We start from the raw sequence: 57671 nt of genomic DNA, 5'->3' as shown, positions 1-57671 counted from the left end.
AAGTCGCCTCGCGGATGAAGCAGGTGCAGGACAATATCGACCGGTATCTCGACGCGCTTGATCGTGCCGACCGCGAAGAAAGCGACATTGCCGAGCCGAAGGCGAAGCGACTGAGGGAGAAGATCGCTCGGTTGCGTGCACAGATGCGGGACCTGGCAGCGCGTGAAGACGAAGTCCGGAATGCACCGGACCAGCAGGTGTCGCTGACCGATCCGGACGCGCGCGCCATGGCGAGCGCGGGCCGCGGCACAAGCATCGTCGGCTACAATCTCCAAGCGGCCGTCGATGCCGAGCACCACCTCATTGTCGCGCACGAGCTTTTGAACACTGGGTATGATCGCGGACAGCTCTCACCCATGGCGGCAAAGGCCAAGGATGCGATGGGCGTGGAGGCTCTGGATGCCATTGCCGACAAGGGCTACTTCAAGGGCGAGGATATCCGGACCTGCGAGGGCATGGGCGTCACCGCATTCGTGCCCAGACCGCTTACCTCGGGGGCAAAGGCACAAGGCCGCTTTGGCAAACCGGACTTCGTCTACCTGGAGCACGAAAACGTTTATCGATGCCCCGCCGGCGAAAATCTTATCTACCGTTACACCTCGGTCGAGGACGGGTTAACGATGCATAGCTACTGGAGCTCGAACTGCCAGACATGCGCGCTCCACGACCAATGCACGACCGGCAAGGAACGGCGGGTCAGACGATGGGAGCATGAGGCAGTCGTAGAGGCAATGGAGCGTCGCCTCGATCGTAGGCCAGAAGCGATGCGAATCCGCCGACAGACGGTCGAGCATCCGTTCGGCACGCTGAAATCCTGGATGGGCTCGACCCACTTCCAAATGAAGACGCTAAAACACGTCAGAACGGAAGCCAGTCTCCACATCCTGGCCTATAACTTCAAAAGGCTGGTCGCCATCCTCGGTGTCCCGGCGATGATCGCCGCAATCCAGACCTGAGCGTGAACGGCAACCTTCCGCGCCAGTCCGAAATCAGCGCCGTTCGTCTGCCGACGCGTTTTTACACGGCCTGTCCCAAGATCAGACGCGATTTGGGCGGTGCGTTCACTCTCGGATACCGCCGCGGTTACGCTTCGCGATCAATGTATCTTGGCGCTACGCCCTCAGTCTCGCGAAGGCGTCTCATTCAGCTTCTACTGCAGCGCTGCCACACTTTCGACCACGGCTTCGGAATAGGGTGCTGCGCCGAAGATCATTGTGCTCATTGCAGTATCGTCGCGCCGCTGTCCCCATTAGGCCCTCCCGCTGCAGCGCGCCAAATGTTTCGATGCAAGCGCATTCTGTTGCAGTTGGTTCAGACTGCGAGGCGCTTTCTGTGCTTTTCGATTGCGGCAATGACCTCACCCGAGAAGGGGAGATGCGTCTTTTCCTGCTCCCAAAGCCCGTCAAACCGCTCTACTGTTTCCTTCGCTGTCGAGATAACCAGATGCGACGGCAGCCGCGCTTTGTCGGCGATCGTCTCCAGTTCGCGGTAGGTGAAGGACTCCCATTCGCGTGACCGATGAAATTTGAGGGCAGCATCCTCCTCAGGGATATAGGCGACGGTCGAGAGAAGATCATATGCTGGCGCCAAGATAGGTCGGCGCTGATCGGGATAGGTCAGTGACCAGTTCTTCAGATGCATGTCACCATTGCCGATCAGCACGCAGTAGGTGAGCCGGCGGATGAATTCGACCGAGCTTGCCTCATCGGCTTCGATCGCGAGCACCGACAAAATTTGGCGGTAGCTCGCGTTCTCATATTTGTCGTCGGCATAGACGCCGTAGACTTGCGCGAAATCCTCGATGTGGACGGGTCCGGCCTCGGTCCGGTCGAAACGGCGTATAGCATATGCCGACGCCCCGTATCGGGTGATCCCGTCGGGCAATCCGTCGATTGTTTCGAGCGGCAGAAGATCGATTTCGGGGACATCGATCCCGAGCTTGGAGGCCAAGCTCATGGCGGCGAATTCGTTTTCCGGAATATCGGGATGACGGGCTGACGGCAGTTTGACGATCCAGTCGCCGCCCGTGCCGCTCACCGGAATGGTGAGGCCACCATTCTTGCCCCTGTTCTTCAGGGCTGAAAATTTGAGTTGAACGCCGGCGAGTGAGAAGCGCAGTGCGCGCTTGGCTTCAGCTGCAACGCCTTCTTCGCCTGCGTCTTCAGGCTGCACGTCACGCGCCTCGACGGGCACGGCCTTGACCGCGCCTGGCAAGTCTCTGCCAAGCTGCGCGAGAAGGAGATATTCGCGCACGGACTTAACGCCTGCACGCCGCGCAAGATAATCGCGCAGGGTTCCTTCGGGCAAAAGGTTCGAGAAGAACGGCTCGATCTGTGTTTGATAGGCGCGAGGCGCATTGATGATCGCGCCATATTGGTCACGATAGGCAAGCGAGAGCGTCAGGCGCTCTTCGTCGGCGAGGTAGGCCTCGTCGAACGTGAAGATGCTACGATCGCCATCGAGGCGCGCGAGCGTCCCGATGCGGCGATCATGCAGGAGTATGTCGAGAGCGGCTGCGTCAATCATGCGTCATCCTCCTCCAGCCGGTAAGCGGGAAGCTGGCGTGCGGCCTCGATCAACGGCGCATGATGCACCTGAATGTTGCGGAAATGCCGGAGAGCCGAAGTCGCCTCCTCAATGCGTTTGGCGAGAGCCGCCGCCCCGCCCTGCGCCTCGATGATCGTCTTCAGCCGTTTTGCTGGCTGCAAGGCCTCGTCGAGGGCTTTGAGTTGAGCTGCATCGAATTGCAGTCTGGGGATGCTCCGGATCGCATTCTGGAAGCCTTCAACCTGAGAGAGGTCTGGGAAGTTTGCTTTGATCCGTTCTGCGATTTGCGCCTGTTCGTTGAGCAGGCTCACTGCGCGGCTTGTTTCAACGGTCGCGCCATGCGCGCGCACCGCTCCCTCGACGGCAGGCAAAGCCTTGCGCGGCACCAGCGTGATCTCAAGGTCGAGCGCGCGCGCGATCTCGACAAGGCTTGAAAGTTTGAGATCAACCGTGCCTTTTTCGATTTTGGAGATATGGCTTTGGGGCAAGCCAACGCGCTGCCCCAGCTCCTTCTGGGTCAGTGCCTTTGCGATACGTGCTTCACGGACACTCGCCGCTATCCCTTCATTTCCCGCGCTCATTTATCTATCCTGGCATATATTTTGTTAATATTATATGCTTGAGCATATCAAATAGCGCGATGAACTCAATCGGAAATATGTCCAAGCATATTCATGGTAACAATTATATGTTTCAGCATATACATCTTGCAGTTTCGCGAGGATATTGCCCCGCCTGACCAATGATCCGGGAAGAAGTAAAAGCCGGCCGAGACGACTTGGCTCCCGACGCGGCGGCATTGGTAGCGCGGGGCTAAAGGCGCTTTAGGAGTGACCGTTTTCGGCATACGCGGACATACCCAGTTGCAATGCGGAACGGCGGCTAAGTCCCAACCCAAGGCGTTGCGACCCGGCGAAACCGACCCATTCTTGCCGTTCAGCCGCCGATTATCGATCCCCAGCAGCGGTCCGTCCGCTATTCCGGCAGGGGTCGACCAGAGCACGAACCCGCTCCGCGGGAGGGTCGCTTGGGGTGACGTAGCGTAGTATTGGTGAGGCTTTCGGTGGGGCGGCGTCGCCCGCCGACGGTGGAGTTCCTTCAACGGAGAGGAACTTACCATGGATGCTATCACGACCGCTGCCCCGACCCATTCGCTGCGTGAGCGGATGCTGCAGGACATGACGATGCGTGGCTTCGGGGCGCACACGCAGAATGACTATATCCGACATGTCCGGAACTTCGCCGCGTTTCTCGGCCGCCCCCCGGACACGGCCACGGTGGAAGACCTTCGGCGTTTTCAGGTTGACCAGCACGAGCGCGCCGTTGGTCCAGCTACGATCAATGGCGCGGTATCGGCACTGCGGTTCCTCTTCGGGATAACCCTCAGGCGGCCGGAGATGGCCCTAGCGCTGGTCGTCGTTCGCTTCACACCCAAACTGCGGGTGGTTTTGAGCGTCGAGGAGACAGCGCGGCTGCTCGAGGCTGCGCCAGGCATCAAGTACAAGGCGGCCCTCAGCGTGGCCTATGGCGCGGGCCTGCGGGTTTCGGAGGTTGCCCACCTCAAGGTCGATGACATCGACAGCACCCGGATGATGATCCGCGTCGAGCAGGGCAAGGGACGCAAGGACCGCAACGCCATGCTCTCACCGCACCTGCTGGACTTGCTCCGTCAATGGTGGCGCGAAGGCAAGCGGCGCGGAGTGATGCTACCTCATGGCTGGCTGTTCCCCGGCCGCAGCGGCACAGATCCGGTCTCGGCTCGCCAGTTGCACCGCGTCGTGCAGGAAGCGGCCGAGCGCGCCGAGATCCACAAGCGGGTAAGCCCGCATACATTGCGCCACTCGTTTGCCACTCACCTGCTCGAGCAAGGCGTCGATATCCGGGTCATCCAGGTGCTGCTGGGACACGTGAACATCAACACGACCGGCATCTATACCCAGGTCTCGAGCAAGACGATGCGGGCGGTGGCCAGCCCGCTCGACCAGATCGTGGCCGTGATGGAAGGCAGGGCACCTCCCGGTTGAGCCGGTGCGCACCTCACTCGAGGTCGCCGATATCTTCCGGAGCAGCGGGCCGGCCTATCGCGCGGCCCATGCCGGGCATCTCAGCCTCGGCCAGCTCAAGGTCATGACGGCCATCGAGAACTGCCGCACCGCCGCGCTGGGCGGTCACGTCGAGGCCTGCGACGACTGCGGGCACTGGCGGGTCGCCTACAACTCGTGTCGCAACCGGCACTGCCCCAAGTGCCAGGGCGCCGCCGCGCGCACCTGGCTGGCCGCGCGCGAGGCCGACCTGTTGCCGGTTGGCTACTTCCACGTCGTGTTCACCCTGCCTAACGAGGTCGCAGACATCGCCTTCCAGAACAAGGCGGTGGTCTATGACCTGCTGTTCCGCGCAGCCGCGGACACGATGCTGATCATCGCCGCCGATCCCAGGCACCTTGGCGCGCGGATCGGCATCACCGCCGTGCTGCACACCTGGGGATCGGCACTGACCCACCATCCGCACGTGCACATGATCGTGCCTGGCGGTGGCATCGCGCGCGACGGCACGCGCTGGATCTCGTCGCGCCCCGCATTCCTGCTGCCGGTGCGTGTGCTTGGCGCCTTGTTCCGCCGTCTGTTCCTCACTCGCCTGTTGGCATTGTTCGATGCCGGCAAGCTGGTCTTCTTCAGCACCTTGGCTGGCCTCGAGATACGCAAGGCCTTCCTGCGGCATCTCTCGCCGATCCGGAAGAAGCGCTGGGTGGTCTATGCCAAGCCGCCCTTCGCCGGGCCGCAGGCGGTACTGGCCTATCTCTCGCGCTACACGCACCGGGTTGCCATCTCGAACCGGCGGCTCCTCGGCTTCGACGAGACCGGCGTGACGTTCCGCTACAAGGACTATCGCCGCCCTGCTGCTGAACGCCAGCAGGTCATGACGCTGGCGACCGACGAGTTCGTCCGCCGCTTCCTGATCCACGTTCTGCCGCGCGGCTTCCACCGCATCCGGCATTACGGCCTGCTCGCCAGTTCGACCCACAACGACACCATGGCGCTGGCCCGCAGCCTGCTGGGCGTTGCTGTACCGGTCGAGGAGCCCGAACCCGACGAACCTCCCGACCATCGCCCACCATGCCCATGTTGCGGCGGGCACATGACCATCATCGAGGCCTTCGCCCGCTGGTGCCAGCCCCGCGCGCCACCATCATCGGCATCGCCAATCCGGGGGAATGCGCCATGATGCGGCATGGCTCAGACTGCACGACGGTCACGCCCATGGCGGCCTGGCCGATGACCCAGTGTATGCCCATTCCGCAATCGAGCCCAGCGCAGGGCACACCGACCAGCAAAACCGCCACCGTCGGCACTCTGACGCCGCACAAAGTCACGTTGATCCGGCCAGAACCAACACTTCCGGATCGGCATCGCTTACCCGTCCAAACCACCCCTAAGCCGCTTTACCCATAGACCAGCGCATGGGGCCCGCGGGTTCCTGCACTGGAGGCTTTCGTACGCAAGCGCCCGAAACCCTTCACAGAATGCGTCGTTAGTCGATTGGGCTCTGAACGGCAGGTTCCACCGAAACCAGCCATTCGCTCAACGCGAAGCCGTTTGGCAGCAACGCACTTTCACCTCGCGCGGTCCCCCGCCATTGAGGGCCGCGCCGGGGCTCGCGCATCAGCACTGACGGTCTCTGTACTGCCTTTCAGCGCGCCGCTGGCTGCCTTGCGCCGTCTTCGCTCTTTGTGCAGCGCTATCCGCATGGAGGCTATGGGGAGCCGAAATGAGGCAGAGAACCGCCTTACATTCACGATCGTTCAACCAGATTTGCTATTCATGCGCTTGCTCTGGATGGCACGGTTCCCCGGGGCTTTCGGTCTGAATGGTTGTGTGATGGATCTCGAACCGCGCCTCCAGCAATGCGCTCACGCTTTGCCGCACTGAATCCGCATCCGCGCCGCCGCCCAACGTTACATGGAGGGTGCAACTGACATCATCATTGGACGTCGACCAGATGTGAAGGTCATGAAGACCCGTCACTCCCGCGAGACTACCGATTTCTTTTCGCACCTGCGCGAGTTCGAGGCCGCGGGGAACGCCTTCCAGCAGCACATTCGTGGTGTCGCGCAGGAGAATCCACGTTCGCGGCAGCACCCATAGCCCGATTGCCACTGCGACTACCGGATCGACCCATGTCCATCCGGTAAACTTGATTGCCAGCGCACCGAGGATCACGCCTACCGAGCCGATCATGTCCGCCCAGACTTCGAGGTAGGCGCCCTTCACATTGAAGCTGTTGTCCTTGCCGGCCATGAGCAGCCGCATCGAAACGAGGTTCACCGCGAGACCGATGGCGGCCACGACCAACATGCCCCATGATTGGATTTCCTGAGGCTCGTTGAACCGCTTGATTGCTTCGACGAACACATAGATCGCGATGAAGAACAGGAGGACGGCGTTGAACGCGGCCGCGAGAATCTCGAACCGTCGATAGCCGAAGGTGCGTTTCTCGTCGGGCGCCTTCTTGCCCATCTTGATCGCGAGCATTGCAATCACGAGGGCAGCGACATCGGTCAGCATGTGCGCCGCATCGGAGAGTAGCGCCAAGCTGTTGAATACGAAGCCGCCGATCACCTCGGCGACGAGGTAGGTCGAGGTGAGCGCAAGCGCCCACCCCAACATTTTCGCGTTCGCGCCGGCCGTATGATCGTGACTGTGGCCAGCTCCATTATGGTCATGCGCCATGGCGGATCTCCTCGAATTGGCCTGCCGGACGATCCTCTCGATCGGCAGCGCGCTGCCCGAACCGGGCATAGAGTGTGGGAAGAACGAACAGAGTCAGCAGCGTTGCCGAGATCAGCCCGCCGATGACCACCGTCGCCAAGGGCTTCTGGACCTCGGCACCGGCGCCGCTGGCAAAAGCCATCGGGACGAACCCGAGGCTCGCGACCAGCGCCGTCATCGCTACCGGACGCAGCCGCTGAATCGCGCCGGTCCTTGCCGCCTCGGCCCGGCTCATACCCGATCGTATGAGGTCCTGGATCGAACTGACCATGACGAGACCGTTGAGGACTGCGATGCCGGACAGCGCGATGAACCCAACCGCTGCCGAGATCGAGAAATCCATCCCCCGCACGAACAACAGCAGAACACCGCCGACCAGCGCGAACGGAACGCCCGTGAACACGATCGCCGCATCGCGCACGTTGCCGAGAGCCCCGTAGAGCAGCAGCAGGATGAGCACGAAGCAAGCCGGGACGACCAGCCTCAGCCTTTCGCTGGCTGACGCCAGGTTCTCGAACTGCCCGCCCCATTCGAGATAGCTACCGGCGGGCAGGCGCACCTCCTTGGCGATCGCCGCCTGCGCGTCGGCAACGACGCTGCCGACGTCGCGGCCACGTACATTGGCCTGGACGACGACACGGCGCTTGCCGTTTTCGCGGCTGATCTGGTTGGGGCCGTCGACTACCGCGATGGTCGCCACGCTCGACAAAGGCACATAGGAGCCACCAGCTACGGGCACCTGTACCTGGGCAAGCGCGCCGAGATCAGCACGTTCGGCTTCGGACAAGCGGATGACGACCGGGAAGCGGCGGTCGCCCTCGAAGATCATGCCGGACGTCCGGCCGCCTATCGTGGCGGTAATGGTGTCCTGCACGTCCTGCGCGGTGACCCCGAGTCGCGCCATCGCGTCGCGATTGACGCGGGTGTCGAGCATAGGAAGACCGGTCGTCTGCTCGACCTTCACATCGGTCGCGCCTTTGGTCTTCCGTAACACCGAGGCGATTTGCTCGGCCGTGCGGTTCATCGCCGTAAAGTCGTCACCGAAGACTTTGACCGCGACGTCTCCGCGAACGCCCGCGATCAGCTCGTTGAACCGCATCTGGATCGGCTGCGTGATCTCATAGGCATTGCCCGGAACCCTGCCCAACTCAGCTTCAAGTCTTTCGACCAGTTCGGCCTTGCTGAGGCTCGGGTCTGGCCACTGGTCGCGCGGCTTGAGGATCACGAACATGTCGGTGGCGTTGGGCGGCATCGGATCGGAAGCGAGTTCCGCCGTGCCCGTCTTGGAGAAGACGAACTTCACCTCCTTCTGCCGCGACAATAGCCGCTCAAGCGGCACCTGCATGGCCTGGCTTTGCTGGACCGAGGTGGCCGGAATGCGAAGCGCCTGGATCAGCACGTCGCCTTCGTCGAGCTGTGGTAGGAACACCTGACCCAGCGAGACGAATGCCGCAGCGGCGATGGCAAGGCTGCTGATCGCGGAACCGATCGTGATCGACGGCTTTTTCATCGCCCGATCGAGACCGGGCTCGTAGCGCTGCTTCAGCCACGAGATGATCCGGCCGTCCTTCTCCTCCACTTTCTTCGACAGCCAGATCGCAATCATGGCCGGCACGAAGGTCAGCGACAGGATGAAGGCGAAGGCCAGCGCGATGATGACTGTCAGCGCCATCGGCACGAAGGTCTTGCCCTCCACGCCCGTCAGGGTGAGCAGTGGCACATAGACGAGAATGATGATCGCCTGCCCATAGACCGAGGGGCGGATCATCTCGCGCGCCGCGCTCGCGACATTCGAGAGCCGCTCCTGGAGACTGAGCAAACGGCCTTCATGATGCTGCTGTTCGGCGATCCGCCGCAGAGCATTCTCGACGATGATGACAGCACCATCGACGATCAGCCCGAAATCCAGCGCGCCCAGGCTCATGAGGTTTGCCGACACGCCGGCGCGAAGCATCCCGAACCCGGTCAGAACCATCGTGATTGGAATGACCAGCGCCGCGATCAACGCGGCCCGGAAATTGCCTAGCAGAAGGAAAAGCACGACGATGACAAGAAGCGCGCCTTCGCTGAGGTTCTTGGCCACCGTCTTGATCGTCGAATTCACCAGCGCCGTTCGGTCGAGCACCGGTTGAATGATGACATCTGGCGGCAGCGAGGCGTTGACCTCCCTGAGGCGGTCGGCAACTGCCGTAGCCACCGTGCGGCTGTTCTCGCCGATACGCATGACCGCTGTGCCGACGACCACTTCGGTCCCGTTCTCCGATGCAGAGCCCATTCGGATCGCCTGACCGGTCTGGACCGTCGCGACCTGATCCAGCGTAATCGGTATGCCTTCTCGTGTCGCAACGACTGTGCGCGCCAGCTCCGCCTCGTTGCGGATCAGGGCATCGGACCGGACAGCGAGACCCTCACCGCCACGGTTGACGAAGCCGCCGCCGACGCTCGTATTATTGCGTTCGAGCGCAGTGCCAAGATCGGTCAGTGTAAGGCCAATGGACGCCAGCTTCTGGACGTTGGGCACAACCAGATATTGTTTTGCGTAACCACCGATGGAGTCGATGCCGGCGACGCCGGACACGTTCTTGAGGAGCGGCGTGACGATCCAGTCCTGCGCGGTGCGCAGATAGGTCGCCTTGTCCGCTTCGCTTGTCAGCCGCTGACCTTCTGGCGTGATATAGCTTCCATCGGGTTGCTGGCCGGGTTCGCCAGGCCGGTGCTTGTCGTCGGCGCGATGCTCCAGACGAACGGTCCACATATAGACCTCGCCAAGCCCGGTCGAGATCGGCCCCATTTCGGGACTGACCCCGTCGGGCAGGTTCTCCTTCACGCCTTCGAGGCGTTCGCCGACCTGTTGGCGGGCGAAGTAGATATCGGTCGCGTCGGTGAAGACGGCCGTCACCTGCGCGAAGCCGTTTCGGCTCAGCGAGCGGGTGTATTCAAGGCCGGGGATGCCGGCGAGCGCGGTTTCGATCGGGAACGACACCTGCTTCTCGACCAGTTCGGGCGAGAGTGCGGGCGCACGGACGTTGATCTGGACCTGGTTGTTCGTGATGTCCGGTACTGCATCGATCGGCAGGCGGGACAGGGAGTAGGCGCCAATCACGGCGGCGACAGCGGTGAGAGCGAGGACGAGCCAGCGCTTCTCGACCGCCCATGTGACGATGCGAGCAATCATGGCTTAGTCCTCGTGCGCTGCTTCGCTCTTGCCGAGTTCGGCCTTGAGCGTGAAACTTCCGACAGTGGCGATCCGCTCACGGCCCGAAAGCCCCGAACGGATGAGCACCGTCTCGCCGGCGGTGTCGCCGAGTTGGACCGGTGCTGCCTTGAAGCCCGTCGCCGTGCGCACGAACACGACCGTTCGCCCTTCGACCGTCTGTACGGCTGTCGATGGCACGCGAACCGTGGAGGGGCCGCCGTCGCCGGCAAGCTGCACCGAGGCGGTCACGGCTTCGCCGACACGCCAGAGGTTGCCGCCATTGTCGAGTGACGCGATCGCCGGCACCAGCCTGGTCTGCGGATCGAGCGCGGGAGAAACGAAGCTGACCTTCGCGGCCGCCGAGCGACCGGATGCGCTGACCGTGACCTGTGCTCCCGGCCGGATACGCCCCGCATCCTCGGGCTTGAGGCTGAGTGATAGCGAGACCTTCGAGAGATTGGCGACCCGGAACAGCTCGGCATCCGCCGCAACAGTCTGGCCAAGTACGACCGGTCGCGCGATCACCTGACCGGAGATTGGGGCGACGATGCCGAGGCGGTTCAGACCGCCGCCGCCGCCGCCGGCCGCCGACACCTGGCTCTGCGCCTGGGCAAGTGCGATCCGTGCTTCGGTTGCCACGGTTTGCGCGGCGATCAGATCCTGCTCGGGCGAGACGCGCTGGTCGAACAGCCGCTGTTCGCGCGCCAGATTGGAATTGGCCAGAGCAAGCCGAGCGCGCGACGCCTCGACCTCACCCTTGAGCTGCGCAGCCTCGCGGCTCTCAATGACCGCGAGGGTCTGGCCGCGCGAAACGCCCTCGCCAAGATTGCGGTTGAGCGCGACCACGCGCCCGGCAATCGCCGCTGAGACGACCTGCGTAGCCTGCGGATCACCGTCGATCGTTGCCGGCAGTTCGATCGTTCCGGCGCCGCCAACCAACGGCGCAGCGACCTGCACGCCAGCGGTCGCTATCTGATCGGCCGTCAGCGTGATTACGCCTTCATCCGCGTGGCCGACTTCCTTGGGCTGTTCGGATGTAGCCTCATTCGTCGGAGTGCCCCCGCCACAAGCAGCAAGCACGAGCGCGAGCGACAGTGCGCCCGCCAACTGCATATTCTTCATCACTGGTTCCCCCCTTCAGGCGCGGGGGCGGTCAGTCGCTCCAGCCGCGCGCGGGCATTTTGATAGTTTGCGAGCGCATCGATCGCGGCGACACGTGTGTCGGCGAGGGTGCGTTCGGCATCGAGCAGGTCGAGTTGGCCAAACTTTCCTTCGCGATAGCCGATACGGGCGATGCGGGCGGCCTCCTGCGCCGCAGCGAGCGCCGGGCCGGCGGCGGCGCGTGCAGTCGTTTCGGCGTTGGCAGCCTCGGCTTGTGCTTCGGCAATGGCCTGCTCGACATCGAGCGCCGTCATTCGCCTACGCGCCTCCACCCGTGACCGCTCGGCGCTTGCCTGGGCGACTGCCGCATTGCCATTGTTGAACAGCGGGATCGGTATCGACACGGTGAACACTGCGGCGGTGTCGTTGGTCGCCTCCAGACGCCGCAGCGCCGGACCGATGTTGAGGTCGGGAACGCGATTGGAGCGCGCTAGGCGGATGCCGGCATCGGCAACCGCCAGATCCGCATCCGCTGCCGCCAGGGTCAGCGTGCCGGATGCTGCGGGTAGGACGGTTGGGCCATAGGTCGCGGCCGGGAGGCGATCGAGCAGCGCAACGTCAAGCGCGCCGTTTATGGAACGTCCCAGACGCCGCGCCAGATTGAGACGGGCGACTTCGGCAAGTCGCGCCGCACGCTCAAGGCTGGCCGCCGCGTTGATCCTGGCGACTTCGGCCCTTTGCTCTTCGAGCGGCGATGCTCGGCCAGCCTGCACCCGCACTCTTGCGGCTTGCAGAGCATCATCTGCGATTTTGAGTTGGTCACGCGCCATCGCGAGCCGTCGTTCCGCAGAGATCGCCTCGACATAGAGCGAGGTGACTTGAAGCCGGACATCGGCCGCAGCGACCGCTGCCTCCAGTTCGGCTCGCGAAAGCTGGGCGTTGGCGACAGCGACTCGGGCGCTGCGTTTGCCACCAAGTTCGATGGGCAAGGCGACACCCATCGTTGTTTCGGCGCTTCTGAGGCCGCTATAGGGGCCGGTGCCGGCGACGTTTTCGATCTGGGCCTGAGCCACCGGATTAGGACGCAGGCCGGCGACCGTCCGGTTCGCCTGTGCCGCCTCGATGCCGGCATTGGCTGCGTCCGCTGACGGTGCCGCGCCGCCAGCGACGGCAACGGCCTGTTCCAGCGTCAATATCGGTGCCGACGTATCGGCAGATATGCGCTCCTGTTGCGCCTGCGCCACAGAGGCACAGGACGCCGCGGCGAACATCGCCGCGAGCAATTTCTTCATGAGTATCTATTCCTGACTGATGAGCGTCAGGCCGGTATGTGCCGACCAGCGAAATCGTCAGGTTTGGGGTGGCCTCGGCAGAACATTGCCATGCGCGTTGGGCGCAGGGGCGTTCAACTGACCGATCCCTGGCATTACCATGAGCACAGCAGTCTTGGGGCCGCAGGCAGTGGCTGGCGTCCCGACATCATGCCCATGGCAGGCGTTGTGATGGTGCGGCAGGCCATTGTCGCCGTCTGCAGGAACTTCGTCGCCATCACCTGGCGCATGGATAGTCAATCCGATGCCGAGCACGCTCCCGCCCGCCGCTTCAGCGGCGTGCGTTATGCCAGCGAGGCCGGTCAGTACCAACATCAGGCACGCCAGCAAAGGGAGGAGCTTACGCATCATCTACCCCCTATCACTCCGCCGCCACTGTGTAACTGACGTTTTCCGAAGTCAGCTCTCTGCGCGCCTGCATGATGATTTGCGTACCCCCGGAAATGCCGATGCCCGCCATAATGCCGGCCACAATCAGGTCGGGCCATGCGGTGCCGGTGCCGAACACACCAACTGCGGCGAGGACGACCGCGATGTTGCCGATCGCGTCATTGCGCGAGCATATCCAGACCGATCGCATGTTCGCGTCGCCGCTGCGGTAGCGATACAGCATGACAGCTACACCCGCGTTGGCGATGAGTGCCACAATGCCGACGATCCCCATGACTTCGGCCTGCGGCGTTTTGCCGTTCCAGATTGCCCAAACGGTGATCGCGAACACGTAGAGCCCGAGCGCAGCAAGCGTAGCGCCCTTGAGCAGGGCAGCACGGGCACGCCAAGCGAACGCCATGCCGGCGACGCCGAGGCTGATCGCGTAGTTCGCGCTATCGCCAAGGAAATCGAGGGCATCCGCTTGCAACGCCTTAGAGCCGCCAGCCACGCCTACTACCATCTCGGCCACGAACATAGCGGCGTTGATGCCGAGCGCGATCCACAGAGCGCGCCGCCAAGACGGATCATTGTTCGGATCGGGCTTTGCCGATGCGCAGCTGTTGCAGACCATCTCCACCTCGTGATTCGCGATGTGGAGCGCTATATGCACCCTGTAGCAACTACAGACTCAAGGACTTTCTCGTGACCCAGGTGACAATCGGCGGTCTATCGACCGCCACAGGCGTGAAGGTCGAGACTATTCGCTACTACGAGCGTGCCGGCCTGATCTCGCCTCCCTTGCGCACGGGCGGGAATTATCGATCCTATGCGCCGGAGGACGTTGCCAGGCTTCGGTTCATCAAACGAACCCGAGATCTCGGGTTCAGCCTCGAGGAGGTCCGGGCGCTGCTGGACATTTCTGTTCAGCAGGATCGCGACTGTTGCGAAATCGACGCTCTTGCGACCGAGCACCTCGCAGAGGTGGATCGAAAGATCGCGGATCTGACCTCGTTGCGTCAGCAGCTGTCGTCAATGATCGCTTCGTGCCGTGGCGGCACCGTGGCTGACTGCCAAATACTGGAAGCATTCCAGCACGAGTAGCGGCGCTGAGGCTCATACTGCCGGGGCAACTGCTATTTAGCGTCAGTCCGGCCATGATTACATCCGTTGCTGTATCGCAACGTCTGCTCTTACCAAAAGCAGTCTTTCAGGCGGCAAGCCGCGAACGGCAGCTTCGTCCCAACCCAAGGCGTTGCGACCCGGCGAAACCGACCCTGTTCAGTCACTCAAGAACGATTTGGACACCACGGATTCCGGACAGTCTGCTTCGCCCTGTTTGTTCGTTTGGGAAATGGGCGATGTCAGCATGGACATCGCCCTTCATAATCAACCGAGTTCACTGCTCCTTGATCACGAGCGATCGCCCCGCATAAAGTGATGGCTTTACATTGGACAAGCTTTGGATCTTGCGCCCAATGGCGCTCATCCAGCTGACTTCAACCTTTACCGCGTCCATGGTTTTCAGGCCGAAATGCAGGGGCGCCGCATTTTCCGAATTATAGCCATCGCCGGTCGAGAGCTGCCGCGTGGCCAATATCTTGCCGGCCTTGTCATAGAGGCGCACTTCCGCACCCATGCGGGTGAAACGCCCCTTCGCATCGAGCAGAGTGACCGACAGGCTGCGCCTGGCCGCTACGCGGTCCAGATCATTGTGGAACAGGAAATGGCCGCCCTGGCTGGTATAGCCACGCATCACCGACAAATCGAGCGCACCGTCCCGGTCATAATCGACCCATTGCACGCCATGGTCGCCGACGTTGAGCTTCGACGTCTCGATCAGAACCTGGCGAAACCCCTTGGCCCCTTCATTATGAAAGAGGCTGTCCTTTGGCTGCTGCTGGTCGCGCGGGCCATGATAGGAGGTGACATAGAGGTCGAGATAGCCGTCATTGTCATAATCGCCCCACACCGCACCGACGGCGTGATTGTCGATGCCGACACCCATTTCCTTGGCGACGTTGGTGAAGGTACCGTCGCCATCATTATGGTAGAGCGCATTCACGCCATAGTTGGGCACGAACAGGTCGAGATTGCCGTCATTGTCATAGTCGCCAACGGCGCAGCCGACCCCGCCCTCCTCCTTGGAACGGCCCGGATTGTCGAGGCCCAGTTTGGGCGCGACATCGGTGAAGCTGCCGTCGCCGTTGTTGCGCCATAGCGCATCGGCCGCGCCTGACTGATTGGCCAGGAACAGGTCCAGAAAGCCGTCGCGATCATAGTCGAACCAGCAGGCGCCCACGGTCGGCCGGCTGTCCGACACGCCAGTGCCGGCCGAGACCTGCACGAACTTGCCCTTGTCGTTGCGATAGAGGCTGTTGGGGCCGATGCGATTGGCGGCATAGACGTCGAGGTCGCCGTCATTGTCATAGTCGACCCAGCTAGTCTGACGTGCGGAGCGGTTGGGGATGGTCAGCCCCAGTTCCGGCGCGACATTGGTAAACTTCTTGCCGCCTTCATTGCGGAACACCAGGCTCAGTTCGCCCGGCATGGTCGCCCCGCCCAGCAGGTCGATCCAGCCGTCGCCGTCATAATCGCCCCAAGCGACGCCGCGCATTTCCGGGCCGGAGCTTGGCAGGCCAAGTTGCGGCCCGACATTGACAAAGGTGCCGTTGTCGTTCCGATAGAGGCGGATGTCGCCGCCCTTGAGCGAGACAACGAGATCGAGTTCGCCATCATTGTTGAAGTCCGCCCAACTGTTGGACAAGGATCCGGCGATGGCGAAATCCCCCGGCTGTATGGAGGTGAAGGGCGGCTCGGCGGGCGGGGCCGCATCCTGCGCCGTTGCCGGCTGGCACAGCAGCATCAGCGGCAGGATATGGCAAAGCGTCCGGTTCAGCGATAGCATGGAGATTCCCCTCTTTCTGTCAGATTTGGCTGGTTTTGCGCGTGTCGGGCATGCGCAGATAGACGATCAGCGACACCGCGATCATGGCGGTGACGTACCAGTAGAAGCCGCCTTCCATCCCGGCGTGCTTCATCCAGAGCGCGGCATATTCAGCGGTGCCCCCGAACAAGGTATTGGCCAGCGCATAGGGAAGCGCGACGCCCAATGCGCGGATATTGGCCGGGAACAGTTCCGCCTTCACGATCGCGTTGATCGAGGTGTAGCCGGTGACGATCACCAGGCCGCCCAGGACCAGCAGGAAGGCGCCGAAGGAGGAGGTGACGCGCTCCAGCGCCGTGAAGATCGCGGTGGTGAACAGGACGCCGCTGACGCCGAAGCCGATCAGCAGCGGCTTGCGACCGATGCGATCGGACAGCCAGCCGGCCATGGGCTGCAAAAGCATATAGATGAACAGCGCCGACGCCATGATCGCGGTTGCGGTCTGGCGGCCGAAGCCAGCGCTGTTGACCAGGAATTTCTGCATGTAAGTGCTGTAGGCATAGAAGGCGAGCGTGCCGCCGGCAGTCAGCGCCATGACCAGCAGCACTTCGCGCGGATGGCGGCGGATGAGGTTGACGCCGCTGGAGCGGGGCTGTTCCCTGACCGCCGCGCTTTCCTCGAAGGCTTCGGTTTCCTTGAGGCCGCGGCGCAGGCGATAGACGCCCACGGCCATCACCCCGCCGATCACGAACGGCACGCGCCAGCCCCAGCTTTCCAGCTGATGTTCGGTGAGGAACAGCTGCAGCAACAACAGCACGCAGAGCGCCAGTAGCTGGCCTGCGATCAGTGTCACATATTGGAAGCTGGAGAAGAAGCCGCGCTGGTTGCTCTGCGCCATTTCCGACAGATAGGTGGCGCTGGCGCCATATTCGCCGCCGATCGACAGGCCCTGCAGCAGGCGCGCGAGCAGCAGCAGGACCGGCGCGGCGACGCCGATGCTGGCATAGCCGGGGATGGCGGCGATCATCAGCGATCCGCCGGCCATCATCATGACGGACAGGGTGAGGCCTGCCTTGCGCCCCTTGCGGTCGGCATAGATGCCCATCGCCCAGGCGCCGATCGGCCGCATCAGGAAGCCGACGGCGAAGATCGCCGCCGCATTCAGCAGCTGGGCGGTGCTGTCGTCCGAGGGGAAGAAGACCGGCGCGAAATAGAGGGTGAAGGCGGAATAGATATACCAGTCATACCATTCGATCAGATTGCCGATCGATCCGCCAAGGATGGATTTCAGGCGATCCTGACGAGAAAGGCTGGCCGGTGAGAGAGACGAAACATGTTCCATCCCCATTGATACGGACGGCCCGGTGCGTTCTGCTAACTACCTTCGGCAGAGACCAAAATTATCGAATTGTCGCTACCCGGAACGGCGCGGATGCCAAAGCCGCTTTCGAGCGCGTCGACGAAATCCTGCGACCGGTCGAGGCGGAAGGCGCCGCCGACCCGGAGGCTGGCGATCGCAGGATCGCCGATCACCAGGGGCGTGGGGCGATAGCGGTTGAACTCCTCGACCGCCTGGGCGAGCGTGTCGCCCTCAAACTCGACCATGCCCGCCTGCCAGGCGGTGCGCTGCCTGATCTTGGCCGGTTCCAGATGGGTGACGGCGATGCTGCCGCTGCGCACGGCAGCGCTGCGTCCGCTTTCGATCCGGCGGACGGCGGAGTCGCCGTTGCGGACGGCCACGATCCCCTCGATCACGGTCAGTTCGGTGACGTCGGCGCGCAGGCGGACGTTGAACATCGTGCCCACGGCGCGCACCAACGTCCCGTCGGCATTGACGATGAAGGGGCGTTTGGCGTCATGGGCAACGTCGAACTGCGCTTCCCCCTTCAGCAGGGTGATCGACCTGATGTCGTCGCGCAGCGCGACCTCGACCGAGCTGTTGGTGTTGAGATGGATGCGGGAGCCGTCGGCAAGCTGCACCGTGCGGGTTTCGCCCAAGGCCGTGCGATAATGATCGACCGTGCCAAGCAGGCGCAGCGCGACGGTGGACGCGACGCCGACCGTGGCCGCAGCGGTCGCCAGGCCGATGAACAGGCCACGCCGGCCGATCATGCGCGGCCGGATTTCGGCAACCGGTTCTACCGGGGCGGGATCGTCGGGCAGCGCGCTTGCGGGCACAACAGGCTCGACCTGCTGGCTGACGGGCAGTTCATTGAGCCGCTCGGTCAGCTCCCAGCCGGCCTCCGCCTTGGCAAAGGCGAAGCCATGGGCAGGGTTCAGCGCCACCCAGGCATAGGCGTCATTCCAGTCTTCGGGGGCATCGCTCGCCCGCGCCTTGAGATACAGACGAGCCGCTTCGGCCTCGATCGCCTGCATGTCTTCCGCGCCTGTGTAGCGACCAACCAAATCCAGAACCCTCAAACTGTCCGATGGCTTGCATTATCTTCACAGCCGCGCGCGTCAAATGCTTGTCCACTGTAAAGACGGATAGCTCCATCTCCTCTGCTATCTCCTTGACCGATTTCTCATGGACACGGCGCAGGATGAAGGCCCGTCGGCATTGCGCAGGCAGCGTGTCGAGAATGGCCTGGAGATGGCGCAGCTCATCGCGCGCGTGCAGCGCTTCCTCGGTCGAATTATCGGTCTGGAGCACGTCGAGTTCGGCCACCAGCTCAAGCGACACGATCTTCTCGCGCCGGGCCTCGTCGATCAGCAAGTTGCGCGCGATCTGGAACAGGAAGGCCTTGCCGCTGTGTGCGCGGTGAATGTCGCCGTTCGCATAGGCGCGGGTCATGCATTCGGCGACGATGTCATCCACATCCTGGCGGTGGGAAACCACCCGGCGCAGACGGGAGCGCAAAGCGCCCTCATGGGGCAGGATGGCCTGTTTGAACCAATCCAGCCTTGCCCTGATCGAGTCCACGTCCACAGCCACTCGTCCCCCTGTGCTTATCATTCTCCTCTCCCGCGCGCCCGATAAGGTGCTGCGTCGAGGCAGTGCCAGACCGATAGCGAAGGCCCCCTCGTGACAAAAATGAGATATTTTTAAGCGTCGTTAGCAGAAACGCGATCTGCCTCCGTATCCACCACTGAAGGGCAAATAATTTCGCAGCCCAATCATTTCACGGGGGATATGATGTCGCGTAATTTTCGGAACGTTTCTCTGTGCGCGGTCGCAACAGTTGTTGCCCTCAGCACTCAATCGGCGGCAGCCGCGGAGCCGGCGAAGTTCAAGATTCCGGCCCAGTCGATGCAGACGGCGCTGACGCTCTTCGCCAAACAGTCTGGCATCCAGCTTCTCTTCCCCTATGACCAGGTCGCCGGCCTGCATGCCCAGTCGGTTAACGGCAAGATGGCGCCCGATGTCGCGCTGCAGCGGCTGATCGCCGGATCGGGGCTGAAAATCACGCTGTCGAACAACAATGTCATCGCCCTGTCGCTGAGCGCGCAGGCGCACAAGAGTCGCGCGGTCGAAGTCGCGAGCCTAGGCGTCACCGCCCTTCCCTTCGCGATGCAGGCCAGCGCCGCGCCGCAGGCCCGCACCGCAGCGGCCGAGGAAGTCCCCGGCCCTGCAATCGTCGTGACCGGGTCACGCGGCCAGGCACGCACCGTGACCGACAGCCCGACGCCGATCGACGTCATTTCGGGTGCGGACCTGACCCGCACCGGCAAGGCGGGCGTGTTCCAGGCGCTCAACACGCTGGTGCCCTCCTTCAACCTGCCGGTGCGCGCTGGCGGCGCCACCTCCACCGTCATCGCGACCGGCGGCCTGCGTGGTCTCAACCCTGACCAGGCGCTGATCCTGGTCAACGGCAAGCGCCGCCACAAGACCTCGCTCATCAACGCGGTGTCGACGCTATACAACGGCTCGGTCCCGGCCGATCTGGACATGATCCCGACCGCCGCGGTCGATCATATCGAAGTGCTGCGCGACGGTGCCGCCGCCCAATATGGGTCGGACGCCATCGCCGGCGTGATCAACATCATCCTGAAGGATGACAGCAGCGGCGGCTCCGCCAATTTCACCGCAGGCCAGAATTTCGACCGGTCCGACGGTGAACTCTATCAGGCCGACCTCAATTTCGGTATGAAGCTGGGCGAGAACGGTTTCGCCAACCTCTCGCTCAACCTCAAGAAGCAGGAAATGTCGAACCGGGCGCTGCCGCTCGCCGACTGTTCGGTCACGGCCACCACCACCTGCCTCTATCCGCTGGTGAACGGACAGCTCGACCCGCGCGACGCAGCCGCGGTCGGCACCGAACGCATCGTCACCACCAGCTATGGCGTCATGCCCTCGCGCAGCATCAACACTGCGCTCAATGCCGGATATGATCTGGGCGGCGTCGAACTCTACGCCTTCGGCACCTACAGCCAGCGGCGGTCGGACCTTTGGTACAGCTATCGTTACCCCAAGGACATCAACAATGTGATGGGCATCTACCCCAACGGCTATCGCCCCCATATCATGATCGACGAGGAGGATTTCGAACTCACCGTCGGCGCGAAGGGCGAAGTCGCGGGCTGGGACTGGGACTTTTCCACCGGCTATGGCCGCAATCGCGCCCGCCAGTCGTCGGAAGGCACGCTCAATCCCTCGCTCGGCACGCTCAGCCCCACCGAATTCTACATCGGCACGCTCAAATCCTCGGAGTTCGTCACCTCGCTCGACGTGACCCGCGGCTATGATGTGGGTGGCGGCAACCTGCAGGTATCGGCGGGCGCCCAGCAGCGCCATGAACGCTACCAGACCTTTGCCGGGGATGAGGCGAGCTATGCCGTCGGCCCGGCGATCGTGTCGGGCATGACGCCGGGTGCGCAAAGCTCGGCCGGCTTCCAGCCGGAAGATGCGGCCTATATGTCCCGCGACAATTATTCACTGTATGCGGACGTGGCGTGGGATCCCAACAAGGACATCACGATCGGCGCCGCCGCACGGTTTGAACATTACGACGATGGCAGCGGCAACACGCTGATCTGGAAGGTCAATGGGCGCTATGCGGCGACCGACTGGATCGCCTTCCGTGCGGCCGCCAATACCGGCTTCCGCGCGCCCGCCGTCGCCCAGCAAATCTATACCCAGACGACCAACCAGTTCCGCACCGTCAACGGCGCTCCCAACCAGTTGCTGCAGATCAAGACGCTGGGCGTCGACGATCCGGCCGCGATCGCGCTGGGGGCCAAACCGCTCCAGCCCGAAACATCGTTCAACATCTCGGCCGGCGTGGTGCTGACCCCACTGCCCAATTTCAACCTGACGATCGACGCCTATCAGATCGACGTGGATGATCGCATCACCATCACCAGCACGCTGACCGGCACGGCGATCTCCAACATCCTGATCGCCAGCGGCGTACCCGAAGCGGAAGCGCGGACGTTGACGGCGCAATATTATACCAACGCGATCGACACCCGCACCCGCGGCATCGATGTCGTCGCATCCTACAAGCATGGCCTGTTCGACACGGTGAACATGCAGTGGAATCTGGGCTTCAACTACAACAAGACCAAGGTCACCCACATCATCGACAATCCGCCCGAACTGGCCGCGCTGGGCAGCGACTATGTTCTGTTCGATCGCGCGCGCCGCAGCAACATGACCAACAACCTGCCGCGCACCAAACTGTCGATCAGCAACCTCGCCACCATGGGCGACTTCACCCTGTCGTCGCGCCTGACGCGCTTCGGCGGCTTCAAATCCTATCAGAACGGCGTCACCAGCAATGGCGTCACCACCTACCCGAATGATCGCAGCTATGGTGCCAAGTGGATCACCGACCTGGAGGCAAGCTGGCAGGTCACGCCGCTGGTCAATATCGCGGTCGGCGCGAACAATATCTTCAACGTCTATCCCGACAAGAACCGGGCCAGCGACGTCAGCGCCACGCTGGGCCAGGGGCTCTATGCCGGCACCTCGCCGATCGGGTTCACCGGCGGCTTCTATTATGGTCGCGTCGGCCTGAGCTTCTGATCCATCACCGACCAAGGCGCCGCTCCGCATGGGGCGGCGCATTTTCTGCACTGACGGGAGAATGATGGCGATGCGCCACATGACGATCTGGCTCGCGGCCCTGGCCGCCTCCTCCGCGATGACCGCCTCGGTCGCGGCACCCTCCACCAGGTGGGGCGGCGGCGAAATATTGTGGGACAGTTTCGGCGTACCCCATATCTACGCAAAGACCGAGGAGGGCGGCTTCTACGGCTTTGGCTATGCCCAGGCCCAGAGCCACGGCAATCTGCTGCTGCGCATGTACGGCGAAAGCCGCGCCCGCGCCGCCGAATATTGGAGCGAGAAATATGAGAGCCAGGACAAATGGCTGGTCGCCAATGATGTGCCGGCCCGCTCCGCCAAGTGGTTCAGGCAGCAGACGCAGCAGATGCAAAAGAATCTCGAAGCCTTTGCGGCCGGGGTGAATGCCTATGCCGCCGCCCATCCGGACAGAATCGCGCCGGAAGTGAAGGTCGTGCTGCCGCTCCGGGGCGTCGACGTCATCGCCCATGCCCAGCGGCTGATGAATTTCGGCTATATCGCATCCGACCGGAAGGTGCTGACTGATCCGTCGATCAACGAGGCCGGCGGGTCGAACGCCTGGGCGGTCGCCCCGTCGCGCTCGGCCAGCGGCAAGGCGATGCTGCTCGCCAACCCGCACCTGCCCTGGGCGCCGAGCCAGCTCACCTATTATGAGGCGCAGATCACCGCGCCGGGCCTGGCCATCTACGGCGCGACACAGGTCGGCCTGCCGGTCCTGCGCTTCGGCTTCAACAATGATCTGGGTTTCACCAACACCGTCAACACGATGCTGGGCTTCACCAGCTACAAGCTGACGCTGGAGGGCGATGGCTATCGCTTCGACGGCAAGACGCTGCCGTTCGAGACGGTGACGAAGAGCTACAAGGTCAAGCAGGCCGACGGCACGCTGAAGACCGTAAGCTTCGAACAGAAGAACACGGTCCACGGCCCCGTCTTCACCCTGCCCGACGGCAAGACGACGGTCGCGCTCAAGGTCGCCGGCCTTGATCGGCCCGGCGTGCTGGAGCAATATCTGGAGATGGGCAAGGCGCGCAACTGGGGCGCGTTCGAAAAGGCGCTGCGCAAGATGCAGGTTGTGATGTTCAACATCATCTATGCCGACCGCGCCGGCCATATCCTCTACCTCGACAACGGCCTGCTGCCCAAGCATGCGAGCGGCGACCTCAAATATTGGTCGGCGCCGGTGCCGGGCGACACCTCGGCGACGCTGTGGAAGGATGTCCACAGCTATGACGACATGCCCAAGCTGCTCGATCCGGCCACCGGCTTCGTCCAGAACGCCAATGATCCGCCATGGCTGGCCACCTGGCCCCGCGCGCTCGATCCCAAGAGCTTCCCCGCCTATGTCGCGCCAGTCGGGCCGATGAGCCAGCGGGCGCAGATGTCGGTCAAGCTAATGAGCCAGACGCCCAAGATCAGCTTCGACGATTTCGTGTCGCGCAAGCTGACCACCACCTCGCTGATGGCGGAACGGATGCTGCCCGACCTGCTGGCGGCAACTGCCGGATCGAACGATGCCGACGTGCAGGCGGCCACGGCATTGCTCAAGGGCTGGGACCATCGGTTCGAACCCGACAGCCGCGCCGCGCTGCTGTTCGAAACCTGGGCCGGCCTCTTCGCGCCAAAGAATTTCGCCGACCAGTCGAACTATGCCGTGAAATGGACGCTGGACGACCCGCTGGAAACGCCGCGCGGGCTGAAAGACCCGACTGCGGCCGTCGCCATGCTGAAGGAAGCGGTGGCGAAGGCGAAGCAGCTATACGGCGCGATCGACCGCCCGTTCGGCGATGTCTCGCGGTTCCATATCGGCGATGTCAGCGTGCCGGCCAATGGCGGTTTCGGCAATACCGGCGTATTCCGCACCATCACCTGGGGACCAATGAAGAATGGCGAGCGCACGCCTGTCCATGGCGAGACATGGGTTTCCATGGTAGAATTCGGCACGCCGATGAAAGCCGTGGGCCTGATGAGCTATGGCAATAGCAGCCAGCCCGGTTCCCGGCACAATAGCGACCAACTGCAATTGCTGGCCGACAAGAAGTTCCGCACCCTGTGGATCAACCGAGCGGACGTGGAAGGGCATCTGGAAGAAAAGACCGCGTTCTGAGGGATGTCGCGATCGCTGGGGTGCAGGCACTCCATTCCAGCGATCGACAATTCCGGTAGAGTCAGGAAGTGGCGCGGTGTCGTGCGGCGCGCCTGTGGGGCTTGCCAGACGGTCCGTTTCCACTCCCTGCTCATCGAACCGGACGTGCAGATCTCCCGCATCCGGCTCTCGGACAAGACATCACGCCTTCACCCACGGCGGGCCGCGGCCACGTTAGCCAGACGCACGAGGCCGAAGCGCTCGTATAGCTCAGGGTCGTGATAGGCTCCCTCTCGCCGTCGTCTGGTCTTGTATTTGGCGCGCAGCCACCGACGCAACCGCACCACTGCGTAGCTGTCGACAGCCCGATATGCTCTGCTCGTAGTGCCAACCGAGAAGTAGTTGGCCCATCCGCGCAGCACCCGGTTCATCTTGGCCACCAGATATGTGGTATCCTGCCATGTACGCGCTCGGTCCGTAAGCTCGTGGATCGTTGCGACCACGCGCTGTATGCTTTTCTTTGATGGCCGGTAGCCCATGTAGGCTTTGCCGGTTTTCGCGGAGTACATCCGACCGAACGTGTATCCCAGAAAGTCGAACGTCTCTTCCGGCACCTTGCAAATGCGCGTCTTGTCCTCATTCACCGTCAGCTTCAGCTTCTCCATGAGTTGCCGCATATGATCGAGCGCGGCTTCCGCCTTGCCCTTCTCACACAGGATCACGAGGTCGTCAGCATAGGTGATGAGCCGCGAGCCGAGGCGTTTCCCAAGGCCAAGCTTCCGCCATCCCAGCACGAACCGGCGCATGTAGATATTCGCCAGCAGCGGTGAGATGGGTGAACCTTGCGGAATGCTGCGCCGCCGGTCCCGCGCCTGCGTCGTTCGCGTCTTCCGGCCCTTGTCGTCCGTTTCCTCGACAGCGCATTCCAGCCAGGACTTGATTAGATGCAGCACACGCGGATCGACGATCCGACGCGACACTGATTTCATCAGTTCAAGGTGGGGGATGCTGCCGAAATAGTCGGCAAGGTCGGCGTCCACGACATCCGGTCGGCCACGGAACAGCTGCTCTTCCACCTCAACCACGGCCTGCTGGGCGTTGCGCCCAGCACGATAGGCATAGATCTCCGGTGGGAGGTCGGCTTCAAAGATCGGCTCAAGCACCAGCATCGCTGCTGTCATGCAGACCCGGTCCCGCACGGTGGAAATGCCCAGCGGCCTGAGTTTGCCGTTGGCTTTTGGTATGTAGACACGTCTGATCGGTTCCGGCCGGTACGTCTCCTCCCTGAGCGCAAGCGCCAGTTCCGCCAGCCACCGCTCGGCGCCATATTCCTCGATGTCCGCAAAATCCTGTCCATCCACGCCCGGCGCGCCCTTGTTGGAGCGACACTGGGCATAGGCATGGGCCAGAATGTCATCGCGGCTGATCTTGTCGTACAGCGCGTAGAAACGATAGCCAGCTTCTGCCTTCGCTTTCGCGTGCAACGCCTTCTGCAGTTTCTGGACGCTTTTGCCGAGTTGATAGGTTTCCCAATCTCCTGCCCCTCACCACTTGTTGCGTTCATCTTGAACTGAGGCTCCTTCCCTCCACCGGCATTACCCGACTTCCTCGGTACTACGGGCCTCTCCGCCACCCCATCGCGCCCGTCCCATCCCTCGCGGGCGTCCGGTTGCCGATCCCTCGGCACGCCATGGGGCTTCCCGTGTTGCGTGCACTTTCCTTGCGTACATGCTGTCGCCACTACCCCGGTGCAGCAGACGGGCTCAAACGTCGCTCAAACTCGCCCGTCCATATCAACCTTCCCCGTAAGGGTTAACGGGTCGGCCTGCACATCGTCCTTTTCGAGGATTGCTCAGCGTTCACTCACGTTACGGCCTGTACGCTCGCACGGTCACCTACGTGACCGTCATCCGGGGGCTTCAGACATATCGTCACCTCCATGCCTGCCCCGGTTGCTTCCGGCTGGAGCGTCGCCGGGTGGGCCTTTCACCCACTCTTATGTTCGTTTTCAAGAGCCTTCGGCATGATGATGTCCTTTCCGCCCGAGATGACGAAATCCAATTTGTGAAGCTCATGTGCAGAGTAGGGAGCAGGGCTTTCGACGACGGTTGGCATACTCTTATGCGCGGGTTGGCTACCGCATATCCGTATGTTCGTCTGGGGCTGCCTCTGTCTAGAATCGGGCATAGACTTTTAGTCCGCCACATAGTGGGTACGAGGATTCCCCACCGGGGCCCTGCTCCCAACTTTGCACATCAAGCAGATGATGACGCTGGTTCTTGCTCCTTTCTCGTGACCGTTTACCGATGATGAGCCTTCATGCCTCAGCGGTGGGAGCCACCTCTTGCCCGATTGCCCAGAGGAAGGCGGCCATCTCCCGCGCGATTGCTGTGACCGCGACGGTCTTAAGCTTCCCGGCCTGGATCAGCTTTCGATAACGTGCGCAGAGCCTGATTTGCCCTTTCCATGCGATCTCGCGAACGGAGCGTGGTAGCCCTTCCAACCGTGCCTGGATCGTCTGGCTCACCCGGGCGGGAAAGCGGTAGGTCCATGCGCCTTCGATCAGCACGCGGCGAGCCCGCTTGTTGCCGGCCTTGGTGATGCCCCCGCGCTTCACCCGCTCGCCCGTTGAACTCTCGGATGGTACAAGCCCGAGATACGCCATCAACTGCGGCGCTGTTTCGAAGCGTCGTATATCGCCGATTTCCACGACAAAGGTGACGGCGTTGATGAACGCGATACCGCGCATCGCCTGGTAGGCTTCAACCACAGGTGCCATGGACCAGGACGCGGCTATCTCAGCGACCTGCTTGGTCAGCCTATCTTCTCGGACACCCGCATCCTCGATAGCCTGGATATATTCGACGAGCACGATGTGATGGGCGGGATGGGTGAAGCTCTGCGCTGCCAGCCAACGAAAATGCGCCCGTGTCCACGATGTGCGTCCCGGGAAAATCCGGCCATGGCGCAAGAGGAAGGACTGCAACTGCTGGCGAGCCTTCTTCAGCGCGTCATGGGCGCACTCACGAGCGCGGACAAGGTCGCGTACAGCCTCATGTGCTTCGTCCGGAACCCAGACGGCAGTCAACTCGCCGGCGCGATGAAGCCGTGCCAGGCTGACGGCATCGCGCCTATTGGTCTTCACCCGATCACCGGGGCGTTTGGGAATTAGAGAGGGCGCCACGACCTGGCACTCATGCCCCAGCGCGATGATCTGGAGATACAGATCGTACCCCGTCGGGCCAGCCTCATAGCAGAAGTGAAGCTTCGCCCCACGCTTCGCCAACTTGCCCACCATCGATGCGACCGACGTCGGCTCGGCGGAGATGTCGCCGAAAAAGCGGACTTCGCCGTTCCGTTCCTTTTCCGCGACTGCAACCGAGATCTTCGCTTTCGATGTATCGAGTCCGATGAAAAGTTCGCTATACTCGTCCATGGTTCGCCCTCGCTTAAGCTTGGGGATAGGCGCCGGTCCGTCCGGCGTAACCCCCGTTTCCTGCTTACTCCGAGGGCGGGCCAACTTCACCGCACGAACATACGGCCTAGAAAGTGCCGCCTTTGCACGGCGCACACCCTTCTGAGACGCTCAGAGATCAAATCTTGATCCCCAGGTGCGGAAGGTCCGCTATCCCGGCAGGTGTCGACCAACTCAAGCCATTCCGGTGCCGGCGCTAGAATGGAGGCTTGCGCCGCAACAGTCACTCGCAGGTTTGACAGTTGTCGGGTGATGACGCGCCCATCCACGCCTTTCGGAGGCAGTTTCGCCGCACCTAAGAGCGGACATTTAGATTTCAGAGCAGTTTGGGCGTTTCCGAACAACGGATTGGGTATGGCAGATAAAAGAAAGCTAACGCTCCAGCTTGTGCAGCGGACGGCTACCCGCTGGGAGGGTGTGGACGTCATGGGCTATTTTCCGCTCAGCTATGCCTATCGTCAGAAGAATATCGCAGTCGCCGGATCCGGTACGATCGATGGGCAGGCGAGGGATCGCTTCTGGTGGTTGTGGAAGGGCCCGGGCTGGCACGGGTCGGTAGCCCATGGCTGGCGTGAAGGTTTGGCCCGCCGCGCCATTCCCGCCGCGCTTCTTCCGGCAGCCCGACCGCAAGCCGGGCTAGAGCGTTTTCCTATTAGGTGAAACGCAGTTCGGCGCAAGCCAATCACCTGCTGACTCGGAAAACGCGGCAAAACAAAAGTCTAGAGCAGCCGAGCCGATGCAATCGGATCGGAATATTCTCTAGTCGCGCGCCTGCCGCGCAAACAGGCCAACAACGATGAAGCAGACCAGTGGGATCGCAATCGCGGCCTGCAATCCGCTTGCTTCGCTAAAGAGGCCCATGACCGGCGGAAGGATCGCCCCGCCGATGATGGACATGATCATCAGCGAGGAACCGAGCGCCGTGCCTTCGCCAAGATCGCGGACGCCGGTTGCAAAGATGGTCGGGAACATCACCGACATGAAGAAGCTGCTCAAGGCCAGCGCGATGACCGCGCCGACGCCCGAAAGCGCCATGGCCAGCGCCATCAGCGCGATATTGGCGATCGCAAACAGGCCGAGCAGCCGGGGCGGCGACACCCGGTGCATCAATGCCGCGCCGATAAACCGGCCGGTCATGAACAGCAGCAGGCTGCCCGACAGATAATAGGCCGCCATCCTTTCCGGCGTGGACGGCATCGCAAATTTCACGAAATCGACGAAATAGCTCCAGATGCACACCTGCGCGCCGACATAGAAAAATTGCGCCACCACCGCGAAGACCAGTTGCCGGTTCCTTATCACCGACGCGAAGGAGGTCGTCGGCGCATTGGGGTCTCTGGGGATCGTCGGCAAGCGGACCTTGGCAATGGCGACGCCCAGCAGGATGACGAACAGCGCCAGCCCCAGATAGGGCATCTGCACCATCATCGCTTCCGATGCGCGATAGGCTTGCAGATCGGCAGGGGCCATCACCGCGATGTCCTGCGCGCTATGTTCGACGCCCGAAAAGATGAACAGCCCGCCCAGAATCGGCGCGACGACCGCGCCAAGGCCGTTGAAGGCCTGCGCCAGATTCAGCCGCTGCGACGCGCGCGCGGGATCGCCGAAGCGCACGATGAATGGGTTGGCGGAGGTTTCGAGAAAGGCCGCTCCTGAAGCCAACACGAACAGCGCGAACAGGAAGGCGCCATAGCGATGCAGTTCGGCCGCCGGATAGAAGAGCAGCGCCCCGGCGGCATAGAGGCCAAGCCCTAGCAGCAGTCCCGCGCGATAGCCATAGCGGCGCAGCAGCAGCCCAGCCGGAACCGCCCAGAGGAAATAGGCGAGATAGAAGACGAACTGGATGAACCCCGCTTCGCCGCGCGACAGTGCCATCGCCTTCTGGAATTGGCGGATCAGGATATCGTTCAGATTATTGGCAAGCGCCCAGGCGAAGAACATGCTGGTGACGAGAACGAACCCCGCCAAATAGCCGGGGGTCACGAGCCTGCCGCCTCCCTCCGTCACGGACGGCTGACCGTTCGCGCCGGGGGCTGTCATGGTCGGCATGTTCCTGTCCATTGTCGCTCCTCTCCCTCGTTATCCGCGCTTCGATCCGCCTTGCAAACTTATTGATATTGCGTCTTGCGTAGCGCGGCAGCTCCCGTTAGCTTTCACATATAGAAGACGCTGTCAAATACGATATAAGCCGGTCGGGGGTGGATGATGGAAGGGCGATCGATACGTGTCGGTATGTCGGCCTTGCTGTCTCGGCGCGACTGGCGGGAAAAGGCCAAACAGAGAGGAGCCGTGCAGTGACTGTCGATCGATTCCCTGTCTCCCGCCGTGACCTTGTGGTCAGTGGATCGTCCACCGCCGCCATCTCCATGCTGGGCGTGCCGGGAGCACAGGCGGCGACCGTTCAGGGTGGCACCGATCACATGCTCTGGTATCGCCAGCCTGCGAAGGTCTGGACGGAGGCTCTGCCGATCGGCAATGGCCGCATCGGCGCGATGGTCTTCGGCGGCGTTGGGGAAGAGCGGCTCCAGCTCAATGAGGATACGTTGTGGGGCGGCGGCCCCTATGATCCGGTCAATCCGCTGGCGAAGGACGCCCTGCCGCAGGTGCGCCGCCTGATCTTCGAGGGACGGCTTGACGAGGCGAAGGCGCTGGCAACCGAAAAGGTCATGTCCACGCCCATCAGGCAGATGTCCTATCAGGCGCTGGGCGATGTGCTGCTGTCCTTCCCCGGCCTCGCCGAGCCGGAGGCGGGCAGCTATCGCCGCGACCTCGACATCGACGGTGCTGAAGCCGGTGTCCGCTTCAGAAGCGGCGGGGTCACGTATGCGCGGCGCATCGTCGCCTCACCGAACGATCAGGTCATCGCCGTTCACCTGAGCGCCGACAAGTCGGGCAAGATCAGCTTCGACCTCAAGATGACCTCGCCGCAGAAGGATCATGCTGTAAAGGCGCTGCCGGGCGACACGCTGCTGCTGGCAGGCAGGAACAACAGCCAGCACGGCATCGACGGCGTGCTGACCTTCCAGGGGCGGGTGAAGCTGATCGCCCAAGGCGGCAGCAGATCGGCGACCGGCGACACGCTGTCCGTGCGGAACGCCGATGCGGTCACGATCCTGATCGCCATGGCCACCAGCTACCGCAGCTTCACCGACACCAGTGGCGACCCCGAAGCTATTACGAGCGGCCAGATTGCGACCGCCGCCCGCAAATCCTTCCGCGCCATCGCGGACGACACGGCTAAGGCTCATCGCGACATCTATCGCCGCGTGTCGATCGACCTCGGCCGCAATGCGGAGGCGGACAAGCCCACCGACGCGCGGATAGCCCAGTCGGAAAGCGCGACCGATCCGGCGCTGGCCGCGCTCTATTTCAACTATGGCCGCTATCTCCTTATCACCTCCTCGCGCCCCGGCTCGCAGCCCGCGAACCTTCAGGGCATCTGGAATGACTCGGTCAATCCGCCCTGGGGATCGAAATATACCGTCAACATCAATACGGAGATGAACTACTGGCCGGCGGAACCCACCGCCATGCCGGAAATGACCGAGCCGCTGGTCGCGATGGTGCGCGACATTGCCCAGACCGGGGCGAAGACCGCCCGGACCATGTATGGCGCGCGCGGCTGGGTCTGCCATCATAACACGGACCTGTGGCGCGCGACCGGGCCGATCGACGGCGCCAATTTCGGCCTCTGGCCCACGGGCGGGGCATGGCTGTGCCTGCACCTGTGGGATCGCTATGATTATGGCCGCGACCGGCAGTTCCTCGCCAGCATCTATCCAATCCTGAAGGGCGCGAGCGAATTTTTCCTCGACACGCTGATCAAGGATCCGGCCAGCGGATGGATGGTCACCAACCCCTCGCTTTCGCCGGAAAATAATCATGGCCATGGCGAAACATCGCTCTGCGCCGGCCCGACGATGGACATGCAGATCATCCGCGCGCTCTTCACGCGGACCATCGCGGCTGCGGGCCTCCTCAGTCAGGACGCGCCCTTCGTGGCCGAACTGGATGCGATGCGCGGCAAGCTGGCGCCCAACCGCATCGGCGCGCAGGGCCAGTTGATGGAATGGAAAGACGATTGGGACGCAGGCGCGAAAGACCTGCATCATCGCCATGTCTCGCATTTGTTCGGCCTGTTCCCGGACAATCAAATTAACATGGACGACACGCCGGACCTCGCCGCCGCCGCCCGCAATTCGCTGGAGATACGCGGGGACAAGGCGACCGGCTGGGCCACCGCCTGGCGCATCAACCTCTGGGCGCGGCTGCGCGACGGCAATCATGCGCATCGGATTTTGCGCTTCCTGCTGGGGCCGGAGCGCACCTATCCCAACATGTTCGACGCGCACCCGCCCTTCCAGATCGACGGCAATTTCGGCGGCGCGTCGGGCATTACCGAAATGCTGATGCAGAGCACTGGCGATCAGATATTGCTGCTGCCGGCCCTGCCGGATGCCTGGCCCACCGGATCGATCCGTGGCCTGCGTGCTCGCAACGCCGCCATGGTGGACGTCAGTTGGCGCGACGGCAAGCTGGCGCAGGCGCGCATCGTTTCGGGCATGGGCGGGAAATATGAGATACGCTGCGGCGACGTGCGGAAGACAGTGACGCTCAAGCCCGCCCAGTCCATCATCCTCGCCGAGCCGACGCTCAGCCCGGCATGACCTTTATGTTGAACGGAGCATCCATGAGATTAGCCGGAAAGAAGGCGGTGGTGACGGCCGCCGCCGCAGGCATCGGCAGGGCCGTTGCCGAACGTTTCATCGCGGAAGGCGCGCAGGTCAATGCCGTGGACCGGGACGCGGCGGGCCTTGCCACCCTGGAAGGCGCGACGACCCATGTCGCCGACCTGATGGACGGCGCGGCCATCACTGCGCTGGTGGCCGCCACCGGTCCCTGCGACGTGCTGGCGAACTGCGCAGGCATCGTCCATGCGGGCACCTTACTCGACTGTTCGGAAGCGGATTGGGACGCGGCTTTCGCGCTCAATGCGACAGCGATGTTCCGGCTGGCCAAAGCGCATGTCCCGCACATGATCGCGGCGGGCGGTGGCTCCATCGTCAACATATCCTCGGTCGCCTCCTCGCTGATCGGCGTGCGCAACCGCTTCGCCTATGGCGCGAGCAAGGCGGCGGTCATCGGCCTGACCAAGGCGATTGCGGCCGACTTCGCGCGCGAGCGCGTCCGCTGCAACGCCATCTGTCCCGGCACGGTGGAAAGCCCGTCGCTCCTCGCGCGGATGGAAGTGCAGGCGAAGGCCACGGGTGACAGTTTCGACGCGACCCATGCCGCCTTTTCCGCGCGCCAGCCGATGGGCCGACTTGGCCGCGCGGAGGAAATCGCCAGCCTCGCGCTCTATCTCGCTTCGGACGAAAGCGCCTTTGTAACGGGAACGACCGCCGTGATCGACGGGGGATGGACGGTAGAATGACACGCATAACCGGTCTGCGCACGGCAGACATACGCTTCCCCACCAGCCAATCACTCGACGGCTCGGACGCGATGAATCCCGACCCGGACTATTCGGCCGCCTATGTCATCCTCGAAACCGACGACGGCCTGCATGAAGGCCATGGCCTGACCTTCACCATCGGGCGCGGCAACGAGATTTGCGTCGCCGCGATCAACGCGCTGAAGCCGCTGGTCGTGGGGCTGGAACTGGACTGGATACGTGACGATCCGGCACGTTTCTGGCGGCACATGACCGGCGACAGCCAGTTGCGCTGGATCGGGCCGGACAAGGGCGCGATGCATCTGGCCACCGGCGCGGTCGTCAACGCGGTCTGGGACCTGTGGGCCAAGGTCGAGGGCAAGCCTCTCTGGCAGCTGATCGCCGATATGACACCCGAGCAGATCGTCGCCGCCATCGACTTCCGCTATCTCACCGACTGCATAACCCGCGATGAGGCGCTCGCGCTGCTGACAAGGCGGGCGGAAGGCAAGGCGCAGCGGCGCGAACGGCTGCTGGAGGGCGGCTATCCCTGCTACACCACCTCGGCCGGATGGCTGGGCTATTCGGACGAAAAGCTGCGCCGATTGGCGAAGGAAGCGGTCGATGCCGGTTTCCGCCATGTGAAGCTCAAGGTCGGGCGCGATCTGGAGGACGATATCCGCCGCCTGCGCATCGCGCGCGAAGCGGTCGGCCCGGACTGCCACCTGATGATCGACGCCAACCAGATCTGGGAGCGCGACGAGGCGATCGAGTGGGTCAAGGCGCTCGCCTTCGCGCAGCCCTGGTTCATCGAGGAGCCGACCAGCCCCGACGATGTGGAGGCCCATCGCGCCATCCGCGAGGCTGTGCATCCCGTGCGCGTCGCCACCGGCGAAATGTGCCAGAACCGCATCCTCTTCAAACAGTTCATCATGCGCGGCGCGATCGACATCGTCCAGATCGACAGCTGCCGGATCGGCGGCGTGAACGAGATATTGGCGGTGCTGCTGATGGCGGCCAAGCATGACCTGCCGGTCTGTCCCCATGCGGGGGGCGTCGGCCTGTGCGAATATGTCCAACATCTCTCGATGATCGACTATCTCTGCTTTGCCGGCACGATGGAGGATCGGGTGATCGAATATGTCGATCATCTGCACGAACATTTCGTTGATCCCTGCCTGATCCGCGACGCGGCCTATATGCCGCCGACCCGGCCCGGCTTCTCGATCGAGATGAAACCGCAATCCATAGCGCAATATCGGGTGGACTGATGGATCTGGAACTCGCAGGAAAACTGGTCGTCGTGACCGGCGGCGGCGCCGGGATCGGCGGCGCGGTGTCGCTCGGGCTGGCGGCGGAGGGCGCGATCCCCGCCATCCTCGGCCGCAGCCCGCTCAAGCCCGAATTCGAAGCGGACATTCGCGCGCTCCAGCCGGCGACCATCTTCATCCAGGCGGATGTAACCGATGATGCGGCCTGTCGCGACGCTATCGACCAGATCGCGCAGGCGGGCCGCGGCATCCATGGCCTCGTCAACAATGCGGGTACCAATGACGGCGTGGACCTGACAGCGGGCACGGATGCCTTCATGGCGTCGGTGCGGTCCAATCTCGCCCATTATTATGGCATGGCGCATCATTGCCTGCCGCATCTGCGGGCCAGTCGCGGGTCCATCGTCAACATCTCGTCCAAGACGGCCGTGACGGGGCAGGGCAACACCAGCGGTTATGTCGCGTCGAAGGCGGCGCAACTGGGCCTGACGCGCGAATGGGCGGCAGCGCTGCTGGGCGACGGCATCCGCGTCAATGCGGTCCTGCCCGCCGAGGTGATGACCCCGCTCTATGCCCGCTGGATCGAAAGTTTCGACGATCCACAGGCGAAGCTGGACGAGATCGAACGCAAGATTCCCTTCGGCAAACGCATGACCAGCGAGCGGGAAATTGCCGACACCGTGCTGTTCCTGCTGTCGGCCCGCTCAAGCCACACCACCGGGCAGTGGATATTCCCCGATGGCGGATACACCCATCTCGACCGGTTGCTGACCTGAACGGCGGGAGGACTGACATGACTTTATATCGAGAACATGCCGGTCTCTCGCGGCGGGACTTTTCCCTCGGCCTTTCGGGATCGGCCATGCTCGCGACCGGCGCGGTACAGGCGCGGCCCTCTTTCGACGCGGTCATCGGCCCGGCGAAATCGACAGGCGTCCTGCCGGCCTATCCGACGTTGGAAGCGTTCCTGGATTCGGGCATGGGCCGCAGCGCGAAGCCGGTGACGGTTCGGCTCATGGCAGGGGAATATTGGGGGCAGACCGTCGTGGATCGGCCGAACCTGCGGTTGATCGGTGATGGACAGGACCGAACCTTTCTGCGCGCAGGTGCCTATGCCGGTGCGATTGCGCCGGACGGCAAGCCCTTCGGAACGTTTCGCACTGCAGTGCTGGACATACGTGCGCCCGGATTCCACGCCCAGGACATCAGCATCGAAAACATATTCGACGCCTGGGCTGAAATGCATCGACCCAACGGGTTGAAAGCGGATGAGGGCGGCAGTCAGCAGGCGATAGCGCTGGCGCTCAGTGGTTTAGCCGATCGCTCGACGATCTTCCGCTGCGCGATCCGCAGCCATCAGGATTCCCTATTCTGCACCACAGGACGCGCCCTTTTTCTCGATTGTCGCATTTCGGGCAGCTACGACTTCATCTTCGGCGGCGGAGCGGCCCGCTTCGAACAATGCGAAATCCTTTCCCGCCCCCGGATCGATCCGGTGGAAGGCTATATCGCTGCGCCCAGCACGCAGATCGCGCAACCCGCCGGCCTGATCTTCGACCGTTGCAGGCTGACCGCCGAACCAGGCGTGCCCGATGGCCGTGTGTTCCTTGGCCGACCGTGGCGCACATCAGCAAAGACATCGACCGGCTCCGTGCCGGACATGCAATCGGTCGGCATGGCCGCCTATCTGCACTGCATCATGGGCAAGCATATCGCTCCGGCAGGATGGACCCGCATGTGGTTTGGCACGCCACGGCGATGGTTCGAACCGGAAGACGCCCGTTTCCGCGAGTTCTCCAACAGCGGTCCCGGTTCGATCGGGACGAGGCGAAGCATTGAATTGACAGAGGAACAAGCCGGTCAGTTTTCGCGTGCAGCCATGTTCAAGGACTGGCGACCGCAGATCTGACTCGGCCAGTCGCCGACATCCGGCATTTCGCTACTTTCATATGTGCATCCGCGCCTACTCTCGCAGCCACTGCTCTGCACCCACGGTCGCTCAAATGCTATCACTGCCCAGCCCTCTACACGTCAATTCACCTGAACATCCATATGCGAAAGTCAATTGCATATATGGCACGAATCGCGTATATCGAGGGTGCAGCCACCTGAACGTGCATCAGGTGCGCGCGACAGGAGGGTGGACTTTGCCAAACATGGCAAGAATCAGCTGTATAGAACCTGGCAAGCTCGTCATGGACGACTGCGAAATGCCTGTTCCCGGTCCCGGCGAAGCCCTTGTACGCATCCGCCGTGTTGGCATCTGTGGAACCGATTATCATATCGTACGCGGGACGCAGCCCTATCTTTCTTACCCGCGGGTTATGGGCCATGAACTAGCGGGCGAAATAGCCGTCGCCGCAGCGGGGAGCCGTTGGCGCGCAGGCGAGCCGGTCTGCATCATGCCCTATCATAACTGCGGCACCTGCGTGGCGTGCCGGAAGGGCAAGCCCAATTGCTGTACCAATATCAGCGTGCTGGGCGTGCACAAGGATGGCGGTCTGGCCGAATATCTGGCGATCGAAGAAGCCTATCTGATCGCGGCGGACGGACTTCCGCTCGATCAGATCGCGATGGTCGAATTTCTTTCGATCGGTCTTCATGCGGTCCGGCGTGCCAATGTCGGCACGGGGGAGAAGGTGCTTGTCGTCGGAGCTGGCCCGATCGGCATGGCAGTCGCTTTCTTCGCCGCGCAGGACGGAGCGGACGTCACCGTGCTCGACAGCAATGCCGCGCGAGTTGCCCTTTGCGTTGACAAACTCGGCGCCCGTCACGGCGAGATATTGGGCGACGATGTCGCGCAACGGCTATCGGCCCTGTCGGACGGTGAGTTTTTTGATGCGGTGTTCGACGCGACCGGCAATGCGAAGGCAATCGAGGCCGGCTTTGCTTATGTCGCCCATGGCGGTCGCTATGTGCTGGTGTCGATCGTCTCTGCGGATATCCTTTTTAGCGATCCCGAATTCCACAAGCGCGAGATGACCCTGCTTGGCAGCCGTAACGCCACGCATGCTGATTTCGCGTCGGTTATCGATGTGCTGCGATCTGGCAAGTTTCCGCTCGATGCCGTGGTCAGCCACAATCTGCCATTTGCCGAATTGCCGGACACGATCGGCCAACTGATGGCCCCCGGTTCGGGCGTCATCAAGGCGCTGGTTGTCCTCTAAGGGCCGCCGCCCAATCGCAAGACACTGATTGCAAGACCAAGTCCCCACAAAAAGGATGGGGACGGGATGGGAGAGAAAGACAATGCAATATTTCAGCGCCACCGTCTCACTATTAGCCGTGATTGCCAGCGCTGGCTATCCAGCCTTCGCCCAGCAGGCGGCCCAAGATGAAGCGACGGTAACGCCTGCGGACCAGACCCAGAATCAGGAGATCGTCGTCACCGGCATTCGGCGCAGCCTGGAGGTCGCGGCCAATATCAAGCGAGCAGCGCCCAACCTCGTCGAGGCGATCTCCGCAGAAGATATCGGCAAGTTCCCGGACCGTAATCTTGCGGAATCGCTACAGCGCGTGACCGGCGTCCAGATCACCCGCAACAAGGGCGAGGGCAGCGGCGTCAGCGTGCGCGGCCTTAGCGAGAATTTCACGCGAACGCTCTATAATGGCCGCGTGCTGACATCTCCCAACGGTACACGCGGCTTCTCCTTCACCTCGATGCCGACCGATTTTGTAAGCACAGTGGAAGTCAGCAAAACGCCGACCGCCGACATGATCGACGGCGGCCTCTCCGCGACGATCGACGTCAAGATCAATCGCCCGGCTGACGTGGGCAAGAATATCGTAACGGTGGTAGCAGAGGGTCTGTATGAAACTAATCCCAAGAAGCTGACGCCCCATGTCTCCGCGTTCGTCAACCGCGTGTTCGGCGATGGCAGCTTCGGCGTGAACCTCGGCGTGAACTATGAAAAGCGCAAGGTTATCCAGGCCGGCTTTACCGGCTACGGCATCGAACAGCGCAAGGAAAATGCGGCGAATGGTCGGGACTATAATGTCGACGGCATCATATCCGACACGGCCTATGGTTTCGACCATGCGACCACCTTCGTATCGGACGAAGGAGATTTCGAGCGCAAGGCGATCGTCGGCGGTCTTCAGTGGAAGCCGGCAGACAATGTGAATCTCTATGCCGACGGCCTTGCAACATGGTTTACCGACGGCTTCAACCGCTTCGAACATCAGTTGCGCTGGACTAATATCGGCGGCCCGAATGCAGCCGTGCGCGACAGCACGGTGGGTGAGAACAACCTGCTGACCTTTCTGGATGCGGACGGGGTCGATCATCAGTCGAACAATCTGCGCTGGGTGAATAAGGACCGGACTATCAACCTTGCGGCTGGCGGGGACGCGACCTTCGATCGGCTGACCGTTTCGGGCGAGGCGACCTATGGTCGGTCAGTCCGCAACCTGTCGGACTTCAATTCCTTCGCGCCCATTTCGCGCGCGTCGGCTTCCTATGATCTGGGTGACGACTTCGGTGCAGTGCCCGACATTCAATATACGCGCGGCTATGATCCCTATGATCCCAGCACCTTCTACCTGCGTAGCTTTTCTGCCACGCGCGGGCGCAAAAATTATGAAACGAACAAGAGCGCGCGGCTCGACCTTAAATATGATTTCGACACCAGCTTCATCCGCTCGATCAAGATCGGCGGCTATTTCGGCGACGACAAGATCGAGTTTGGCGAACGCCCGCGCTATTTCGTCAGCCCACAGATGCTGGCCCAGATCTACGGCACGCCCTATCTGCCCGGTGTCGAGGGTGGCGCCATTTCCGCCGCGAACCTGATGAAGGAAGTCGATTATTCCCGCTTCGTCGGCGAAGGTCTGGGCCGCTTCCTCGTCCCCGATTATGACAAGCTGTTCGCTGACGCCAGTCTCGATGACATCTTCGCGCGTGGAACGGTGACGATCGACCGTACCAACCAGTTCATCGTGCGGGAAAAGGTTCTGGCCGGCTATGCCCGCGCCGATTTTGCGACGGCGGACGATCGGATCAGCGGCAATGTCGGTCTGCGCTATGTGCGCACCCGCCTGACCTCTGACGGGTTCGGCGCCGACATCGCCAATGCCGAATTGCAGAATGACAGCATCACGCTGATCGTGCCGGACAGTGGCCCGATTTCGTTCCGCAACGCCTATTCTAACTGGCTGCCCAGTTTCAACATGCGCTGGAGCGCCACCGACAAACTGATCGTGCGCATGGGCATTGCCCGCGCCATGACCCGTCCTGACCTCAATCGCCTTTCGCCGTCAGTAGCCATCAACGCGAATGTGCGCACGATCACGACGCAAAATCCCTTCCTCAAACCCTATCTCGCCGATCAGGCGGACCTGTCGCTCGAATATTATTTCGGCCGGACCGGCCTGTTGTCGGCGGCAGTCTTCTACAAGGATGTGAAAAACTTCATCGTCGACACGACATCGACCGAAACCCGCACGATCAAGTCGACTCTGACCGGCACAGTAACCCTGGACTTCCGCACCTTCCGTCCCGACAATGGCGCAGGCGGCAAGATCAAGGGCATCGAACTCAATGCTCAACTGCCGCTAGACATGCTGCCTGCGCCGTTCGACGGCTTCGGCGTCACCTCGAACCTGACCTTGCTCGACGTCAGCGACGTGGAAACGGTTGCTGGCGGTCCCAAGGTGCCGATACCCGGCGTGTCGAAGCGCAGTTACAATCTGGGCGCCTATTATGAAAAGAGCGGGTTCGGCATCCGCGCCAACTATTCCTATCGCAGCGCCGCGATCAACAGCACAATCGGCACGTTCGGGGACGGCGACCGGCAGAACCCCTATGGCCAGCTCGACATTTCAGCGAATTATGATGTCTCGCAAAATCTTTCGCTGACCTTCAATGCCAGCAACGTGACGGGCGCCACGCTCAAGCGTGAAACGCTGCAAGGCGTGTTGTTGAGCGAATATGATTTCGGTCGCCGTTTTACCGCCGGCGCGCGCATCAAATTCTGAAGCGGGGTAAAGATGGACTGTCGGCTGCGCAGGGGCTTCCCGCGCCGCCGGTTTTCTCGCGTGTTGCGCCCAGCCCCGCGCTCCTTTATCCGCATGGCATGAACAGCAGGATCGAAGATGAAGATGCCGCGGGCTCGGGCGGCGCGTCGGGCGCGAAGCGTCCCTATTCCGCGCCAGCGCTGGAAAAGGGCATCGCGATCCTCGAACTGTTCGGCACCGAACCGCGCGGCCTGACCATCAGCGAGATCGCCCAGCGGCTCAATCGATCGATCAGCGAAGTCTTCCGCATCATCATCGTGATGGAACGGCTGGGCTGGTTGTCCAAAGATCCGACAAACGATCTCTACAGCGTGACCTATCGCGTGCTCGACGTGGCGTTCCGCGCAACACCAGCGCAAACGCTCAGCAATGTCGCCGCGCCGGTGATGTTCCAGCTGTCGAGCGACACCAACCAGTCCTGCCACCTCGTGGTGGAAACCGGTGGGAGGGCGACCGTCGTGCATCGTCAGGAAAATCTGGGCCCGGTGGGCTTCGGCATTCGCCTCGGCACCGTAGTCGATATCGTGACGAGTTGTTCGGGCCATGTCCTGCTCGCCTTCTCGGCGGAGGACCGACGTGCGCGGCTGCTCGACGGCCTCTCGGTCGCCGATGATATCCGTGATCGCCTGACCCGACGGCTCGATGCGGTACGGTTGCAAGGTTACGAAATGCAACCGAGCGCGCGAACAGCGGGCGTAACGGACATCAGCTTTCCGATTTTCGGCTTTGACGGACATGTCTGCGCCGCGCTGACGATCCCTTTCCTCGTTACGATCGACGGATCGCAGAAGACGGGGCTACAAGAAACGCACGAAATTCTAGGCAAAGCCGCTCAGGATATTTCGCAAGGTCTCGGCTGGTCGTCCTGATCAAAATACTCCCGTGGCCAATTTCATGATGAAAATCAGAACAAATATGAGACTTGTCAGAACAGGTAGGTTGGCGGCCGGCTCGCAGTTCACCCGCCAACCATTCTATCCCGTCCTCGGAGGCAGGTTCGCCAGCGTATTCGTTCGAGTCCGCCTTCACAATCCTCATCACCATTCGTCGTTTGCTGATCCGGTCAATACTCGCGCTTCGTGCATCGAGCTCGTCAAGCGCCTTTGCGACAGTTGCGCGTGGCGCATCGACATAGGCTCGTTTCACCGACACGAGCGTTTGGCAGTTTCGCGTTCTTACCCAGTACCGTAGCATATTGGGGCGCGACCCCGACCGAAGCCTTGCCTTTTTTGGGAAGGGCTGTGTCGTCGATGATCAGCCAGGCCTTGTCGTCACCGACCAACTCATCCGCTTGCCGCCACAACGTCGCCTCCAGCGGCGCGCTGTCCCAGATCCCAGCACCGATGAAATGATGCACCCGGTCATAGCTGAGCGCGTCTGCGCGGGCCGCCATGGGCTGGATGCTCTTGCGATTGCCGGGGCCAATCAAGCCGGTTTGTAGGTCGGGCACATCCGACGCCGCGTCTTGTTACTCAAGTTCTGCAGGTATGGCTCAAGCCAACGCTCGAGATCTCTCTGCCAAGTCTCTTCCATCGCCAGCCTCCATCAAAGCTGGCTTCCTATGAATCACGCATTTCCCCTGCAGGGAATCCTAAAAATCACACTTCGGCCAAAGTCGTGCTAGCTCGATCGTGTGTCCCGCTCCCTTCTCCTCTGATGGCGGCGCAACCCTGGGCGCAGGCGCATGCCCTCAAGGCGTTCCATGCTTAGCACAACTGTCGAGACGATAAGTATTGGATAGGAATAATGGTGTACGGCGGGTTTCGGCGGAAGCTGACATTCGTCGGTTTATTCGGGAACGACGGCTTCGTCCCCGTCCATGTCTCCATGAACAGCCTGCTAGGCAACAGCCGCCTTCAACTGCCCGACCGCATGCTCCGCCGCTCGCGCCGTCAACGCCATATAGGTGAGCGAAGGATTGACGTTGCCGGTGGCGGTCATGCACGCGCCGTCGGTGACATAGAGATTGTCGATCCCGTGCACCTGATTATGCCGGTTCGTGACCGATGTGACCGGATCGTCACCCATCCGCGCGCCGCCCATTTCATGCACGGCCAGACCGCCCGGCGTCGGCTTGTCGGCATATTGCACGATCTCGCCGCCACAGGCCCTGAGCATCTCCGCCGCCTGCGCCGCCGCTTCCCGCACGATCGCCATTTCATTGTCCGACCAGTGATGGCGGATATCGGGCAGCGGCAGGCCCCATTGGTCGACCTTCGACGACAGGGTCACGCGATTGTCGGCACGGGGCAGCGCCTCGCCAAAGCCGACCAGCATCATGTGCCAGGGGCCGGGCGTGCGCATCGCCTGCTTGAGGTCGGCGCCCAGTTCGGTCCCTTCCGCCCCGCGCGCCCATGTCGATCGCCAGGCCGATCCCTGAAAGCCGAAACCGCGCTGGAATGCCGGATTTTTCCGCTCGCCCAGATTTTCATAGCGCGGGATGTAGATGCCGACCGGCCGGTTGCCGATCGGCTGCTGGTCCATGAAACCGGGCATGCGCGCGGTCACTACCGCCCCCATCGCATGGTCCATCAGATAGCGGCCGAGCATGTCGCTGTGATTGCCCAGACCGTTGGGAAAAGCCTCGCTACGCGATTGCAGCAGGACCATGATCGACCCGATCGTCGATGCATTCAGGAAGATGGTGCGCGCCGTATAGGTGCGCCGCTCCTTCGTCTTTGCATCGATCACACGCACGCCCGTCACGCGCTTCGTCGTGGGATCATAATCCACGCCGGCCACGATCGCGTTGGTAATGGTGGTCAGGCGACCGGTAGCCTCCGCTGCGGGCAGGCTAACGCCGTTGGAACTGAAGTAACTGGCGGTCGAGCACCCCTTGTAACAGGGACCGCAATAATGGCAGGGCGGCCGGCCATTATGCTCCTGCGACAGGACCGCCGACCGCTCCGGGATCAGGGTACGACCGGGGAATTTCGCCTCGATCACCGACTTGGCATGGTCCTCGACGCAGTTGAGCGGCATCGGTGGCAGAAACTCGCCATCGGGCAGGATGTCGAGGCCATCGCGATTGCCGGTGACGCCGATGAATTTTTCGACATGGGAATACCATGGCGCAATGTCGTCATAGGAAATCGGCCATGCGCTGCCATGACCGTCCTGCCCCGGCTCGTTGAAATTGGTCGGTGACAGGCGGAAAGTGGCCCGCCCCCATGTCAGCGAACGTCCGCCCAGATGATAGCCGCGAATCCAGGAAAAGGGCGAATCCGCATTGGTTTCATAGGGATGTTCGCTGTCGTTGACGAAGAATTGGGTGGAGCCTTCGCCAAAGGCGCGCGCCTTGCTCTGGACCGGATAATCCTTCGCATAAAGCTGACGATCGCCCAGCCCATGAAAGCGCCAGTCCCATGGCGGCCGGTCTTCACCCACATAATCCTCGCCATGGGTGACATGGCGGCCGCGATCGAGCAGCAGCACCTTCAAGCCGCGCTCGGTCAATTCCTTGGCGGCCATGCCACCGGAAATGCCGGAACCAACGACGATCGCATCGAACAAGGGAGTATCGGTCATGGTCAGCTTTCAGAGCGTCGCAGGATCATTGCCGACCGGGAAGACGAACCCGCTGCGGTTGATCGAAAAGGCATGGTCCGCGCCGACATGGGCGCTGGGCTGATATTCACCGGGGACGAGGTTGAAGGTCAGTTCCTCGGTCGCGCCGGTTTCCGACGTATAATAGCCGAACACGGTCAGGCGCTTGATCCACAGGAAGAAAGGCGGGGCGACGCCCTTGCCCCGTTTCGACCATGCGTCCGTCTGCACCGCCTTCAGCCAGTCGAGCCGCTGTGCAGGCAGCAGCATGTCGAAGCTGGTGCCGCGCGCACGGATCGTGTCCTGCGCGAAAGCCTCCAGCCCGGAGAGGAAGGCTGAACGCTCCGACGGGTCGAGCCAATAGCTGACCATCAGGTCGATGAAGTCAGGCACGCCCGCCTTCACCGCCCCCGGCGTATCGGTATCGGGCAGGATCGTGTCCGCGATGGCGGACACCAGTTTGCGTTGGCGAGCGTCGAGGGCGGACACCCCCTCCTCCGCCATGGCCTCCGTCAACTGATAGCCACCCGCACCCAGCCCATAGGCCGTTGCAGCCATTATGCAGAGGCGCAGCAGCCCTCGCCGGTCCATGCGGGTGCCGCCCGCTGCATCATCCTGTGCTTCAGGCGTTCCCATGGCGCGGCTCACTTGGCCGGCAGCGTTTTGAGATAGTCGATGATGGCCTTGCGCTTGGCCGGTTGCGCCACGCCGCCGAACGCCATCTTCGTGCCGGGCACGACGCCCTTGGGATTGGTCATATAGGCGTCCAGTTTGGCCTCATTCCAGACGATGCCGCTCTTGGCCATAGCGGGGCTGTAGACGAAGCCGCTGACGCTGCCCGCCTTGCGGCCGACGATGCCGGCCATGGTCGGCCCCATGCGCTTGTCCGCCGGCTTCGTGCCGTGACAGGCCATGCAGGCGGCAAAGGCGACCTTGCCGTTCGGCGCGGTCTGGGCCTGCGCAGCGGCAGGCACCGCCAGCAAGGCGGCTGCGATGATATACCCTGGACGCATTATTTTCTCCGTTTATTTGTATCTAATATAATACAATTCAGCAACGCAAGCGCTTTTGTCCGATCAGAGGCTGGCGGCGATGTCGCCCGTCGACAGGAAGGCCAGCCCTTCCCTGCCGGCCAGCCCCCTGAGCAGAGCTTCAAACGCACCGATGCGATAGGGCAGGCCCATGATATAGGGCGTGACATGCAGCGGCAGCATCCGGCCACCATGGCTCTGCGCCTCGGCCATCAGCCAGTCGGCGGCATCCTCTATCTGGACGCGATAGCTGTCGGCCGAATGCTGCTGCGTCGTGATGATCTGCCGGTCGGACAATTCATGATTCAGCGGCACGTTGACGATGCCGCCGGACGCCGTGTTCATCGCATAGGGCAGCTCATCATTCACCCAGTCCAGCACGTAGCCGACGCCCTCCTCCGCCAGCAGGCGCGGCGTGTTCCAGCTTTGCGATCGGGCGATGGAGAGCCAGCCGGCCGGACGCTGGCCGGTCGCCTTCTCCAGCATGTCGAGCGACGTGCGGATGATCGCCCGCTCCTCCTCCTCGGCCAGACCGGTGGCGATGGTCGCGTTCATGTCGGTCGCATGGGCGACGATCTCGTGCCCCGCCGCCACGATATCGCGGATCAGCGCGGGATAGCGATCTGCTACGACGCTATTGACCGCCACGCTGGCCTTCGCCCCGACCGCCGCCAGTGCATCCAGCATGCGGTAAAAACCGATGCGCGTGCCATATTCGCGCGAGGTATAATGGCGATAGTCGGGATAGGCCGTCTGCATATGGCCGGGCGCGCGGAACGGCGTGTCCGAAGGCGTGATCGGAAACCATTCGAGCGAGATGACCACGCTGACGGCCAGCTTAGCCGCGCCGGGCCAGGTGATCGGCGCGCGATCGAACAGGTTCGACCAGCGATACAGATCATGGTCCATTCCCTCGGCACGGCGGGGATAGGTGAGATAGGTGGGGTCCAGACTCATCGTGCATCCTCGCTCTGATGGGCGGCGTCGGCCAGCAGCCGGTCATAGCCCTGCCCGATGAAATGGTCGGCGATGTCGCCGCTGCGCGTGATCCATGCGCGGCCATCCTGTGCGATATGGCGTAGCACTTCCTCGAACGGGCCGATGCGGTGCGGCTGGCCGATCAGATAGCTGTGCAGCGGAATGCACATGACCGTGCCGGACTCCTCACCCTCCGCCGCCAGCCGCTCATATTGGCGGATCAGCGTGTCGGCATAATCGCGCGGCGACATATTATAGACGAAGAAGCCATAATGATCATTGACCTCCAGGCTGTAGGGCATGGAGATCAGCTTGCCCTTCGCGACATGGATCGGCGTCGGCTGATCGTCATGATAGAGGTCGCAAGTGTAGGTCAGCCCATATTCTGCGATCAGGTCGAGCGTGCGGGTGGTGTGGGTCAGCGCCGGGGCCAGCCAGCCCTTGATCGTCTGTCCCGTGGCGTCGCGCACGGTACAGATCGAATCCTCGATGATGGCGCGTTCCTGCGCCTCATCCATGCCGTAGCTGTAGCGGGTGTTGTAGATGCCATGGCTGAAAAATTCCCAGCCGCGCGCATTGGCGTCCGCCACCACTTCAGGGACATGCTGGCACAGCGCGACGGAGAGCGAGACGGAACCGGGAAAGCCATGCTTGCTCATGACGTCCGCCATGCGCCAGTGGCCGACGCGGTTGGCATAGTCGCGATGGCCATAGCCGACCACATCGGGATGCGGTTTCGTCCAGCTCTTGCGATGCGGATTGGGCGCCGGCTCGATCTCGTAAAATTCCAGGTTCGGCGACACCCACACCGCGACCTTCTTGCCATCGGGCCATGCGATCTTCGGCCGCCCGCGATAGGGCAGGAAATCATAAAGCCCCGGATCTTTCTCCCCTTCCCGCATCAGCGCGCCTCCAGCCAATCAATGACAGTCTGAACCGGTTCGACATCGGCATATTTCAACTGAAGATCGGTCAGGTTCGCAAAATGATAGCTTTCATGCTTGTCGGCGCAGGTTTCGATCGGGACGATCGTGCGATAGCCACGCGACAGCGCGTCGACAGCCGTGGCGCGAATGCAGCCCGATGTGCTGCCGCCGGTGACGACAACAGTATCGACCTTGTGCCAGACCAGCAGGCTTTGCAGCGGCGTTTCGAAAAAGGCCGAGGGCATGCGCTTGTCATAGATGATGTCGCTGGGATCGATCCGGCAGCGATCGTCAAAGGCGTGGCGGTCGCTGCCATATTTGATGTTCTGGAGCGAATCGGGCGTGTTCGTCCGCGTGCCCCAGACGCCTGCGTCCGCCGCATCCTCGACATAGGCGACATGGGTCCAGATGACCGGCATGCCCTTTGCGCGGGCCAGGTCGGAGATTCTATTCACATGGTCGATCTGACGTGGATCGGTCTCATAAGCGGTCTTATATTTGTCGATCCGAGTATAGGCATTCTGGAAGTCGACATTCACGATAGCGAGCTTTTCACCGAAACCGAATTTCGTGCGGGCGGGCTTGGCCATCACCTCCTCGAAAATCTGCCGTGCCGTGCGTCCGTCGGACACCATCCGGGTTCCCACTATGTCGCTCACGCCATTTCTTCCTTTCTTTCCAGAGATATGCTGCCACCCGTAGGAACGAAGCCCAACGGCAATCCCGCCTCCGCCACGAAACCGTAAAGCGGCTCGTCCGGCAGCGCGCCTTTCAGAATATCACGCACGCCGACCAGCCGATGGATGTCGATCCCGGTCGACAAGCCCAGCGATTCGAGCATGAACACCAGATCTTCGGTCACGATATTGCCGCTGGCGCCGGGTGCGAAGGGACAACCGCCCAGACCGCCAAGCGAACTGTCGAACGTGGTCAGCCCGACCTCCAGCCCGGCCAGCACATTGGCCAGACTCAGCCCGCGCGTATTGTGCAGGTGAATGCCCGTCACGGCCGCATCGCCCACGACGCCCCGCACGAAGCGGACCATGTGCCGGACGCTGGCCGGATTGGCATAGCCGGTCGTGTCGGCCAGCCCGATTTCATCACAGCCCGACGCCATCAGGGCTTCCGCCAGCATGCCGATCTGCCCGTCGGCGATATTGCCCTCCAGCGTGCAGCCGAACACCGTCGACAGGCTGCCTTCAAAATGCGGGCGCTCTTCCGGCGGCAGCGCGGCGATCATCGCACCGATCTGGCGTGCCTCCTCCAGCACCTGCGCATGGTTGCGGCGTAGATTCGCGAGGCTGTGGGTTTCGGAAACGGACAGGGGCAGCGTGATCTTGTGCGCGCCGGCCGCGATCGCGGCGGCCGCGCCCTTCGCATTGGGCACCAGCGCCGCCACCGTCAGCCCGGGAATCGTGCGCGCATAGGCTGTGATCTCCGCCGTGTCGGCCAGTTGCGGCAGCAATTTGGCGGGCACGAAGCTGCCCACCTCAATCTCCGTCACGCCCGCCGCCGCTTCCGCCGCGATCCAGGCCTTTTTCACGTCGGTCGGCAATATGGGCTTGATGCTTTGCAGCCCGTCCCGCGGCCCGACTTCACTAATCAATATGCGTTCCGACATTCCGACCCCTCGCGCTATTGTATTATTTCTATAACAATTTATGAGGAGCTGTCGATAGGCGTTTATCGCATGATTTGCAGGGGAAGATATGAACGCGGACGCATTGCCGCTTGCCGGCATCCGGCTGGTTGAATTCACGCATATGGTCATGGGGCCATCGGTCGGCGTGATCCTGGGCGATCTGGGCGCGGAAGTGATCAAGGTGGAGCCCAAGGGCGGCGACCAGACGCGCAACCTGCTGGGGTCGGGCGCGGGCTATTTCCCGATGTTCAACCGCAACAAGCGCAGCATCTGCCTTGACCTGAAAAGCGATGCCGGGCGCGATGCCGCCTTCGCGCTGGCGCAATCGGCAGACATCGTGGTCGAAAATTTCCGCCCCGGCACGCTTGAACGGCTGGGCCTTGGCTATGAAGCGCTGCGCCGTGACAATCCGGGCCTGATCTATTGCTCGGCCAAGGGGTTCCTGACCGGCCCCTATGAACAGCGCACGGCTCTGGACGAAGTGACCCAGATGATGGGCGGCCTTGCCTATATGACCGGCCCGTCCGGTCGCCCGCTGCGCGCAGGCTCGTCCGTCGTGGATATTACCGGCGGCATGTTCGGCGTCATCGCGATTCTCGCCGCGCTGGAACGGCGCCATCGCACCGGTGAAGGCGCGGAGGTCAAATGCGCCCTGTTCGAAACCACTGCCTTTCTGGTCGGCCAGCATATGGCGCAGGAGGCCGTCACCGGCGCGGCACCCCGACCGATGCCCGAGCGCCTGTCCGCCTGGGCCATTTATGATGTGTTCCAGACCCGCGAAGCCGACGAGCAGCTCTTCGTCGGCGTCGTAAGCGACGGCCAATGGCTCAGCTTCTGCGAGGCGTTCGGGCTGGACGACCTGCTGAACGACCTGTCGCTGCGCGCCAATAATGCCCGCGTCGAAGCCCGTGAGCAGATATTGCCGGTCGTGCGCGCGCTGTTTGCGTCCATGTCCCGCGCGGAGTTGATCGCGCGACTGGAGGCGACCGGCCTGCCCTTTGCGCCGATTGCCCGCCCTACCGATCTGTTCGATGATCCACATCTGGTGGAAGGCGGCGGTCTGGTCGACCTGACCCTGCCGAACGGCACGGAAACCCGCCTGCCCGGCCTGCCGATCGAAATCGACGGAGAGCGGCTGCCGCTTCGCCGCGACCTGCCGGTGGCCGGTGCCGATGGCGCGGCGCTGCTGCGGGAAATGGGACTGGACGAGGCGGCGATCAGCGCCGCCCTGTCCTGATCTATCCCATTTGCGGTTTGGCCCCGCCATGCAGATCCAGGCTCAGCCGGTAGCGGTCGGCCCGATAGTCGGCGATGGTGTAGAGGATCGCCTTGTTATCGGCGTCGAAGATCACACGTTCCACGCGCAGCAGCGCCGCGCGCGGTTCCAGATTGAGGATCGCCGCCGTCTCCGGATCGGCATGGCGCGCCGATATGGTCTGGCGCCCGCTGCCCGCCACGAAACCGGCTTCCCGCATCAGGTCGAGAATCGGCTGTTTGGTCAGCAGGGTCTTGGTCAGCTTGACCCCCAGGTCCGCCGGCACCCAACTGGTCGTCAGACCCAACGGCTGCCGGTCGAGGTGACGGATACGGCGACCGCGCAGCATCATAGCGCCTTCGGTCCGCTCCAGCATGTCGGCGACCTGCCGGGGTGCGGGCTCCTCGACAATGTCGATCACTTTGACCGGCGTGTTGCGACCGAAGGCGATCAGCGATTCGACCGCCTGATCCACATTCGCTTCCAGTGGAACGGCAGAGGTCCGATACACCACGCGCGTTCCCACGCGGCGCTTGCGTTCGACCAGACCGCTATCGGCCAGTTCCTGCAACGCGCGCCGCGCCGTGATGCGCGACACGCCATGCTGCGCCACCAGTTCCAGTTCCGTGGGCACCGGCGCGCCGAAGGTCAGCTGGCCGTGCATGATCTGATCCCGCAGGCCCAGAAATATCTGATGATAGAGCGGAACCGCGTTCGATCTGGAAACCAGTTGAGACGCGGGATTTTCGGGCGAGGGTGCGGTTTTGGTCATCGCCGCCAGCCTAGCCGATGAATGCAGGAGGGGGAACCGGGTTAATTGTTATGTTTACATGTCATTTGAACAACGCAGATAGTCGTCACGCATGAGCAAAACCCTGTTCGAAAAATTATGGGACATGCATGTCGTCATGGATATCGACAGCGATGCCGCCTTGCTGGCGATCGACCGTGTCCTGATGCATGAGCGGACCGGCGGCGTTGCACTGGAAAGTCTGGCGCTGGCCGGGCATCCGGTGCTCGCGCCAGACCGCGCCTTCGCCACCATGGACCATATCGTCGACACGCGGCCGGGGCGCGGTGACGCGACGCTGATGCCGACCGGCACGGCCTTCATTCAGGCCACCCGCCAGGGCGCGCGCGCAGCGGGCATCCACCTGTTCGACATCACCGATCCACGGCAGGGCATCGTCCATGTCATGTCGCCCGAACAGGGCATATTGATCCCCGGCATCACGCTTGTCTGCCCGGACAGCCATACCTGCACACAGGGCGCGTTCGGCGCGCTGGCATGGGGCATCGGTTCCAGCGAGGCGGAACATGCGCTCGCCACCGGCACCTTGCGGGTTCAGCGCCCCGGCACGATGCGGATCACGGTGGATTCCCAGCTGGGTCCCAATGTCAGTGCCAAGGATCTGGCCCTCCATATCCTGTCGCGGATCGGATCGGCCGGTGCGCGCGGCAAGGTACTGGAATATGCCGGCAGCGCGATATCCGCGCTGGATGCCGAAGGGCGCATGACCCTGTGCAACATGGCGACCGAACTGGGCGCCTTCACAGCCATTATCGCGCCGGACCAGATGATATTCGACTATGTGCAGGGTCGCCCCTTCGCGCCGCAAGGGGCGGACTGGGACGCGGCATTGGCAAGCTGGCAATCGCTCTACAGCGATCCCGACGCCCGGTTCGACACCGACCTGCGCTTCGACGCCGCCGATGTCGTGCCGATGGTCAGCTGGGGCACCAGCCCGCAACAGTCGCTTGCCCTGGGCGCCCCCGTCCCGACCGCGCAAGCCGTCGCCGGTCGCGACACCGCCGAAGCCCATGCCCGCGCGCGCGACTATATGGATGTGACGCCGGGCCAGCCGGTAACGGGCCTGCGCATCGACGGCGCCTTCATCGGTTCCTGCACCAACAGCCGCCTGTCCGATCTGCGCCGGGCCGCCGCGATCCTGAAGAGCCGGCATGTCGCCGACCATGTCCGCGCAATCTGCGTCCCCGGCTCCAGTCAGGTCAAGGCACAGGCCGAGGCTGAAGGGCTGGACCGTATCTTCCTGGATGCCGGGTTCGAATGGCGGGAAGCAGGCTGCTCCATGTGCTTCTTCGCGGGGGGTGAGAGTTTCGGTCCACAGGAACGGGTGATTTCCTCCACCAATCGCAACTTCGAAAGCCGGCAGGGGCCATCCACCCGCACCCATATCGCCTCGCCCGAAACCGTTGCCGCTTCCGCCCTTGCCGGCGTCATCGCCGCAGCACCTGTCAGGGAAAACAGCCTATGACGCCTTTCACCTGCATGACGGCCATCGCCGCGCCGCTGATCCGAGACAACATCGACACCGATGCGATCATCCCCTCGCGCGAGATGAAGACGGTCGGGAAGACCGGCCTGAAGGACGGGCTGTTCGCGGGATGGCGCTATCTGGCTATAGGCAACCGCGATCCCATGCCCGATTTCATCCTCAACCAGCCCGGCTATAGCGACGCGAAATTCCTGCTGTCCGGCGCCAATTTCGGCTGCGGCTCCAGCCGCGAACATGCCGCTTGGGCGCTGGCGGAATATGGCTTCCGGGCGATCGTGGCGCCCTCCTTCAACCCGATCTTCCACGGCAACTGCATCCGCAACGGCATCGTACCGGTCACGCTGGCGATCGATGACATCATGAAATTGGCGGACGCGATGCCAGCACCGATCCATATCAGTCTGGAAGAGATGCAGGTTGTCGGCGCCGACGGTACTGCCCTGCCCTTCCACCTGCCGAAGGAGGCCCGTCGGGCCTTGCTGCTGGGACTGGACCCGATCGGCCAGACGCTGCTGGAGATCGATTGTATCAAGGCGTTTCTGGCGAAGGACGCCCTTAGCCGCCCATGGATTTACTCCAACTGAAAAAAGGAAGGCGGGCTGTCTCCAGCCCGCCTTCCCTTCCCGAAACGACGGCGCGCCAGCGTGCAGTTTGGCGCCCCGTCGATCGGGAATCCGTCAATTGCCGTTGATCTGGTTCGCCGCAGCGCGTCCGGCCAGCTTGCCCAGCGTCGTCGCCGTCAGCAGGCCATTGCCCGCCATATAGCCATCGGCGTCGGGGCCTGAGATGCCGCGCGCCGCGCCACCACCGGCGAACAGGTTGGGCATCGGATTGCCGTCGTTCGTCAGCACCCGTGCATTGCCATCGATCACCAGCCCGCCCTGCGTATGGAACAGCGCGCCCGTCACCTTGGCCGCGCGATAGGGCGCAGTCAGCACCGGCTTTCCGGCGAAATCACGACCGAACGGATCGGCCTGCTCGCCCACCACCATGGCGGCAACGTCTTCCAGCGTCTGTGACAGCGCCTCGACCGGCAAACCGGTGGCAGCAGCCAGCGCAGCAACATTCGGCGCCTCCACGACTGCGCCGGCCTCCAGCGCGTCGCGATAATCCTCGAACTGGCGCATCAGCTGGTGCAGCCGATCATCGAAGATCGACCAGGCGACATGATCGGGCTGGGCATTGACCTTGGCCGCTTGCTCCGAATAGCCGGCCGCTTCGTTGGAGAAGCGTTCGCCCATCTTGTTGACCTGAAAACCGCCTTCCATGATCAGCGGCCACAGGATCGGCACGCCATGGCCGGCGGCCAGCCCACCATGGCCCTGATAGGCGGACAGGTCGGCCATCGCCGCGCCCATCGCCTCACCCCAGGCCAGCGCATCGCCCTTGTTGCCGGGATGGCCGTGGAAGACCGCACCCGCCATGTCGGGAATCCACCGTTCGATCAGATCGGCATTGCCGCCAAATCCCGAACAGGCGAGGATCAGCGCATCGCAGCCAATATCTTCCAGCGCGCCATCGGGCCGACGGATGCGGACCCCGGTGACGGCCTGACCCGCGACATGCAGCGTTTCGACCGACGCATCGGTCAGAACGATGACGCCCGCCTGTTCCGCTGCGGACTCCAGCGCCGCCATCAACTGTCCGCCCGACCGGGCCGGTGTGCCATACATGCGCCGGGCACTGTGCCCCGGATAAAGGAAACCATCGACCAGGGTCAGCGGCACGCCATGGCTGTCGCGCAGCCAGGCGACCGTATCGGCCGATTCCTCCGCCAGACGCAGCGCCATGGCACGATCGGTCTTGCCCTTGGTCTTGGCCATGATGTCGTCGGCAAATTGCTCGGCGCTGTCCGTGATCCCCGCTTCCGCCTGTTCGGGCGTGCCAGCCGCCGGGATCAGGCCGGTCGACATGGCAGTCGATCCCAGCGGGGTCGGATCGCGTTCGATCACCAGCACATCGACGCCCGCATCGCGCAGCGCCAGCGCGGCGGCCAACCCTGTGCCGCCCGCCCCCACCACGATGGCGGGAAAGGACAGGTCGAACGCAATCTCGTCAGTCAGCAATAGGGTCATGATGGAATCTGTTTCTCTATGATCAGGCGCGGTGTGACAAAGGCGGCATCGACAGCAGCGACAACAGCCCATCCAGACTGTCCGCCCGGTCGATCGCCATCACGGTATCGCGAATGCGCGCAGCCCCTTCGCTGCCCCAGACCGGATCGGCCAGGCTATGGAATTTGGCAAAAATCTCGTCCGTGCCGTAGGGATGCTCGGTATCGCCGCGATTGACCCGCGCGGTGCCGGACAATATCCAGCCATCCTTCATGCTGATCGTCACGCGGGCGGGCCGTTCGGCCGGCAACGATGCCGTCATCGCGACATCCTCGCGCACCTGCACCCGCCCGGCGAGATCGGCGATGACCGGATTGCTGCGCGCCGGCAGACGGAAGGCATCGGGCGTCGCCGCGCCATGGACCAAAGTCGTCGCCACGGCGAAGGGAATGGAAAATTTCGCCGCCAGCATCGTGCCCGGTTCGGGATGGTCGAGTTGCGCCGCCCAGCAATAGGTATCGACCTGTATGTTGGACACCTGCGCGGAATCGATGACATGATCGGCCATCAGGCCCGTCACGACATCGAGCGCGGCATGGGTATAGCGGCAGGCCGCATGCATCTTGAAATAGTTGCGCGCGATTTCCCAGCGCTCGCCAAGCTCCGCCACCATCTCGTCCGGCTGAAAATCATCGGCCACGATGCTGTCGTAGACGGTCGCGACGGCATCCTTCTCCCCCACGAAGCCCGACCTGTGCAGCGTATTCGCCATCAGCCCAAGCTGATTGGACAGGCCCGAGAAGCAGTTGCGGACGGTGGCCCCCTCCAGCATCGTGCGGCGACTGGTCGCCAGCGCCAGGTTGGCGGCGATGTTGATGATGTTACCAATCGCCGCCTCATCCGCGCCAGCCAGTGTCGCGGCGCCCACCGCGGCGCCGACCGTGCCCCATGTGCCATGCGGATGCATGGTGACGCGCAGCTTCGACGCGATGCCGATCCGCGATCCGATATCATAGCCCAGCACCAGCGCGCGCAGCAGCGTATCGCCGCGCTGATCGCCACCCGCCGCCGCCAGCAAGGCCGGCACGACATGGATGCCCGGATGGCCGCGCGCAAATTGATTGCCTTCGTCCAGTTCCAGCGTCGTGCCCGCCACGCCGTTGACGAAGGCCGCCATCGACTGCGGCGCCCTGCACCCCGTCCCGATCAGCGTCACGCCTTCGGCCGTCGCTTCCGCATCGACCAGCGCCTGCACTTCTGGTTCCTGCATGCCGCCCGCCATGGCGCCGATCGAATCCAGCAGGACCAGCTTTGCCCGGTCTATCACCACCGCTGGCAAGGCCATGGACCGGGCCTCGACCGCAAAGCGGCTCCATTGCCCCAGCCATTCGCTCTGGGGACCGGCCAGCAATTGACTGGCAGGAACGACGGTCGACGTCGACAGGACGGCCATGTCAGTCATGGATAATATTTCCTCCGATACGCAGCGTGATGGCCGCCAGCACGCCGGCGATGCACAGCGGCACCGCAAAACAGGTAAAGACCAGCCACAGCGGCAATTTCGCACCCAGCAGCAGACCGCCGGCCATCGGGCCGATCACCGCGCCGCCCCGGCCGATGCCGACGGCCCAGCCGATCCCGGCACCCCGCACTGATGTCGGATAGACCTGTGCCGCCAGCGAATAGAAACCGCTGAACCCGCCCTGCAACGTCATGCCCAGCAGACAGGCGACACATAGCAGCAGCGCCAGCGGCAGCGACGCCGTGAACAGGATCATCAGGGCCGCACAGGCAAGGAAGAACAGGCCGATCAGCGCCCCGATCGGCCGACGGATCGCCAGCCATCCGATCAGCAGGCCACCGGCCACGCCGCCCAGGTTGAAGATGCTGCCAGACCAGATGGCATCACCATGATCGAGGCCACGCTCCACCGCCAGCTTGGGAATCCAGCTGGTGATGAAATAGAGCACGGCAAAGCTCAAGAACGTCGCGCACCACAAAGTCAGCGTCGAGCGCCAGCGTCCCTGCGTCAGCAGGTCGCCCATGCGCGGCAGTGCCGAAGCCGCGGGCCGCTCGGCCAGATGGGGCAACGCTGGCCGACCCAGCTTGCCACGCAGCAGATTGATCCGCTCCAGTGCTCCTGCGGGCTGGCGCGTCTCCAGAAAATTGACGGATTCCGGCAGGAAAATCCACACCACCGGGATCAGCACCGCGCTGATGATACCCGCGCCCAGCATGGTTTCCTGCCAGCCGAATGTGGGGATGGAAAGGATCGCCACCAGCCCGGTCAGCACCGCGCCGACCGGATAACCAGCCTGAAAGATGCCGATAGCCAGCGATCGGCGACCGGCCGGCGCATATTCGCTCACCAGCGCCGCGATACTGGCCAACAGGGTGCCGATGCCGACGCCGGTCACAACACGCATCAGGGCGAAACTCCATAGTCCGCCGACAAGGCCGCAGCCCAGCGCGCCAATCGTCATCAGCACCAGCGCCAGCAAGATGGTGGGCCGCCTGCCCCAGATATCAGCGAAAGGCGCAACGAGGATGCAGCCGATCATCATGCCGACCAGCCCCGCGCTGAACAACACGCCCAGCGCCTCCACGCCAACCTGCCAGTCGCTGGCCAGAGCCGGCGCCACATAGGCGATGATCATGACGTCCATGCCGTCCAGCGCATTGATCAGCGCACAGAGCAGCACGACCAATATCTGCAACCGCGACCATCCGGCCGCCCCCGCATCGCCCCCCGACGATGCGGGGGCCATCGCGACACCCCCGCTCATGCTGCCATTCCCTGCTGTGTGCCTGCCATGCGCCTTCGTCCTTCATGCCTGTGTCGCCGGTGGGCACAGAATATGTCAGTTCGCCAGCAAGGGCTTGAGATATTCGGCCGCGATTCGGATTTCCCGCTCCGGGTCGGTCGGACGATCGAATTCCAGATAGAAATGCTCGACACCGGCCGCCTTGCCTGCATCGATCAGCAGCTTGAAATCCTCTACGCCTTCGCCAACCGTCACGATATTGCCGGCAGCGTCGCGGTCCTTCAGGTGGCACAAGCGGAAGCGGCCCGGATATTGGCGGAACAACGCGATCGGCTCAGCCCCGGCCTTGGTCGCCCACATGAAGTCGATTTCGACCTTCACCGTCTTGGGATCGCTATGCCCGACCAAAATGTCGAACGGTCGCGTCCCATCGACGGGTGCAAATTCCCAGTCATGATTATGATATGCGAACCCGAGGCCCTGATCAGCGCACAACTGACCGGCTCGATCGAATGCACGCGCATACCGCTCTGCGTCGGCCAGCGTGTAACTTCGGCGCCATGCCAGTTGCCAGACGATATAGGACTGGTTCATCAGCTTGGCGCGCTGAATGGCTTCCAGGATGAAGCTGTCGACGCTTTCGGGCTGAAACGCCTTGTCGAACTGGGCGC

44 protein-coding genes and 1 pseudogene (2 of these 45 cut by a window edge) are annotated in these 57671 nt (G+C 62.7%); 17 read left to right on the top strand and 28 right to left on the bottom strand.

Features of this window, described 5'->3' with window-relative positions:
- Positions 1 to 956, top strand: the 3' portion of a protein-coding gene (locus K3M67_RS20700) for an IS1182 family transposase (protein ID WP_285833260.1). It extends 481 nt beyond the left edge of the window; only the last 956 of its 1437 coding nucleotides appear in the window; its start codon lies off the left edge, out of view; its stop codon occupies positions 954 to 956.
- 355 nt (positions 957 to 1311) lie between these two features.
- Here the strand turns inward: K3M67_RS20700 and K3M67_RS20695 are convergent, their stop codons facing one another.
- Together K3M67_RS20695 and K3M67_RS20690 are read right to left on the bottom strand one after the other, a co-directional pair.
- Entirely contained in the window at positions 1312 to 2526 is a 1215-nt protein-coding gene (locus K3M67_RS20695; RefSeq protein WP_285833259.1) for a type II toxin-antitoxin system HipA family toxin, read from the bottom strand.
- Positions 2523 to 3128 carry a helix-turn-helix domain-containing protein gene (locus K3M67_RS20690; RefSeq protein WP_285833258.1) on the bottom strand — a complete coding sequence of 202 codons (606 nt, stop codon included), beginning with the start codon at positions 3126 to 3128 and terminating at the stop codon, positions 2523 to 2525. Before K3M67_RS20690 ends, K3M67_RS20695 begins: the two co-directional genes overlap by 4 nt.
- Before the next feature lie 537 nt (positions 3129 to 3665).
- On the opposite strand from K3M67_RS20690, the gene K3M67_RS20685 reads away from it, so the two are divergent.
- Both K3M67_RS20685 and K3M67_RS20680 read left to right on the top strand, forming a co-directional pair.
- Entirely contained in the window at positions 3666 to 4571 is a 906-nt protein-coding gene (locus tag K3M67_RS20685) for a tyrosine-type recombinase/integrase (protein ID WP_247230379.1), read from the top strand.
- Positions 4572 to 4575: 4 nt separating this feature from the next.
- A complete protein-coding gene (locus K3M67_RS20680; RefSeq protein ID WP_285833157.1) occupies positions 4576 to 5769 on the top strand; it encodes an IS91 family transposase in 1194 nt (397 codons plus the stop codon).
- A gap of 590 nt (positions 5770 to 6359) precedes the next feature.
- On the opposite strand, the gene K3M67_RS20675 is transcribed toward K3M67_RS20680, so the two are convergent.
- The 6 genes from K3M67_RS20675 to K3M67_RS20650 are packed head-to-tail and all read right to left on the bottom strand — an operon-like array spanning position 6360 to position 13944.
- A complete protein-coding gene (locus K3M67_RS20675; RefSeq protein WP_285833257.1) occupies positions 6360 to 7274 on the bottom strand; it encodes a cation diffusion facilitator family transporter in 915 nt (304 codons plus the stop codon).
- Entirely contained in the window at positions 7264 to 10488 is a 3225-nt protein-coding gene (locus K3M67_RS20670; protein ID WP_285833256.1) for an efflux RND transporter permease subunit, read from the bottom strand. Before K3M67_RS20670 ends, K3M67_RS20675 begins: the two co-directional genes overlap by 11 nt.
- Positions 10489 to 10491: 3 nt before the next feature.
- Complete coding sequence (locus K3M67_RS20665) at positions 10492 to 11631, bottom strand: efflux RND transporter periplasmic adaptor subunit (RefSeq protein WP_285833753.1); 1140 nt, start codon at positions 11629 to 11631, stop codon at positions 10492 to 10494.
- Positions 11631 to 12902: a TolC family protein gene (locus tag K3M67_RS20660; protein ID WP_285833255.1), complete on the bottom strand. Its 1272-nt coding sequence runs from the start codon at positions 12900 to 12902 to the stop codon at positions 11631 to 11633. Before K3M67_RS20660 ends, K3M67_RS20665 begins: the two co-directional genes overlap by 1 nt.
- 57 nt (positions 12903 to 12959) lie before the next feature.
- Positions 12960 to 13292: a hypothetical protein gene (locus K3M67_RS20655; RefSeq protein ID WP_285833254.1), complete on the bottom strand. Its 333-nt coding sequence runs from the start codon at positions 13290 to 13292 to the stop codon at positions 12960 to 12962.
- Between the two features lie 10 nt (positions 13293 to 13302).
- Complete coding sequence (locus K3M67_RS20650) at positions 13303 to 13944, bottom strand: cation efflux transmembrane domain-containing protein (protein WP_285833253.1); 642 nt, start codon at positions 13942 to 13944, stop codon at positions 13303 to 13305.
- Between the two features lie 71 nt (positions 13945 to 14015).
- On the opposite strand from K3M67_RS20650, the gene K3M67_RS20645 reads away from it, so the two are divergent.
- Positions 14016 to 14414, top strand: a complete 399-nt coding sequence (locus K3M67_RS20645; protein ID WP_285833252.1) for a MerR family transcriptional regulator — start codon at positions 14016 to 14018, stop codon at positions 14412 to 14414.
- Positions 14415 to 14709: 295 nt separating this feature from the next.
- On the opposite strand, the gene K3M67_RS20640 is transcribed toward K3M67_RS20645, so the two are convergent.
- Genes K3M67_RS20640 through K3M67_RS20625 form a run of 4 tightly spaced genes read right to left on the bottom strand, consistent with a single transcriptional unit; the run spans position 14710 to position 19132 of the window.
- On the bottom strand, positions 14710 to 16218 hold the full coding sequence (locus K3M67_RS20640) for a CRTAC1 family protein (RefSeq protein ID WP_285833251.1): 1509 nt from the start codon (positions 16216 to 16218) through the stop codon (positions 14710 to 14712).
- 19 nt (positions 16219 to 16237) lie between these two features.
- Complete coding sequence (locus K3M67_RS20635; protein ID WP_285833250.1) at positions 16238 to 17539, bottom strand: MFS transporter; 1302 nt, start codon at positions 17537 to 17539, stop codon at positions 16238 to 16240.
- 32 nt (positions 17540 to 17571) lie between these two features.
- Entirely contained in the window at positions 17572 to 18573 is a 1002-nt protein-coding gene (locus K3M67_RS20630; protein WP_285833249.1) for a FecR family protein, read from the bottom strand.
- Positions 18497 to 19132 (bottom strand): RNA polymerase sigma factor, encoded by a 636-nt coding sequence (locus K3M67_RS20625; protein ID WP_285833248.1) that lies wholly within the window; start codon positions 19130 to 19132, stop codon positions 18497 to 18499. The genes K3M67_RS20630 and K3M67_RS20625 overlap by 77 nt, the downstream gene beginning before the upstream one ends.
- A 315-nt stretch (positions 19133 to 19447) precedes the next feature.
- Between K3M67_RS20625 and K3M67_RS20620 the strand changes: the two genes are divergently transcribed.
- Complete coding sequence (locus K3M67_RS20620; RefSeq protein ID WP_285833247.1) at positions 19448 to 22165, top strand: TonB-dependent receptor; 2718 nt, start codon at positions 19448 to 19450, stop codon at positions 22163 to 22165.
- A gap of 70 nt (positions 22166 to 22235) precedes the next feature.
- Complete coding sequence (locus K3M67_RS20615; RefSeq protein ID WP_285833752.1) at positions 22236 to 24332, top strand: acylase; 2097 nt, start codon at positions 22236 to 22238, stop codon at positions 24330 to 24332.
- Positions 24333 to 24520: 188 nt separating this feature from the next.
- On the opposite strand, the gene ltrA is transcribed toward K3M67_RS20615, so the two are convergent.
- From ltrA to fucP, 3 genes are all read right to left on the bottom strand, one after another.
- Positions 24521 to 25795 (bottom strand): group II intron reverse transcriptase/maturase, encoded by a 1275-nt coding sequence (gene ltrA, locus K3M67_RS20610; RefSeq protein ID WP_285833246.1) that lies wholly within the window; start codon positions 25793 to 25795, stop codon positions 24521 to 24523.
- 833 nt (positions 25796 to 26628) lie between these two features.
- Entirely contained in the window at positions 26629 to 27747 is a 1119-nt protein-coding gene (locus K3M67_RS20605) for an IS110 family RNA-guided transposase (RefSeq protein WP_285833245.1), read from the bottom strand.
- A gap of 798 nt (positions 27748 to 28545) precedes the next feature.
- Entirely contained in the window at positions 28546 to 29835 is a 1290-nt protein-coding gene (gene fucP / locus K3M67_RS20600; RefSeq protein WP_285833244.1) for an L-fucose:H+ symporter permease, read from the bottom strand.
- A 245-nt stretch (positions 29836 to 30080) separates the two neighbouring features.
- Here fucP and K3M67_RS20595 point away from each other — a divergent pair, with 245 nt between their 5' ends.
- From K3M67_RS20595 to K3M67_RS20560, 8 genes are all read left to right on the top strand, one after another.
- Positions 30081 to 32453: a glycoside hydrolase family 95 protein gene (locus tag K3M67_RS20595; RefSeq protein WP_353051185.1), complete on the top strand. Its 2373-nt coding sequence runs from the start codon at positions 30081 to 30083 to the stop codon at positions 32451 to 32453.
- Between the two features lie 23 nt (positions 32454 to 32476).
- On the top strand, positions 32477 to 33220 hold the full coding sequence (locus K3M67_RS20590) for an SDR family oxidoreductase (RefSeq protein WP_285833243.1): 744 nt from the start codon (positions 32477 to 32479) through the stop codon (positions 33218 to 33220).
- On the top strand, positions 33217 to 34491 hold the full coding sequence (locus K3M67_RS20585) for an L-fuconate dehydratase (RefSeq protein ID WP_285833242.1): 1275 nt from the start codon (positions 33217 to 33219) through the stop codon (positions 34489 to 34491). The genes K3M67_RS20590 and K3M67_RS20585 overlap by 4 nt, the downstream gene beginning before the upstream one ends.
- Positions 34491 to 35267, top strand: coding sequence for an L-fucose dehydrogenase (locus K3M67_RS20580; protein WP_285833241.1), 777 nt, complete (start codon positions 34491 to 34493; stop codon positions 35265 to 35267). Before K3M67_RS20585 ends, K3M67_RS20580 begins: the two co-directional genes overlap by 1 nt.
- A 17-nt stretch (positions 35268 to 35284) precedes the next feature.
- Positions 35285 to 36400 (top strand): pectinesterase family protein, encoded by a 1116-nt coding sequence (locus tag K3M67_RS20575; protein WP_285833240.1) that lies wholly within the window; start codon positions 35285 to 35287, stop codon positions 36398 to 36400.
- Between the two features lie 247 nt (positions 36401 to 36647).
- On the top strand, positions 36648 to 37658 hold the full coding sequence (locus K3M67_RS20570) for a zinc-binding alcohol dehydrogenase family protein (RefSeq protein ID WP_285833750.1): 1011 nt from the start codon (positions 36648 to 36650) through the stop codon (positions 37656 to 37658).
- Positions 37659 to 37740: 82 nt separating this feature from the next.
- Entirely contained in the window at positions 37741 to 40467 is a 2727-nt protein-coding gene (locus K3M67_RS20565) for a TonB-dependent receptor (RefSeq protein WP_285833239.1), read from the top strand.
- A gap of 98 nt (positions 40468 to 40565) precedes the next feature.
- Positions 40566 to 41375, top strand: a complete 810-nt coding sequence (locus K3M67_RS20560; protein ID WP_285833238.1) for an IclR family transcriptional regulator — start codon at positions 40566 to 40568, stop codon at positions 41373 to 41375.
- 250 nt (positions 41376 to 41625) lie between these two features.
- On the opposite strand, the pseudogene K3M67_RS20555 reads toward K3M67_RS20560, so the two are convergent.
- The 8 genes and pseudogenes from K3M67_RS20555 to K3M67_RS20520 all read right to left on the bottom strand — a co-directional run.
- Positions 41626 to 42039 (bottom strand): annotated as a pseudogene (locus tag K3M67_RS20555) (transposase); the annotation flags it as partial.
- 306 nt (positions 42040 to 42345) lie between these two features.
- Positions 42346 to 44034 (bottom strand): GMC oxidoreductase, encoded by a 1689-nt coding sequence (locus tag K3M67_RS20550; RefSeq protein WP_285833237.1) that lies wholly within the window; start codon positions 44032 to 44034, stop codon positions 42346 to 42348.
- Positions 44035 to 44043: 9 nt separating this feature from the next.
- Positions 44044 to 44688: a gluconate 2-dehydrogenase subunit 3 family protein gene (locus K3M67_RS20545; RefSeq protein ID WP_285833236.1), complete on the bottom strand. Its 645-nt coding sequence runs from the start codon at positions 44686 to 44688 to the stop codon at positions 44044 to 44046.
- 8 nt (positions 44689 to 44696) lie between these two features.
- Positions 44697 to 45065, bottom strand: a complete 369-nt coding sequence (locus K3M67_RS20540; protein WP_285833235.1) for a c-type cytochrome — start codon at positions 45063 to 45065, stop codon at positions 44697 to 44699.
- Between the two features lie 63 nt (positions 45066 to 45128).
- Positions 45129 to 46040 (bottom strand): polysaccharide deacetylase family protein, encoded by a 912-nt coding sequence (locus K3M67_RS20535; protein WP_285833234.1) that lies wholly within the window; start codon positions 46038 to 46040, stop codon positions 45129 to 45131.
- Positions 46037 to 46963: a polysaccharide deacetylase family protein gene (locus K3M67_RS20530; RefSeq protein ID WP_285833233.1), complete on the bottom strand. Its 927-nt coding sequence runs from the start codon at positions 46961 to 46963 to the stop codon at positions 46037 to 46039. The genes K3M67_RS20535 and K3M67_RS20530 overlap by 4 nt, the downstream gene beginning before the upstream one ends.
- Positions 46963 to 47622 (bottom strand): isochorismatase family protein, encoded by a 660-nt coding sequence (locus K3M67_RS20525; protein ID WP_285833749.1) that lies wholly within the window; start codon positions 47620 to 47622, stop codon positions 46963 to 46965. Before K3M67_RS20525 ends, K3M67_RS20530 begins: the two co-directional genes overlap by 1 nt.
- A gap of 20 nt (positions 47623 to 47642) precedes the next feature.
- Positions 47643 to 48608, bottom strand: coding sequence for a hydroxymethylglutaryl-CoA lyase (locus K3M67_RS20520; protein ID WP_285833232.1), 966 nt, complete (start codon positions 48606 to 48608; stop codon positions 47643 to 47645).
- An 88-nt stretch (positions 48609 to 48696) separates the two neighbouring features.
- Here K3M67_RS20520 and K3M67_RS20515 point away from each other — a divergent pair, with 88 nt between their 5' ends.
- A complete protein-coding gene (locus K3M67_RS20515; RefSeq protein ID WP_285833231.1) occupies positions 48697 to 49866 on the top strand; it encodes a CaiB/BaiF CoA transferase family protein in 1170 nt (389 codons plus the stop codon).
- A 1-nt stretch (position 49867) separates the two neighbouring features.
- Here K3M67_RS20515 and K3M67_RS20510 read toward each other — a convergent pair whose 3' ends face one another.
- A complete protein-coding gene (locus tag K3M67_RS20510; RefSeq protein WP_285833230.1) occupies positions 49868 to 50656 on the bottom strand; it encodes a GntR family transcriptional regulator in 789 nt (262 codons plus the stop codon).
- Positions 50657 to 50747: 91 nt separating this feature from the next.
- On the opposite strand from K3M67_RS20510, the gene K3M67_RS20505 reads away from it, so the two are divergent.
- Entirely contained in the window at positions 50748 to 52160 is a 1413-nt protein-coding gene (locus tag K3M67_RS20505) for a 3-isopropylmalate dehydratase large subunit (protein WP_285833229.1), read from the top strand.
- A complete protein-coding gene (leuD, locus tag K3M67_RS20500) occupies positions 52157 to 52765 on the top strand; it encodes a 3-isopropylmalate dehydratase small subunit (protein WP_285833228.1) in 609 nt (202 codons plus the stop codon). Before K3M67_RS20505 ends, leuD begins: the two co-directional genes overlap by 4 nt.
- Before the next feature lie 93 nt (positions 52766 to 52858).
- Here the strand turns inward: leuD and K3M67_RS20495 are convergent, their stop codons facing one another.
- The 4 genes from K3M67_RS20495 to K3M67_RS20480 all read right to left on the bottom strand — a co-directional run.
- Complete coding sequence (locus tag K3M67_RS20495) at positions 52859 to 54256, bottom strand: FAD-dependent oxidoreductase (RefSeq protein WP_285833227.1); 1398 nt, start codon at positions 54254 to 54256, stop codon at positions 52859 to 52861.
- A gap of 22 nt (positions 54257 to 54278) precedes the next feature.
- Positions 54279 to 55697 carry an MmgE/PrpD family protein gene (locus K3M67_RS20490; RefSeq protein ID WP_285833226.1) on the bottom strand — a complete coding sequence of 473 codons (1419 nt, stop codon included), beginning with the start codon at positions 55695 to 55697 and terminating at the stop codon, positions 54279 to 54281.
- Positions 55690 to 57021, bottom strand: a complete 1332-nt coding sequence (locus K3M67_RS20485) for an MFS transporter (protein WP_285833225.1) — start codon at positions 57019 to 57021, stop codon at positions 55690 to 55692. Before K3M67_RS20485 ends, K3M67_RS20490 begins: the two co-directional genes overlap by 8 nt.
- 75 nt (positions 57022 to 57096) lie before the next feature.
- Positions 57097 to 57671, bottom strand: partial view of a sugar phosphate isomerase/epimerase family protein gene (locus K3M67_RS20480; RefSeq protein WP_285833224.1) — the 3' portion only. The gene runs 364 nt beyond the window's last position; 575 of the gene's 939 nt are visible here — the last part of the coding sequence; its start codon lies beyond the right edge, outside the window — the gene reads right to left on this strand; it ends in the stop codon at positions 57097 to 57099.

This window comes from Sphingobium sp. V4, from assembly GCF_029590555.1.
Taxonomy (GTDB): Bacteria; Pseudomonadota; Alphaproteobacteria; order Sphingomonadales; family Sphingomonadaceae; genus Sphingobium.
This window is presented reverse-complemented; position numbering and strand designations above follow the sequence as displayed.

What these genes read in the sequence shown, in the direction of transcription:
- K3M67_RS20695 (WP_285833259.1), bottom strand. Translation starts at nt 2,526, where the DNA reads ATGATTGACGCAGCCGCTCTCGACATACTCCTGCATGATCGCCGCATC.
- K3M67_RS20690 (WP_285833258.1), bottom strand. Translation starts at nt 3,128, where the DNA reads ATGAGCGCGGGAAATGAAGGGATAGCGGCGAGTGTCCGTGAAGCACGT.
- K3M67_RS20685 (WP_247230379.1), top strand. Translation starts at nt 3,666, where the DNA reads ATGGATGCTATCACGACCGCTGCCCCGACCCATTCGCTGCGTGAGCGG.
- K3M67_RS20675 (WP_285833257.1), bottom strand. Translation starts at nt 7,274, where the DNA reads ATGGCGCATGACCATAATGGAGCTGGCCACAGTCACGATCATACGGCC.
- K3M67_RS20670 (WP_285833256.1), bottom strand. Translation starts at nt 10,488, where the DNA reads ATGATTGCTCGCATCGTCACATGGGCGGTCGAGAAGCGCTGGCTCGTC.
- K3M67_RS20665 (WP_285833753.1), bottom strand. Translation starts at nt 11,631, where the DNA reads ATGAAGAATATGCAGTTGGCGGGCGCACTGTCGCTCGCGCTCGTGCTT.
- K3M67_RS20660 (WP_285833255.1), bottom strand. Translation starts at nt 12,902, where the DNA reads ATGAAGAAATTGCTCGCGGCGATGTTCGCCGCGGCGTCCTGTGCCTCT.
- K3M67_RS20655 (WP_285833254.1), bottom strand. Translation starts at nt 13,292, where the DNA reads ATGATGCGTAAGCTCCTCCCTTTGCTGGCGTGCCTGATGTTGGTACTG.
- K3M67_RS20650 (WP_285833253.1), bottom strand. Translation starts at nt 13,944, where the DNA reads ATGGTCTGCAACAGCTGCGCATCGGCAAAGCCCGATCCGAACAATGAT.
- K3M67_RS20640 (WP_285833251.1), bottom strand. Translation starts at nt 16,218, where the DNA reads ATGCTATCGCTGAACCGGACGCTTTGCCATATCCTGCCGCTGATGCTG.
- K3M67_RS20635 (WP_285833250.1), bottom strand. Translation starts at nt 17,539, where the DNA reads ATGGAACATGTTTCGTCTCTCTCACCGGCCAGCCTTTCTCGTCAGGAT.
- K3M67_RS20630 (WP_285833249.1), bottom strand. Translation starts at nt 18,573, where the DNA reads ATGCAGGCGATCGAGGCCGAAGCGGCTCGTCTGTATCTCAAGGCGCGG.
- K3M67_RS20620 (WP_285833247.1), top strand. Translation starts at nt 19,448, where the DNA reads ATGCAGACGGCGCTGACGCTCTTCGCCAAACAGTCTGGCATCCAGCTT.
- K3M67_RS20615 (WP_285833752.1), top strand. Translation starts at nt 22,236, where the DNA reads ATGCGCCACATGACGATCTGGCTCGCGGCCCTGGCCGCCTCCTCCGCG.
- K3M67_RS20605 (WP_285833245.1), bottom strand. Translation starts at nt 27,747, where the DNA reads ATGGACGAGTATAGCGAACTTTTCATCGGACTCGATACATCGAAAGCG.
- fucP (WP_285833244.1), bottom strand. Translation starts at nt 29,835, where the DNA reads ATGCCGACCATGACAGCCCCCGGCGCGAACGGTCAGCCGTCCGTGACG.
- K3M67_RS20590 (WP_285833243.1), top strand. Translation starts at nt 32,477, where the DNA reads ATGAGATTAGCCGGAAAGAAGGCGGTGGTGACGGCCGCCGCCGCAGGC.
- K3M67_RS20585 (WP_285833242.1), top strand. Translation starts at nt 33,217, where the DNA reads ATGACACGCATAACCGGTCTGCGCACGGCAGACATACGCTTCCCCACC.
- K3M67_RS20580 (WP_285833241.1), top strand. Translation starts at nt 34,491, where the DNA reads ATGGATCTGGAACTCGCAGGAAAACTGGTCGTCGTGACCGGCGGCGGC.
- K3M67_RS20575 (WP_285833240.1), top strand. Translation starts at nt 35,285, where the DNA reads ATGACTTTATATCGAGAACATGCCGGTCTCTCGCGGCGGGACTTTTCC.
- K3M67_RS20570 (WP_285833750.1), top strand. Translation starts at nt 36,648, where the DNA reads ATGGCAAGAATCAGCTGTATAGAACCTGGCAAGCTCGTCATGGACGAC.
- K3M67_RS20565 (WP_285833239.1), top strand. Translation starts at nt 37,741, where the DNA reads ATGCAATATTTCAGCGCCACCGTCTCACTATTAGCCGTGATTGCCAGC.
- K3M67_RS20560 (WP_285833238.1), top strand. Translation starts at nt 40,566, where the DNA reads ATGAACAGCAGGATCGAAGATGAAGATGCCGCGGGCTCGGGCGGCGCG.
- K3M67_RS20550 (WP_285833237.1), bottom strand. Translation starts at nt 44,034, where the DNA reads ATGACCGATACTCCCTTGTTCGATGCGATCGTCGTTGGTTCCGGCATT.
- K3M67_RS20545 (WP_285833236.1), bottom strand. Translation starts at nt 44,688, where the DNA reads ATGGGAACGCCTGAAGCACAGGATGATGCAGCGGGCGGCACCCGCATG.
- K3M67_RS20540 (WP_285833235.1), bottom strand. Translation starts at nt 45,065, where the DNA reads ATGCGTCCAGGGTATATCATCGCAGCCGCCTTGCTGGCGGTGCCTGCC.
- K3M67_RS20535 (WP_285833234.1), bottom strand. Translation starts at nt 46,040, where the DNA reads ATGAGTCTGGACCCCACCTATCTCACCTATCCCCGCCGTGCCGAGGGA.
- K3M67_RS20530 (WP_285833233.1), bottom strand. Translation starts at nt 46,963, where the DNA reads ATGCGGGAAGGGGAGAAAGATCCGGGGCTTTATGATTTCCTGCCCTAT.
- K3M67_RS20525 (WP_285833749.1), bottom strand. Translation starts at nt 47,622, where the DNA reads ATGGTGTCCGACGGACGCACGGCACGGCAGATTTTCGAGGAGGTGATG.
- K3M67_RS20520 (WP_285833232.1), bottom strand. Translation starts at nt 48,608, where the DNA reads ATGTCGGAACGCATATTGATTAGTGAAGTCGGGCCGCGGGACGGGCTG.
- K3M67_RS20515 (WP_285833231.1), top strand. Translation starts at nt 48,697, where the DNA reads ATGAACGCGGACGCATTGCCGCTTGCCGGCATCCGGCTGGTTGAATTC.
- K3M67_RS20510 (WP_285833230.1), bottom strand. Translation starts at nt 50,656, where the DNA reads ATGACCAAAACCGCACCCTCGCCCGAAAATCCCGCGTCTCAACTGGTT.
- K3M67_RS20505 (WP_285833229.1), top strand. Translation starts at nt 50,748, where the DNA reads ATGAGCAAAACCCTGTTCGAAAAATTATGGGACATGCATGTCGTCATG.
- leuD (WP_285833228.1), top strand. Translation starts at nt 52,157, where the DNA reads ATGACGCCTTTCACCTGCATGACGGCCATCGCCGCGCCGCTGATCCGA.
- K3M67_RS20495 (WP_285833227.1), bottom strand. Translation starts at nt 54,256, where the DNA reads ATGACCCTATTGCTGACTGACGAGATTGCGTTCGACCTGTCCTTTCCC.
- K3M67_RS20490 (WP_285833226.1), bottom strand. Translation starts at nt 55,697, where the DNA reads ATGACTGACATGGCCGTCCTGTCGACGTCGACCGTCGTTCCTGCCAGT.
- K3M67_RS20485 (WP_285833225.1), bottom strand. Translation starts at nt 57,021, where the DNA reads ATGAGCGGGGGTGTCGCGATGGCCCCCGCATCGTCGGGGGGCGATGCG.